At 37.6% G+C, this 44466-nt stretch carries 36 protein-coding genes; 16 read left to right on the top strand and 20 right to left on the bottom strand.

Going from position 1 to position 44466, the window contains the following annotated elements; translation table 11 throughout:
* Nucleotides 1–193: 193 nt before the first annotated feature.
* The 8 genes from A1D25_RS04535 to A1D25_RS04570 all read right to left on the bottom strand — a co-directional run bounded on the left by A1D25_RS04535 (nucleotide 194) and on the right by A1D25_RS04570 (nucleotide 13771).
* Nucleotides 194–523, bottom strand: a complete 330-nt coding sequence (locus tag A1D25_RS04535; RefSeq protein ID WP_157394510.1) for a MaoP family protein — start codon at nucleotides 521–523, stop codon at nucleotides 194–196.
* 84 nt (nucleotides 524–607) lie between these two features.
* Entirely contained in the window at nucleotides 608–2401 is a 1794-nt protein-coding gene (locus A1D25_RS04540; RefSeq protein WP_157394511.1) for an AMP-dependent synthetase/ligase, read from the bottom strand.
* Between the two features lie 245 nt (nucleotides 2402–2646).
* Nucleotides 2647–4917 (bottom strand): 5-methyltetrahydropteroyltriglutamate--homocysteine S-methyltransferase, encoded by a 2271-nt coding sequence (gene metE / locus A1D25_RS04545; RefSeq protein ID WP_157394512.1) that lies wholly within the window; start codon nucleotides 4915–4917, stop codon nucleotides 2647–2649.
* Between the two features lie 249 nt (nucleotides 4918–5166).
* Nucleotides 5167–6828: an ABC transporter ATP-binding protein/permease gene (locus tag A1D25_RS04550; protein ID WP_157394513.1), complete on the bottom strand. Its 1662-nt coding sequence runs from the start codon at nucleotides 6826–6828 to the stop codon at nucleotides 5167–5169.
* Nucleotides 6829–6903: 75 nt separating this feature from the next.
* Nucleotides 6904–9129, bottom strand: coding sequence for a TonB-dependent siderophore receptor (locus tag A1D25_RS04555; RefSeq protein WP_157394514.1), 2226 nt, complete (start codon nucleotides 9127–9129; stop codon nucleotides 6904–6906).
* Nucleotides 9130–9314: 185 nt separating this feature from the next.
* Nucleotides 9315–10955 (bottom strand): glutamine hydrolyzing CTP synthase, encoded by a 1641-nt coding sequence (gene pyrG / locus A1D25_RS04560; RefSeq protein WP_157394515.1) that lies wholly within the window; start codon nucleotides 10953–10955, stop codon nucleotides 9315–9317.
* A 193-nt stretch (nucleotides 10956–11148) separates the two neighbouring features.
* Nucleotides 11149–12609, bottom strand: a complete 1461-nt coding sequence (locus A1D25_RS04565) for a surface lipoprotein assembly modifier (RefSeq protein WP_157394545.1) — start codon at nucleotides 12607–12609, stop codon at nucleotides 11149–11151.
* A gap of 352 nt (nucleotides 12610–12961) precedes the next feature.
* Nucleotides 12962–13771, bottom strand: coding sequence for a Cof-type HAD-IIB family hydrolase (locus A1D25_RS04570; protein ID WP_157394516.1), 810 nt, complete (start codon nucleotides 13769–13771; stop codon nucleotides 12962–12964).
* 136 nt (nucleotides 13772–13907) lie between these two features.
* Between A1D25_RS04570 and A1D25_RS04575 the strand changes: the two genes are divergently transcribed.
* The gene (locus tag A1D25_RS04575; RefSeq protein ID WP_157394517.1) at nucleotides 13908–14585 is read left to right on the top strand and encodes a phosphoribosyltransferase family protein; all 678 of its coding nucleotides are present in this window, start codon (nucleotides 13908–13910) and stop codon (nucleotides 14583–14585) included.
* Here A1D25_RS04575 and A1D25_RS04580 read toward each other — a convergent pair.
* The 3 genes from A1D25_RS04580 to A1D25_RS04590 form a co-directional block, all read right to left on the bottom strand.
* Nucleotides 14571–15371 carry a TatD family hydrolase gene (locus A1D25_RS04580; protein WP_157394518.1) on the bottom strand — a complete coding sequence of 267 codons (801 nt, stop codon included), beginning with the start codon at nucleotides 15369–15371 and terminating at the stop codon, nucleotides 14571–14573. The two genes, A1D25_RS04575 and A1D25_RS04580, sit on opposite strands and share 15 nt — an antisense overlap.
* 147 nt (nucleotides 15372–15518) lie before the next feature.
* The gene (fbaA, locus tag A1D25_RS04585; RefSeq protein ID WP_157394519.1) at nucleotides 15519–16598 is read right to left on the bottom strand and encodes a class II fructose-bisphosphate aldolase; all 1080 of its coding nucleotides are present in this window, start codon (nucleotides 16596–16598) and stop codon (nucleotides 15519–15521) included.
* A 71-nt stretch (nucleotides 16599–16669) separates the two neighbouring features.
* Nucleotides 16670–17842 carry a phosphoglycerate kinase gene (locus A1D25_RS04590; RefSeq protein ID WP_157394520.1) on the bottom strand — a complete coding sequence of 391 codons (1173 nt, stop codon included), beginning with the start codon at nucleotides 17840–17842 and terminating at the stop codon, nucleotides 16670–16672.
* A gap of 208 nt (nucleotides 17843–18050) precedes the next feature.
* Between A1D25_RS04590 and A1D25_RS04595 the strand changes: the two genes are divergently transcribed.
* Complete coding sequence (locus A1D25_RS04595; protein WP_157394521.1) at nucleotides 18051–19439, top strand: SLC13 family permease; 1389 nt, start codon at nucleotides 18051–18053, stop codon at nucleotides 19437–19439.
* A 200-nt stretch (nucleotides 19440–19639) separates the two neighbouring features.
* Here the strand turns inward: A1D25_RS04595 and A1D25_RS04600 are convergent, their stop codons facing one another.
* The 4 genes from A1D25_RS04600 to A1D25_RS04615 all read right to left on the bottom strand — a co-directional run bounded on the left by A1D25_RS04600 (nucleotide 19640) and on the right by A1D25_RS04615 (nucleotide 23971).
* Nucleotides 19640–19969 carry a YbaB/EbfC family nucleoid-associated protein gene (locus tag A1D25_RS04600; protein WP_157394522.1) on the bottom strand — a complete coding sequence of 110 codons (330 nt, stop codon included), beginning with the start codon at nucleotides 19967–19969 and terminating at the stop codon, nucleotides 19640–19642.
* A 119-nt stretch (nucleotides 19970–20088) separates the two neighbouring features.
* Complete coding sequence (gene ilvD, locus A1D25_RS04605; RefSeq protein WP_157394523.1) at nucleotides 20089–21924, bottom strand: dihydroxy-acid dehydratase; 1836 nt, start codon at nucleotides 21922–21924, stop codon at nucleotides 20089–20091.
* A gap of 249 nt (nucleotides 21925–22173) precedes the next feature.
* On the bottom strand, nucleotides 22174–23373 hold the full coding sequence (locus A1D25_RS04610) for a hypothetical protein (protein ID WP_157394524.1): 1200 nt from the start codon (nucleotides 23371–23373) through the stop codon (nucleotides 22174–22176).
* Nucleotides 23374–23410: 37 nt separating this feature from the next.
* Complete coding sequence (locus A1D25_RS04615; RefSeq protein ID WP_157394525.1) at nucleotides 23411–23971, bottom strand: YtfJ family protein; 561 nt, start codon at nucleotides 23969–23971, stop codon at nucleotides 23411–23413.
* 200 nt (nucleotides 23972–24171) lie between these two features.
* Here A1D25_RS04615 and yajC point away from each other — a divergent pair, with 200 nt between their 5' ends.
* Genes yajC through secF form a run of 3 tightly spaced genes read left to right on the top strand, consistent with a single transcriptional unit; the run spans nucleotide 24172 to nucleotide 27316 of the window.
* Nucleotides 24172–24465 carry a preprotein translocase subunit YajC gene (yajC, locus tag A1D25_RS04620; protein WP_157394526.1) on the top strand — a complete coding sequence of 98 codons (294 nt, stop codon included), beginning with the start codon at nucleotides 24172–24174 and terminating at the stop codon, nucleotides 24463–24465.
* A gap of 28 nt (nucleotides 24466–24493) precedes the next feature.
* Nucleotides 24494–26338, top strand: coding sequence for a protein translocase subunit SecD (secD, locus tag A1D25_RS04625; protein ID WP_157394527.1), 1845 nt, complete (start codon nucleotides 24494–24496; stop codon nucleotides 26336–26338).
* Between the two features lie 9 nt (nucleotides 26339–26347).
* The gene (secF, locus tag A1D25_RS04630; protein WP_157394528.1) at nucleotides 26348–27316 is read left to right on the top strand and encodes a protein translocase subunit SecF; all 969 of its coding nucleotides are present in this window, start codon (nucleotides 26348–26350) and stop codon (nucleotides 27314–27316) included.
* A 63-nt stretch (nucleotides 27317–27379) separates the two neighbouring features.
* Here the strand turns inward: secF and A1D25_RS04635 are convergent, their stop codons facing one another.
* On the bottom strand, nucleotides 27380–27595 hold the full coding sequence (locus A1D25_RS04635) for a YgjV family protein (protein WP_157394529.1): 216 nt from the start codon (nucleotides 27593–27595) through the stop codon (nucleotides 27380–27382).
* 175 nt (nucleotides 27596–27770) lie between these two features.
* On the opposite strand from A1D25_RS04635, the gene A1D25_RS04640 reads away from it, so the two are divergent.
* From A1D25_RS04640 to A1D25_RS04680, 9 genes are all read left to right on the top strand, one after another.
* Nucleotides 27771–28706: an ABC transporter permease gene (locus tag A1D25_RS04640; protein WP_157394530.1), complete on the top strand. Its 936-nt coding sequence runs from the start codon at nucleotides 27771–27773 to the stop codon at nucleotides 28704–28706.
* Nucleotides 28707–29504: an ABC transporter ATP-binding protein gene (locus tag A1D25_RS04645; protein WP_157394531.1), complete on the top strand. Its 798-nt coding sequence runs from the start codon at nucleotides 28707–28709 to the stop codon at nucleotides 29502–29504. It abuts the gene before it with no gap.
* A gap of 173 nt (nucleotides 29505–29677) precedes the next feature.
* A complete protein-coding gene (gene ybfE / locus A1D25_RS04650; protein ID WP_157394532.1) occupies nucleotides 29678–29950 on the top strand; it encodes a LexA regulated protein in 273 nt (90 codons plus the stop codon).
* A 27-nt stretch (nucleotides 29951–29977) separates the two neighbouring features.
* Nucleotides 29978–30502: a flavodoxin FldA gene (fldA, locus tag A1D25_RS04655; RefSeq protein ID WP_157394533.1), complete on the top strand. Its 525-nt coding sequence runs from the start codon at nucleotides 29978–29980 to the stop codon at nucleotides 30500–30502.
* Between the two features lie 21 nt (nucleotides 30503–30523).
* Nucleotides 30524–30970, top strand: coding sequence for a ferric iron uptake transcriptional regulator (gene fur, locus A1D25_RS04660; RefSeq protein ID WP_157394534.1), 447 nt, complete (start codon nucleotides 30524–30526; stop codon nucleotides 30968–30970).
* Between the two features lie 101 nt (nucleotides 30971–31071).
* Nucleotides 31072–33720 carry an MlaD family protein gene (locus tag A1D25_RS04665; protein WP_157394535.1) on the top strand — a complete coding sequence of 883 codons (2649 nt, stop codon included), beginning with the start codon at nucleotides 31072–31074 and terminating at the stop codon, nucleotides 33718–33720.
* Between the two features lie 27 nt (nucleotides 33721–33747).
* Nucleotides 33748–34257, top strand: coding sequence for an S-ribosylhomocysteine lyase (gene luxS / locus A1D25_RS04670; protein ID WP_157394536.1), 510 nt, complete (start codon nucleotides 33748–33750; stop codon nucleotides 34255–34257).
* Nucleotides 34258–34352: 95 nt separating this feature from the next.
* Nucleotides 34353–36188, top strand: coding sequence for an ABC transporter ATP-binding protein (locus A1D25_RS04675; protein ID WP_157394537.1), 1836 nt, complete (start codon nucleotides 34353–34355; stop codon nucleotides 36186–36188).
* Between the two features lie 190 nt (nucleotides 36189–36378).
* Nucleotides 36379–37767, top strand: coding sequence for a DASS family sodium-coupled anion symporter (locus A1D25_RS04680; protein ID WP_157394538.1), 1389 nt, complete (start codon nucleotides 36379–36381; stop codon nucleotides 37765–37767).
* Between the two features lie 55 nt (nucleotides 37768–37822).
* Here the strand turns inward: A1D25_RS04680 and fecE are convergent, their stop codons facing one another.
* From fecE to A1D25_RS04700, 4 genes are read right to left on the bottom strand one after another with little or no spacing between them, the layout of a single operon-like run.
* On the bottom strand, nucleotides 37823–38593 hold the full coding sequence (gene fecE, locus A1D25_RS04685) for a Fe(3+) dicitrate ABC transporter ATP-binding protein FecE (RefSeq protein WP_157394539.1): 771 nt from the start codon (nucleotides 38591–38593) through the stop codon (nucleotides 37823–37825).
* Nucleotides 38593–39591 carry a Fe(3+) dicitrate ABC transporter permease subunit FecD gene (gene fecD, locus A1D25_RS04690; protein WP_157394540.1) on the bottom strand — a complete coding sequence of 333 codons (999 nt, stop codon included), beginning with the start codon at nucleotides 39589–39591 and terminating at the stop codon, nucleotides 38593–38595. The genes fecE and fecD overlap by 1 nt, the downstream gene beginning before the upstream one ends.
* Nucleotides 39591–40574 carry an iron-dicitrate ABC transporter permease FecC gene (gene fecC / locus A1D25_RS04695; protein WP_157394541.1) on the bottom strand — a complete coding sequence of 328 codons (984 nt, stop codon included), beginning with the start codon at nucleotides 40572–40574 and terminating at the stop codon, nucleotides 39591–39593. The genes fecD and fecC overlap by 1 nt, the downstream gene beginning before the upstream one ends.
* Complete coding sequence (locus tag A1D25_RS04700) at nucleotides 40574–41470, bottom strand: Fe(3+) dicitrate ABC transporter substrate-binding protein (RefSeq protein ID WP_157394542.1); 897 nt, start codon at nucleotides 41468–41470, stop codon at nucleotides 40574–40576. Before A1D25_RS04700 ends, fecC begins: the two co-directional genes overlap by 1 nt.
* Nucleotides 41471–41662: 192 nt before the next feature.
* Here A1D25_RS04700 and rlmKL point away from each other — a divergent pair, with 192 nt between their 5' ends.
* Nucleotides 41663–43822 carry a bifunctional 23S rRNA (guanine(2069)-N(7))-methyltransferase RlmK/23S rRNA (guanine(2445)-N(2))-methyltransferase RlmL gene (gene rlmKL, locus A1D25_RS04705; protein ID WP_157394543.1) on the top strand — a complete coding sequence of 720 codons (2160 nt, stop codon included), beginning with the start codon at nucleotides 41663–41665 and terminating at the stop codon, nucleotides 43820–43822.
* A gap of 9 nt (nucleotides 43823–43831) precedes the next feature.
* Complete coding sequence (gene trmL, locus A1D25_RS04710) at nucleotides 43832–44311, top strand: tRNA (uridine(34)/cytosine(34)/5-carboxymethylaminomethyluridine(34)-2'-O)-methyltransferase TrmL (protein ID WP_157394544.1); 480 nt, start codon at nucleotides 43832–43834, stop codon at nucleotides 44309–44311.
* Nucleotides 44312–44466: the final 155 nt, after the last annotated feature.

Consider the following 44466-nt stretch of genomic DNA (forward strand, 5'->3'; position numbering starts at 1 on the left):
AATAATTCAGACTGATGACAAACCTCAATTTGTTGTATTCAATAAACGGACGCCAGCGTGGCGTCCCTACACAACAAAATAAAATCTGTTATTTTTCAATTGGTTATAACTTTTCTTGTAGGGACGCCACGCTGGCGTCCGAATGAAAAAAGACTTTGTCAATAATCTGCGGTGGGTTATCCCCACCTACTCATTATTCTGAATCATCACCGCTACCAATATCGCCACTCACATCGCCAGAAAGGGTGTAAATGCGTTTGGTTCTGCTCGTTAAAGTACGATATTTTACCCATACTTTTTCTAAAAAAGTTTCTGGTGCTTGTTCGCCTTTTACGACTGCAACAAATTGTTTTTCTTCTTCTGTTACTGGACTACGCTCACCACTTTCTAAGGCTAAGCAAGCTTGACCAAATTGCTCTAAAGTTTGTGATTCACGAATGGTGTAATCTCCGTGACGAGAAAAACCACGCGGGTAATTTTTATCATCGAAAAAGCGACGAGTTACGCTAAAACTCTGTGCCATAATATGCCTCTTTATCTATCTAAGTTTAAAATCAAAAATCGGGCAAGCATTAAATCCAAATATGAAGAATAAATCAATGCTTTTTTACGATTTTGAATGATCTGACTTACTATACATCGCTTCAATTTGTGCTTTATAGCGTTCTAGTATCACTTTTCGGCGTAATTTTAGCGTTGGCGTAATTTCTTCCATCTTCATTGTGAAGGCTTCAGGCAATAAAGTAAATTTCTTCACTTGCTCAAAGCTCGGTAGCTCTTTTTGTAGCTCGTGAATACGCTTTTCGAACATTTGTACAATATCCGAATGTTTAATGAGATCTAAACGGTTATGATATTTAATATTCAACTGCTTAGCGTATTCCTCTAGGCTTTCAAAACAAGGCACAATCAACGCTGAAACATACTTTTTCGCATCAGCGATCACTGCAATTTGTTCAATAAATTTATCTTTGCCAATTTTACCTTCAATATATTGTGGAGCAATGTATTTGCCGTTTGATGTTTTCATCAACTCCTTAATACGATCTGTAATGTAAAGATTACCTTCAGCGTCCATTTCTCCTGCATCACCTGTTTTTAAGAAACCATCAGCAGTAAAAGCTTGAGCTGTTTCTTCAGGCTTTTTGTAGTAACCACGCATTACCATTCCACCACGTACTAAAATCTCGTTGTCATCGCCAATTTTTACTTCCACATTTGGCATCAGCTTACCAATAGAATGAGGGTTAAATCCTTTATCTTGCCAACAAGAAACTGTTGCGGTTGTTTCTGTCATTCCGTAACCTAATTTGATGTTAATTCCAATACTGTGGAAAAACATTCCAATAGTTGGTTCTAATTTTGCCCCACCACAAGGCATCATTCGCATTTTTCCACCAAGCAATGCTCGTAATTTTGATAAAACTAATTTATCTGCCAAAGCATACTGCCAACGTAATAGAAGAGATGGTTTATCGGTTTGGCAATATTTTTCACCCACTTTAATCGCCCACTTAAACAAAGCTTGGCGATGAGCTGGTGCTGTTTGTACTTTATCCCACACTGCCGTATAAATTTTTTCATATAAACGAGGCACAGCACACATTGTTGTTGGCTGTGTTTCGACTAATGCTTGACGAACTAAATTAGTATCTTCCAAATAACAGTTTGTTGCACCACGATGGAATACATACGCCACCCACGCACGCTCAAAAATATGCGAAAACGGCAAAAATGAAAGGGAAACATCATTTTCATCAACATTTAAGGCTTGATCGTGTGCTTTAAGTTGGTGAGCTAAATTAGCATAATCTAGCATAACCCCTTTCGGCTCTCCTGTTGTACCTGATGTATAAATCAGCGTAAAGAGATCGGATAATTGTTTATCGGCCAAACGTTGCTCTAACAAGGCTTGTTGTGGCTCAACGGTAACAAAATCTTCCCAATAACAAGCTAACGGATGCTGACGTAGCTCAATACTACTTTTCATTGCCACAATGTGTGTTAATTGAGAACAGTTGTTCGCTATTTCCAACACTTGATCACACTGTTCTTGGTCACCGACAAAGAGAATTTTAATATCCGCATCATTTACAATATATTCCACTTGTTTAGCGGTATTTGTTGCATAAATTGGTACTGCGATTGCTCTAATTTGCATTGCACCAATATCGGTAATTGTCCAACGTGGCATATTATGAGCAAAGATACCAATTTTTTCTTGAACACCGATTCCCTTATCTAACAAAGCATAAGAGAGTTGGTTAATTTGAGAATGAAAGGCAGACCACGAAAGTGATTGCCATTGATTTTGCTCTAAAAAGCGTACAGCTGTACGCTCAGCAAATTTCTGGGATTGAATGTTAAAACGATTAACAAAATGAAAATTCAACAAATCCATCTCGTGATTTGACCTTATAATTTCAGCTTACAAATGTTCGCTAATATAAAAGTTTCAGATCTAAAAAGCTAGAAAAAAGTGAACAGTTTTTAGTATTTTGAAGGTACAATTCGATCACTTGTTGTTTGAAAGATTGACTGAATTTTGTCATAAAAATCTGCACCTTAATTCGTTGGTTGTTTAGTCCAACTTTTGGGGTGCAGTTCAAGTTTTAATATAACTCGCTTTTTTAGTTATAAGTGTGATTACGCTAATTCTTTACGTAATTTTTTGGTCACTTCCATCATCACTTCTAATTGAGCAATGGTTTCTGGCCAACCGCGTGTTTTTAAACCACAGTCTGGGTTTACCCATAAACGCTCTTTTGGTACAACGTTTAAGGCTTTACGCAATAAGCGTTCAATTTCTTCAGCTGTTGGTACTCGTGGGCTGTGAATGTCGTAAACCCCTGGACCGATGTCGTTAGGATATTTGAAATCACCAAATGCGGTTAATAACTCCATATCTGAACGAGACGTTTCAATCGTAATGACGTCAGCATCTAAACCAGCGATAGCAGGTAAAATGTCGTTAAACTCTGAGTAACACATATGCGTATGAATTTGTGTATCATCAGCCACACCCATTGAGCTTAAACGGAATGCTTCGCCAGCCCATTGTAAATAAGCGTCCCAGTCTGCACGTTTAAGTGGTAAACCTTCACGAATTGCTGGCTCATCAATTTGAATCACTTTGATCCCTGCTTTTTCTAAGTCTAATACTTCATCAGATAATGCGACACCGATTTGTTTACATACGGTTGAACGTGGAATATCGTTACGCACGAATGACCATTGTAAAATAGTTACAGGGCCTGTCAGCATTCCTTTCATTACCTTTTTAGTAAGGCTTTGTGCATATTGCGACCAACGTACAGTCATTGGCTCTGGACGAACAACATCACCATAAATTACAGGTGGTTTTACACAACGTGAACCATAGCTTTGTACCCAACCGAATTTCGTGAAGGCAAAACCGTCTAATAATTCGCCGAAATATTCCACCATATCGTTACGTTCTGCTTCACCGTGAACTAATACATCTAAATCTAATTCTTCTTGACGGCGAACGACATATTCGATCTCTTTCTTCATTGCTGCTTCGTAATCTGCAAGGCTTAAATCACCTTTTTTGAAGCTCGCACGAGCGTGGCGAATTTCCGTGGTTTGTGGGAAAGAGCCGATATTGGTTGTCGGAAGAAGCGGTAAGTTTAACCACGCATTTTGTAATTTAATACGCTCAGCAAAGGGTGATTTACGTTGATCTGCATTTGCTGGTAAGTTTGCTAAACGCTCTGCAACTTCAGGGCGATGAATTTCTTTGCTATTTGCACGAGCATCAGCCGCTGCTTGGCTTGCATCTAATTGTGCTTTAACCGCAGAACGTCCGTTATTTAATGCTTGTTTTAATACATTTAATTCTTCTACTTTTTGTAACGTGAAAGATAACCAAGAGTATAAATCCGGATTTTTCTCTTTTAATTGTGTTTCTACTTCTAAATCATATGGTGTGTGAAGTAATGAGCAGCTTGGTGCAATCCATAAGCGTTCGCCTAATTTTGCTTTTAATGGTTCTAATACATCTAACACTTTGTTTAGGTTTGCACGCCAAATGTTACGCCCTTCAATAACCCCTGCTGAAAGCACTTTGCTATAATCTTCAAAGGCAGCAAGTTGTTCTGGAGCACGAATTAAGTCTAAGTGTAAGCCATCAACAGGCAAGCCTTTTAATAGTGTTGCGTGTTCTGCTACTGAACCAAAGTAAGTCGCCAGTAAGATTTTCGCATTCACTTTGCTTAACTCGGCATAAACCGCTTTATATGCTTCAACCCATTCTGCTGGTAAATCTAACGCAAGGGCAGGCTCATCAATTTGGATCCACTCTGCACCCTCTGCAACAAGTGCGTTTAGAATTTCCACATAAACTGGAAGTAATTGATTGAGTAAATCGAAACGGTTAAATGATTCACCTTTCTCTTTACCTAAATATAAGAATGTTAATGGACCTACAATCACTGGTTTGAAGTTTAAGCCTAATGCTTTTGCTTCACGAATTTGATTAACATAGTGAGCGGGGTTTGCTTTAAATTCGGTATTTTTATGAAATTCTGGGACTAAATAGTGATAGTTTGTATCGAACCATTTAGTCATTTCGATAGCAAATTGATCTTTGTTACCACGAGCCAGTTGGAAGTATTGATCTAAGGTGAGGTTTTGACTGTCGAAACCGAAACGTGCAGGAATTGCCCCTGTTGCCACTTGAAGATCTAAAATGTGATCGTAGAAAGTGAAATCGCCTACTGCAACATAGTCTGCATTGGCAGCCGCTTGATGTTTCCAATTTTTCTCACGCAATGCTTTAGCTAACGCTAATAAATCTTGTTCTGCTAATTCTTTACGCCAGTAACGTTCTTGAGCAAATTTTAATTCGCGTTTTGCACCAACACGCGGAAAACCTAAAACGTGAAATGTTGTCATTGTAAATCTCCTAATTAGTTTAAAATCAAATTTAGACGTTTAGCCATCTAGATGGGGTACATAATGATAAAATTTATTACATTATGCAAATGTATAATTTTCACGTTAATATGAAAATTTTTAATAATGGATAAGTATAGAGAGACTAAAATGAAGAAAGTTTAATCATATTACTATGATTTTATAGGTGAAGATAAAAAATAAGCGGTCAGTTTATGAATAAAATTTACATAAATATACCGCTTAGTTTTAACTTATGACGATTTGTTTGTTCATTAAACGCTTTACTTCATCTTGATGACTCACCACTAAACATAATGTTGATGGTAGTTGCTGCTGAAGTAGCTCAATTAGCCTCAATGCTGATGCTGTATCTAATTGATTAGTCACTTCGTCTAAGAACAGTATTTGTGGACGAGCTAATAATACTCTAGCAATACTAATACGCTGTTGTTCCCCACCAGAAAGTACCTTATGCCACGCTTTGATACAATCTAATTGCTCTACCAAATCCGATAAGCCCACCTGAAATAGAGCAGTCTTTAATTGGTTATCATCGTAAGTAGGTAAATTTGGGTAACTGAGTACTGCTCGCAAACTACCTTCAGTTAAGTAAGGGGTTTGTGGTAAAAATAACATTGAACCTTTTACATCAATATGCCCTGAATAGTAGTGCCAAAGCCCTGCTAAAGTTTTGAGTAGGGTTGATTTGCCTATACCACTCGCTCCATCGATCAATACCCAATCACAAGCGGTAAGATTGAGAGAAAAATTTACAAATAAGGATTTTTTATCTGGGGTATATACCGATAAATTATCCGCTTTTAGCAGAACATTATTTAACGTATCTTCGTTATTTTTTACAGTATTAGAAATTTTTACAGATAGTAATGCCGATTGAAATGTCGCTAAACGTTCAACCACAGCAGCCCACTCCATCAATTTTTTATAGTAATCCATAAACCAGCCGAAACCATCTTGTACATTAGAAAATGCACTTCGTGCTTGCATCATATCGCCAAATGTCATTGTTCGAGCTAAATACATTGGTAATGTAGCAAAAATCGGAATAAATAAGCTCAGACGTAAATAGCTTGCTGAAAAGATTTCGACCTTAAATTCCCTTGCAATCAACTCTTGCCAGTTCTGTTTAATCTTTTGAAAATGTGTTGATAAACGTGAAATTTCTCTTTGCTCACCACGATAAGAGGCAATTTGCGTTGAGTGCTCTCGAATACTTAATAATGTTGCACGATAATCCGCTTCTTTATGTTGGCGTTCTATATTGAGAGGCTGTAATTTATGCCCAATAAAGTGCATCAACAGTGTACAAAGTATTGAGTAGATGAGAGCAATCCAAACTAGATAACCATAGATAGTGATGGTTTCACCACCAATATGAAATGTTTGAATATGTGATAGTTCCCATAAGATAGCGATAAAAGCGACTAATTTTGCCAAATTCATTATGAAATACTTAAATAAATCAATACTTTTTTCTGCCAATAAAGCTACATCTTCAGCAATACGCTGATCGGGATTATCAATATATTGAAAATGAGAAAGATGGTAATGCTTGCTTTGCTCTAACCAAAGTTGTTGGAATTGTTCTGTTAAATGCTCTCGCCAGCGAAAAATTAGAACTTTTCTTAGCCAATTGCCACACACAATAAAGCTCACGATAAGGGCAATATAACCTAAATAATGCATTACTAATTTAGGTATTACTTCGCTATTAAATTCAGCAAGAGCATCATAGAAAGCTTTATTCCATTCAGTAATCCATACGCTAATATGAATAATAAGCAATGCAAATGTAATAACAAGACAAAGTAAAAACCAAGCAACACCTTGATGTTTATTACACCAAAATGGTTTGGCTAATTGTAAAAATTGAGAAATTGTGTTCATTTTTTCAAATAAAAATTGATAGTGAGAGTTACTCACTATCAATTAAGCGGTCTGATTTTAGAAAAAATTTACCAATTAGAATTTCCAATCTAAATTAAATAGGAAGGTACGCCCTTGCCCATAAAGATTGTTAATTCCTAAAGTACGCACTCGGTGGTTCTCAAAATAACGTTTATCCGTTAAATTTTTCCCTACAAGGTGTAATGCAATGTTCTTGCTTACTTGATAACGAATATTTGCGTCCCAAATTGCATAGCTACCCTGTTTAACATTCCATAAACTATCCACTTTACTTTGGAATGAAACGCCTGTACCAAGAGACCATTTTTTCTGATCGAAAGGTAATACATAATCAGTGTATAAGCGGAAAATATGTTTTGGTGTGTGTTTGCTATAATTTGCACCAGAGAAATATGTTGTACTTCCTGATCTTTCAGTTTTGAGATATTTGCTTTGGTTAAAGGTATAGCCTGCAGATAATTGCCAATCTTCCGTTAGATGACCTGATAATTCTGCATCAACTCCGCGACTACGCACTTCACCATTTGCAATGAAATAAGCTCTGCTTACGCTAGGATCCATCTCTGGTGTAATTTGCATTGCTCTATTCTTTTGAGAAATCTGGAAAAGTGCCACAGATGCATTTAATGTTCCATTTAACCATTCACCTTTCCAGCCTAATTCATAATTTGTTCCTGTAACTGGTTTAATTGTTTTGCCATTTTTATCTGTACTTGATTGCGGTTTATAAATAGCCGTATAACTTAAATACAAACTATTATTTGGGTTAATATCATAAGTTAGTCCTGCATAAGGTACAAAGCGAACCCTAGATAAATGGCTATGTACATCAGGATCACTATCAGCTCTACCATTCCACCAATCATAGTTTGTGTTTGCTACTTGTTTCCAGTGACTATAACGAGTACCTGCAATAAGATGAAGATTTTCTAATAAGTTAAAACGTGAACCAAATGAAATAGCTTGGTTATAGGTTGCTCTATCATAGAAAGTCTGATCACTATATTGAGTACGCCAATCTGGCTCAGAAATTTCATTACCATTAAATTGAAGCGGATCAAAAGCTGTTGTATTTCGAATACGGCGGAAACGATTATCGGCAGATTCACGACTATAAGTATAGCCTAAGAAGAGTTCGTGCTGACGACCAAACAGATCATATTTACCTGTTAAAGTTGATTGGAAATCAATTTGATCACCTTTATTATCATAGCGTAATAAATTATTTGTTCTCAGTGTATCGCCTACTGAATAGCCACTATAACTTGTGCCTGCTTCTGCAATAAATCCAAAACCTTGAGTTGTGTAATTCTTAATATAATTAACTTTATTGGTTAATTTCCAATTATCATTAAAGAAAGTTTCAAATTCAGCAAATACGTTAAATTTACGAGCTTTCTCTTGATTCCAGTTATAGCCTAAATAAGTATCACGATGAAAACCAGCATCAGCACCGTTTTTATTCATCGGCACACCAAACACATCAGGAGTTGTATGTAGATTCTGATATAAAGCACCAAGAGTAAGCTGACTATTTGAACCCACTTCAATATCCATTACACCATATAATGCACGTTTAGTATTGTCATTCGGTAACTTTTTAAAAGTTGGATCATTTTCTAATACAGAAACAAGACGCCCTCTTACACCCGCACCCAGAGTACCTGATACATCTGCAGTTGTTCTTGCTTTACCATTCGAATCAAATTGGAAATTACCATTTGCTTGAAATTCACTTGTTGGACGTTTACGCACCGCATTGATCGTACCGCCAGGTTCGCCTGTTGATTGCGTTAAACCTGTTGCTCCACGCACCACTTCAATGTGATCGTAGATGACTAAATCTGTCATACTCTGCGGATCTCTGAAAGTATTATCCCGAGATCCTCTTACAGCACTGGCAATACCATCTTCTTCAATTTGATCGATATAAAATCCTCTCGACTGATAACGATAGTAAGCACCATCAGGAATTACATTGATGCCTGTTGTAGTTTTAAGAGCATCTTGCATCGAGGTAATAGCACGTTTATCTAGATGAGCTTTAGTGACAACACTAACAGACTGTGGAGTTTCTTTAGGAGAGAGAACAAGACCTGTGGTCGTTTTCATTGCAGACGTTGTTAATGATTGACTATGCTCTGTTAATGTATTTCCACTGTTAGCGGTAACTTCAACGGAATCTAAACCATTATGTTGTTCCTGTACAGTATTTGCAATAGCAGGCATTGCAAGAACGGCACTACTAATTAAACTTAATTTAAACTGAAAATGTGTCATAAATACCCCGAAAATTGAATAAAAATTATTTTTATACTATTAAATATGACAATTATTTTCAATAAAAAAATAAATAAGATACGAATTTGATCTGACAAGTTAGACCAGTAAAAAGCGGTCAGTTTATGAAAATTTTTTGCAAATTTTCTTCACAAACTGACCGCTTTCGTTGTTATATCAATTCGTTATGAATTAGATAATTTCGCTTGATGCTCTTTAGCTGCTTTTACAAAGCCTTCAAATAATGGGTGTCCATCTCTTGGTGTTGATGTAAATTCTGGGTGGAATTGGGCAGCAACAAACCAAGGGTGGTTTGGTACTTCAATAATTTCAACTAATTTACGATCAGCAGAAAGCCCTGTTACTTTTAAGCCTGCTGCTTCAATTTGTGGTAATAAGGTGTTATTTACTTCATAACGGTGACGATGACGTTCGTAGATTGTTTCATTCCCATATAATTCACGTGCCAAACTGCCTTCAACTAAATGACACGCTTGTGAACCTAAACGCATTGTACCGCCAAGATCTGATGTATCAGAACGAACTTCCACATTACCTTCTGCATCTTGCCATTCGGTAATTAAACCAACAACAGGATATGCCGAATCTTTATCAAATTCCGTTGAATTTGCACCTTTTAAACCTGCTACATTGCGAGCATACTCAATTAAGGCAATTTGCATTCCTAAGCAAATTCCTAAATATGGAATCAGATTTTCACGAGCATATTGTGCCGTTAAAATTTTACCTTCTACACCACGATAGCCGAATCCACCAGGTACTAAAATTGCATCAACACCTTTCAGTGCTTCAACTCCTTTGGTTTCTACATCTTGTGAGTCAATATACTTAATATTAACGGTTAAGCGATTTTTTAGTCCCGCGTGTTTTAATGCTTCATTTACAGATTTATAAGCATCTGGTAGCTCAACATATTTGCCAACCATACCAATAGTCACTTCGCCCGTTGGATTAGCTTGTTGGTAAAGTACATTTTCCCATTCAGATAAATCTGCTTCTTTACAGCTTAAACGGAAACGGTCGCAAATAAAGTCATCTAATCCCTGTGATTTAAGTAATGCTGGAATTTGATAAATTGAACCAACATCTTTTAATGAGATAACCGCACGCTCTGGTACGTTACAGAATAATGCGATTTTCGCACGCTCATTCGCAGGAATTGCACGATCTGAACGGCACACCAATACATCTGGCTGAATACCGATAGAAAGTAACTCTTTTACTGAGTGTTGTGTTGGTTTTGTTTTTACTTCGCCTGCTGTTGGAATATATGGTACAAGGGTTAAGTGCATAAATAAGGTTTTTTCACGACCGACATCTACTGCAAGCTGACGTAATGCTTCTAAAAATGGTAAAGATTCAATATCACCAACTGTTCCACCTACTTCTACGATAGCGACATCTTGCCCTTTACCGCCTTCGATCACTCTTGCTTTGATTTCGTTAGTAATATGTGGAATAACTTGAATTGTTGCACCTAAATAGTCGCCACGACGTTCTTTGCGTAAAACTTCTGAGTAGATCTTACCGCTTGTAAAGTTGTTTGCTTTAGTCATTTTGGTGCGAATAAAACGCTCATAATGCCCTAAATCTAAATCGGTTTCCGCACCATCTTCGGTTACAAACACTTCACCGTGTTGTGTTGGACTCATTGTGCCTGGATCGACATTGATATAAGGATCAAGTTTCATAATAGTGACTTTCAAGCCACGCGCTTCCAGAATAGATGCGAGAGATGCTGCTGCAATCCCTTTACCTAAAGAAGAAACAACACCACCTGTTACGAAAATATAATTCGTTGCCATTGTATTTTGCCTTTATTTGATTGGTTGAATTGAAATTGAAAATCTGTGAATGGTAATACCATTAGGACGGGAGCGTAGTTTACAGTAAAAATTGCGGTTTTGCTAGGATTTAAACATAAATCTATTTTGCAATATAGTCGAGCTAAGCGGTAATATTTTTGCGAAAAATCGCAAAGATCTTACCGCTTATTGATTAGAATTGTTTGCTGAAATCAACAAATACACGATGTTTATCGTAAGTATAGAATGGGTGGTTACTTCTTGTTTTAGTGAAACTATAAGTTAGGCGTGGCGTTACTCCTAAATAATGCACCGCACGATGCCAGATAGATGCTTGTACACCATATTCTTTATTTCGCTGAGTAATGTTGAAAATCGGCATTGGGCCTTTGTAATGTTTTTGTGCAAAACTTACAGATAAGCGAGTTGAAAGCCCTTGTCCCCATTCTTGTCCCCAGCCTAAACTTACTCCTCGACGTAAGAAACTATCATCACGATCACGCGTTGATGTTCGGTTATAGTTTAAGTTGAGTGTCCAATACTGTTTAGCATTAGCAAGATAAACTAATCCTGTTGAAACAAAATGATAGTTACCATTCAAATGTTTGCGAGAAATATAACGTTGCTCACCATATTCATAATTATTACTCCATTGCCATTTTGGTGAGAGCCAATAGCTAAACTGTAATGTCCCACCCGATGATTTAGAAAAGCGTTTTAAAGTATCGCTTTTATCAGAACCACCCGCATAAAGTGTTTGCTCAATAAAAGGCGAAAGAGAAAGGGTTGCTTTCGCATTTTGATAGCCTATACCAAGATCACCACGAAAACTAATTTCATTATATTTTTTATTATTCCAATAGTACTTGCCGTTGGTGTTCAAACCTAACTGATTGAAAAAGCCATTTCCCCACGACCATTTTTTACCAATATCAAAATGAAAACCTACACCTTGGGCTGATTCCGCTTTTGGTGCAGACCAATTACCGTAGGTCGTGCCTGCTTTTGGTGCGTTATTGATATTAGGATCGTTCAAATAGGTTAAGCCACCACTAAAAACCCAACGATCTCGTTGGTTAATGGCATTTAAGTATTGGCTAATAATCGTTTGAATTTCATCGGGAAGTGGTTCTGAACGAAGTTTTTGGAATTGATCTTCTGCTGCTTCTAACTCACTATTTTCAAATAAAGTAGCTGCAAGTTGTAGGCGAGCAGGAAGAATATCAGACTGTGTAGCTAATACTTGACGATATAAACGAACCGAATCAGCATAATTCTGTTTTTTCTTAGCTAAAATGGCTTCTGTCCATTGGGTCAAAATATCATCTTTAAATTCAGCAGGAATTTGCTGATAAATCGGGAAAAGCAATTCTACATTATCCATATTTCCTTGCATTACGGCAGGTAGTAAAGCTCTTACGACTAAATCAGGGTGCTTAGCTAATTCTTCTTTTGTAATAGAAATAGAATTACCTTGCTTATGTTCTTCTATTTGTGGCTTTATAACAGGTTTAGTTTCTGGGACAACAACGCTAGCTTCTGTTTGAATACGTTGATCGTTTAAACGATCTGAAATCTTTTGCTGTTCTTGATTCGCAAATAAAGAAGCTGAAAGGGCAAGAGTAAGAGTAGAAATAATGAGCTTATTTGGCATATTTTTATTTTCCATAAAAAGAAATAGCTATTTCTCCATAGCCAATCAAACTACTGACAAACTCAAAAATGCTGTTAAATATAAAATTCTGCCCCCGTTTACGGGGGAAGTACCCGAACGAAAGTTCGGGGGTAGGGGGGCAAAATAGCTGATTTATTAAATGTGGCTGTACAAAATAAATAGCATTAGCCCCCTTCGGTTCGCTTCGCTCGCCACTTCCCCCGCAAGCGGGGGCAGAATTTAATCGCAAATACTGTGTTCAATAAGTTTATCTATAATCTAAATGGATATTTCTCGATAGCCAATTTATCTAGATGAGAACAGTTTACATTTATATACAAATCCCTTCAAGTTAAATAACCTGTAATTTTTGTAAGGCTTTTAAAATACCATCTTGCTCAATCGGATCTGTTACATAATCTGCAAGGGCTTTTACTTCATCTTCTGCATTCCCCATCGCTACTCCATAACCAACAGTAGAAAGCATTTCCAAATCATTCAAACCATCGCCAAATGCTATTGCATTTTTCATATCCAAGCCAAAATAACTCAACACATCTTGAATACCACGAGCTTTGGAGTGATGTTTATTGAGTAAATCGACAGAATATTGATGCCAACGAACTTCTTTTAAATCATCTTCGAGTACATTTGCATCAATAATATCTTGATGACGTTCAGCAGGGAAAAAGGCAAGTAATTGAATAACCTTGTGATCTAAATAGTAATTCGGATCAATGATATAATCAGATTTAATCGGGCGTAATGATGTTTCTACTTCAGGGTTATTTTTAGACACCGCGATTTCGTCTGCTGTTACAAAGGCATACTCAATATTGAGAGCGCGTAATTTAGTCAAAACTCGCTCAATACGTTCAGTCGTTAAAATATACTCACTAATCACTTCGCCTTTATACAGATTATATTGTCCATTCGTTGTGACAAATAATTCAAAACCAGTTTCATTCATTAACGGTTTAATCGCATCAGGAAAAGCCCCAAAAGTTCTGCCCGTAGCGATAGCAGGAATAATCCCTTTGGCTCTTAATTGGGGTAACACTTGTTCAGCAATAGATTGGGGAATACGTTGCTCTTTTTTGTAATAAAGGGTCTCATCAATATCAAAAAAGGCTATTTTGATTGGATTTTCGAGTGGCTGCATAATTTCTCCTTTAAATGCTCACTAGAAATAGAACGTTAAGTTTACCCTTTTTCGATCTATATCACAAAAATTCGCACAGTTTCTCTATCAAATTCTGATAAAGTTCAACAAAAATAGATAAAAAGAAAATAACAGTATGTTTGATTGGGGATTTCGTTGCTTCCACTGCCACCGTTCACTCGCCATTAGCTCACACGGTTTTTGCTCAAAATGCTGTAAACAACTCGCTCACTCCGAATACTGCGGGCATTGTGGCAGTAATTTATTAGAAAACCAGCTAAGTTGCGGGAATTGCTTGCGTAATGAGCCGAAATGGCATCGTATTGTACAAGTTTCTGCTTATAAAGCACCGCTTTCAGAATGGATTCATCGTTTCAAATTTCAGCAACAACATTATTTAGATAACGCGTTGGGGCGTTTATTGTTATTGGCAATCAAACAAGCTCAACGAGAGCATCAACTAGTATTGCCTGATGTGATTATTCCCGTACCCCTATTCTGGCAACGCCATTGGCAAAGAAGTTACAATCAAGCCGAATTATTGGCTCATTATGTGGCTAAAAAATTAAATTTACCCCTTGATTTATACAGTTTACAGCGTGTGAAGCCTACTCGCTCACAACGAGAGCTTACCGCAATGGAAAGGCGTAAAAACCTTAAAAATGCGTTCTGTTTCAAACCGTTAAAAAACTATCAGCGAATAGCCATTGTTGATGATGTGGTAACTACTGGCTCAACATTAAATACTATTTGCCTTGAATTACGCAAAAAAGGGGTAAAAGAAATTCAAGTTTGGACGTTAGCGAGAGCCTAAACCAAATAAACGTTCACTATTTTGCCAAACGACATCAGCGATTTGTTCTGGTGGTTCTGGACGTAAAGCACAAAGGGTGTCAAACGTTACCATTAAACGCTCAGGGCGATTAGGGCTATCTTGAAAACCAAAAACAGGCATATCGGGAGAATCTGTTTCAAGCAGTAAAGCATCTAAAGGCAATTTGGCGATAGTTTCACGAGTTTTATTGGCTCGTTGGTAGGTGATAGTACCGCCGACACCGATTTTATAGCCAAGATCGACAAAACGTTTCGCTTGTTCATAACTACCAGCAAAGCCGTGAACAACACCAGTTTTATTTAACTTGGCTTGTTTTAAGAATGTATAAAGCTGTTCGTGGCTTTTTCGAGAATGTAAATTAACAGGTAAATCATACCGCTTGGCGAGCTGTAATTGAGCCTCTAAAAATTCACACTGTTTTTGCCATAGTTCTGAGGTACAAACTTCTGCTACTGCACGTTCTAACCCGATTTCTGCAATGGCGGTACAATACGGATCTTGCATTTGTAACTGTTGCTCTAGCAGATCTAAATCAGTTCGTTGATGTCGCTTAATATAAAGTGGGTGCAATCCTAGCCCGTAAACAATATGTTGTGGCACAGCTCGACTACAAGCGGTTACTTCTGCAAAATTTTTTGCAAAAACCGCAACAACTAATATACGTTCGACTTGGGATTTCTTCGCATTATCGACTAATTGGCTAACGCTTAAATTAAGATCTTGTGCAAGATAATCTAAATGAGTGTGGGTATCAAAAAATTGCATTTTTTTCTAATTTAAAAAAGAAGAGCGAGAAAACTCTCGCTCAGATTATTGACAAAGTATTTTCATTCAGACACACAGTGTTCTGCACCCCAAAAGTTGGACTAAACACGAATTAAGATGCAGATTTTTTACGCAAAATTTTACAAATTATAATACGTTCACGCAGTTTAAATCTTCGAAAGATTGCTCTAAGCGTTTAGACATAGATTCTTCCATTTTGCGTAACCATACGCGTGGATCGTAGTATTTTTTGTTTGGTGCATCAGGGCCTGTTGGGTTACCTAATTGACCTTGTAAATACGCTTCGTTTGCTTTGTAGAACTGTAAAATACCGTCCCAAGATGCCCATTGAGTATCTGTGTCAATGTTCATTTTGATTGCACCGTAGCTAATTGCTTCACGGATTTCTTCACGACTTGAACCAGAACCACCGTGGAATACGAAGTCAATTGATTTTGCTGGTAAGCCACGCTCTTTTGATACAAACTCTTGTGATGCACCTAAAATAGATGGTTTTAATTTTACGTTACCTGGTTTGTAAACACCGTGTACGTTACCGAATGCGGCAGCAACAGTGAAACGTGGGCTTACAGGGTTTAATGAATCGTAAACGAATAATACATCTTCAGGTTGCGTATAAAGTTTAGACTCTTCAACATCTGAATTATCTACGCCATCTTCTTCACCACCAGTAATACCGATTTCGATTTCAAGAGTCATACCTAATTTATTCATACGCTCTAGGTATTTTTTACAGATTTCCATATTTTCTTCAATCGGCTCTTCAGAAAGGTCGATCATATGTGAAGAGAATAATGGTTTACCTGTTTCTGCAAAGAATTTCTCACCTGCATCTAACATTCCATCAATCCAAGGTAATAAATTTTTTGCTGCGTGGTCAGTATGAAGAATAACTGGAACACCGTACTCTTTCGCTAATTCGTGAACGTGTTTTGCACCTGCAACAGCACCTAATACGTCTGCACGAGCCCCACTTGCTGGTTTGATACCTTTACCTGCGTAGAATTGTGCACCACCATTTGAGAATTGAACAATAACAGGAGCTTTAACGCGTGCTGCTGTTTCTAATACTGCGTTTACAGAGTCCGTACCCACGCAGTTTACCGCTGGGATTGCGAAGTTATTTTCTTTTGCGAATGCAAAAACTTTTTGTACATCATCACCAGTTACTACGCCTGGTTTTACAATATCTAATAATTTAGCCATTTTGGAGTTCCTTATATATTTAAAAAATCAAGGTTTAAAAATAGGGCGTATATGATACGCCCCTAGAGCAATTAGTCATTTGCACGTTTTTCTAAAATTTCAACTGCTGGTAATACTTTGCCTTCTACAAATTCTAAGAATGCACCGCCACCTGTTGAAATGTAAGAAATTTTGTCTGCGATACCAAATAGGTCAATAGCCGCTAATGTATCACCACCACCTGCAATTGAGAATGCACCATTAGCGGTTGCTTCTGCGATTGCATTTGCAACAACTTCAGTACCTTTACGGAAATTCGGGAATTCAAATACGCCAACAGGGCCATTCCAAAGAATCGTTTTCGCATTACGAATAATTTCTGCTAATTCTTCTGCAGATTTATCGCCAATATCAAAAATTGATTCGCCTTCAACTACTTCGTTTACTGCTTTGTGAGTCGCTGATGCTGTTTCTGAAAACTCTGTTCCTACACGCACATCAACAGGTACTGGAATGCTTGTTGTTTTTGATAAACGTTGAGCTTCAGGAATTAAATCTACTTCACATAATGAATTGCCTACATTGTGACCTTCAGCTGCAATAAAGGTATTGGCAATACCACCGCCAACGATAAGCTGATCCGCAATTTTAGAAAGAGAATCTAAAACGGTTAATTTGGTTGATACTTTTGAACCACCCACAATCGCTAACATTGGGCGTTGTGGTTCTTTTAATGCTTTACCTAACGCATCTAATTCTGCTGCTAATAATGGGCCAGCACACGCAACTGGTGCATATTCAGCCACACCATAAGTTGAGCCTTCTGCACGGTGAGCAGTACCAAATGCGTCCATTACAAATACATCACAAAGTGCCGCATACTTTTTCGCTAACTCAGGGTCATTTTTCTTTTCACCTTTGTTAATTCGTACGTTCTCAAGTACAACGATTTCATTCTCATTGACCTCTACGCCATCTAAATAATCACGCACTAAACGAACTGGCACATCAAGTGCTTCATTTAAGTAATCTACAACAGGTTGTAATGAATTTGCTTCTTCAAAAACCCCTTCAGTTGGACGACCTAAGTGAGAAGTTACCATCACTTTTGCTCCTTTTTGTAGAGCAAGTTTAAGTGTTGGAATAGTCGCACGAATACGAGCATCTGACGTTACTTTGCCATCTTTTACTGGTACGTTAAGGTCAGCACGAATAAAAAGACGCTTACCTGCAAGGTCAAGATCTGCCATTTTTTTTACGGACATAGTGAGTTCCTCTTTTGATTTTCAAAATTAAAAACAGATTGATTATATCAGTTTCCTATTTATTTGGGCGAATGTAGATCAAATTATTCTGCAATTTTCTCTATTTTCTTTATTAAATAAATTAATTCACTTCTCATAAAAATCAGATCCAAATACTGGATTTTGTTATAAAATTGTAACATCGTTGTAAAAAATTAAGGAGTGAATTATGTCTAATACAACTAAAAATCCTTTACGGGGATTGATTATCTTAGGATTAGATTTGATCCTGTTCTTTTTCTTGCTCAATATATTACCTTTTTCAGAACAAGAAAATCGTGGGTTAGCATTACTGGTTTTTGTTGGCATACTTTGGCTAACAGAGGCTTTTAACATTACCGTCACCTCACTGATGGTTCCCGTTTTTGCTATTGGCTTGAATGTATTGCAAACAAAAGCAGCGTTTGCCCCCTTCTCTGAGCCAATTATTTTTATGTTCTTTGGTGGTTTTGTAATAGCCGCTGTGCTCAACATTCAAAAAATAGACCTATGGCTCGCTAACCATATTATTCGATTAGCGAAAGGCAATCTTAAACGCACCGTTATCTACCTCTTCCTTGTTACCGCTTTACTTTCTCTTTTTATCAATAATACCGCTGTGGCTGCAATGATGCTTCCGCTCACATTAGGTATTTTGCACCAAGTTGATTTTAAAACTAACCGCAATTTATATGTTTTCGTCTTATTAGGCATTGCGTTTAGCTCAAGTATCGGTGGTATGGGAACATTAGTGGGCAGTGCACCTAACGCCATTTTAGCTTCACAGCTCAAAATTTCTTTTTCAGAATGGTTAGCTTATGGAATGCCTGTGGCAATTTTATTGATGATTGCGATGGTACTATGTTTGCTATTTGTTCTACGCCCTAATTTTAATGTGAGTTTTGAAGTTAATGTAGAACAAATCCCTCTCACCCCACAACGATTAGCTACCTTGACCATATTTATAATTACAGCAATTTTCTTAGTATTCAGTAGCAGTATTGAGCCTATTTTGCGAAATTTATTAGGATTAAGTAGCTCTATCAAAAACTTTGATGCCGTTATTGCAATGATCGCTGTATTAGCATTCTGTATCTGCAATACAGCAAGCTGGCAACAAATTCAGGAACGCACTGAATGGGGCGTGTTGATGTTATTTGGTGGTGGCTTGGTATTAAGTATCGTACTAAGAGAAACAGGAGCGAGCAAAATTCTGGCAGATAGCATCGTTGCATTCATCGGACAACAACATTGGTTAATAATGACCATTGTAATGACAGCATTTATCGTCTTTTTAACCGAATTTACGTCTAATACCGCCAGTGCCGCCCTATTGATGCCAATTTATATCTCCGTTGCCCAGAATTTAGGTGTCCCGCCACTAGCATTAGCCGCCATTATTGCGTGTGGAGCTTCCTGTGCATTTATGTTACCTATTGCAACACCGCCAAATGCGATCGTCTTTGCAACAGGCTACATTAAGCAGAATGAAATGGTCAAAGTTGGTATTCTATTGAATATTGCTTGTATTATTGTTATCGGCTTCTTGTCTTATTTCTTGTGGATGACTTGGTGGTAGATTTGCTCAAAACTTATTAGGTGTAATGGACAAAAATCCCACATTTTTGTCCATTACACCATATAAAGAGAAAAAGAAGATTATAAAAATATATTTAATAAACCCAACAAAAGGAAGTAACACTACGCTTGAATTTTTAAACAATCACAAAGGCAAAATCATCTTAGGTACTTTAGTTGTAGGGTGGTAGGTGCATTCTATCAAAACGGCATTTTCATTCCAGGTGGTAGTTGAATACCCGCAGTAACACTTGCCATTTTCTCTTTTTGCATTTCTTCTGCACGACGCACCGCATCATTAAATGCAGCAGCAATCAGATCTTCTAGCATCTCTTTATCATCTTCCATTAACGAAGGATCGATTTCAATGCGGCGACAGTTGTGTGCACCGTTAATCGTAATTTTAACTAGCCCAGCTCCAGACTCCCCCGTTACTTCTAGTTGTGCGATCTCTTCTTGCATTTTCTGCATACGCTCTTGCATTTGCTGAGCTTGTTTCATTAATCCGCCTAAGCCACCTTTTCCAAACATTTTAAACCTCATTAAATCAAATAAAAAACGCCTTGCATTCTACTGAAGCAAGGCTTTGGGTGCAAGCAAGCGGTTAGATTTTACAAATTTTTTGCATAATCTGACCGCTTATCTCATCATTAAATCTTCGTTTTATCGCGAACCGCGCCTTTATCTGCCGATGTCGCAAAGTGTCCATAAACTTTTAAAGCAAATGATACCTCACGTTGGCGAGTTGCAGGTTTCCAGCCAAGTTTATCTTGCTCTGCTCGGCGAGCAGCAAGTTCTGCTTCTGGCACAACTAACTCAATCTTACGATTTGGAATATCAATTTCAATGGTATCGCCATCTTTGACAACGCCAATTAAACCACCTGCGGCAGCTTCTGGTGAGCAGTGTCCGATAGACAATCCTGATGTACCGCCAGAGAAACGTCCGTCTGTTAATAACGCACACGCTTTGCCTAATCCCATTGATTTGAGATAACTGGTTGGATAAAGCATTTCTTGCATTCCCGGTCCACCTTTTGGACCTTCGTAGCGAATCACCACAACGTGCCCTGCCTGTACTTTTCCACCTAAAATCCCTGCTACGGCATCCTCTTGGCTTTCAAAGACAATCGCTTTACCTGTAAATTTGAGAATACTTTCATCAACCCCTGCTGTTTTAACAATACAACCATCTAACGCAATGTTACCTGATAGCATTGCTAATCCACCGTCTTGGCTATATGCAAATTGTTTGCTACGGATACAGCCGTTTTCACGATCATCATCAACGCTATCCCAACGGCAATCTTGTGAGAAGGCTTGAGTGGTACGAATACCCGCAGGGCCTGCTCGGAAAAACTTATGTACTGCTTCGTCTTTTGTTAAAACAATATCATATTTCGCAATTTGTTCGGCAAGGCTCATTCCTAATACGGTACGAGTTTGATTTTTCAGTAAATTTGCACGATCTAACTCACCTAAAATTGCCATAATTCCACCAGCACGATGAACGTCTTCCATATGGTATTTTTGCGTATTTGGGGCAACTTTACTTAAACAAGGCACAACTCGAGAAAGACGATCAATATCTGCCATTGTGAAATCTACTTCTGCTTCTTGAGCTGCAGCTAATAAATGTAGTACGGTATTGGTTGAACCACCCATTGCAATATCAAGGCTCATCGCATTGTCAAAGGCATCTTTCGTTGCTATTGAACGTGGTAAAACTGAAACATCATCTTGTTCATAATAACGTTTGCAAAGTTCAACAATTTGTTTACCTGCATCTAAGAATAGTTGCTTACGGTCGGCGTGTGTAGCCAAACAAGAGCCATTTCCTGGTAAGCTTAAGCCTAATGCTTCGGTTAAGCAGTTCATTGAGTTTGCAGTAAACATTCCTGAGCAAGAACCACAAGTAGGGCAAGCAGAACGCTCAATTTGTTCGCTTTCTGCATCGGATACATTGGGATTTGCTCCTTGGATCATTGCATCAACCAAGTCTAATTTAATAATTTTATCGGATAATTTCGTTTTACCGGCTTCCATCGGGCCGCCCGATACGAATACAGTCGGAATGTTTAAACGCAATGCTGCCATTAACATTCCAGGGGTGATTTTGTCACAGTTAGAGATACAAACCATTGCATCGGCACAATGAGCATTCACCATATATTCTACGCTATCCGCAATGAGATCACGGCTTGGTAGCGAATACAGCATTCCACCGTGTCCCATTGCAATCCCATCATCTACTGCGATCGTATTAAATTCTTTTGCGACACCACCTGCTTTTTCAATTTCAGCAGCAACTAATTGTCCCATATCTTTTAAGTGAACGTGTCCTGGTACAAATTGAGTAAATGAATTCACCACCGCAATAATTGGTTTACCGAAATCATTTTCTTTCATTCCTGTTGCACGCCACAATGCACGTGCTCCCGCCATATTACGACCTTGTGTACTGGTCGCTGAACGTAATTTTGGCATAATCTCTCCAAGTTAATATGTTGTGTTTTAAAATATCGAAATACGGTGTTTCTATACCTTATATTACCTTTATTAACAAACGGGTACCAACGTGGTGCTCCTACATAAATGATAAAAAACATTTATTTTTCAATTGGTTAAAATTTATTTTGTAGGGATACACTGAGTGTGTCCGAATGAAAAAATTTGTCAATAATATGCTGTATGTTTACACCTTATCTTAATTTTCATCTTATGGTATAAAAGAATTTACAAGAAATCATCAAAAAAATGAACATTTTCTTCTTTAATATGCCCTAGACTTAATAATGATCGACTGAGTTCATATTGTTGATTAAATAAATAACTATTTCTGTATTTTTCTTCACTCTTAGTAAGAAATATTTGTTCTGAGATAATATCTTTTGGTACTCCAAATAATATTGTGCCAGCAAATCCAACTAAACTATCAAGTTTAAATCCTAATAAAAGCAATGTTTCAAATGCGATATGATCAGGAATGATAATAAGATGTTCAAAATTTTCCTTTATTCTATTATTCAATTCTTTTGCGTGAGGATGACCTTTGTAGAAAAATAGGTGGTCGTTTTTATTATTAAAAAACCGTCCTTCAGGTAAGGTCATTTCTTTAATCGCATTAAAGTGAATATTTTCTAAAACAGGTATAGAATCTTCAGAAATATTAAATACTGTTGTTCCTAGTAAAACAGTAGATTTATACATTTTTGAAAGATTAATTATATTATGAATATCATTTGTTTTTATATTTAATAGACTTGCCATCATATCTTTTTGATAATCACTAAAGCTATGGAACTTATTAAAATTCATTAATTCAATATTTCCCATTTGTTTTTTTAGCATTGGCAAGCAACCTTTATCCAATAAAGATGTATTACATAAGCAATAAGATGTCCTAATAACATTATTCCACAAATACCTAAACAATAATTGATTATGAACTCTAACATTTTGACATTTAACAAGGTTATTTAAGATTTCATTATGTTCTTTGATAGAATTAACTAAATTAACTTCATCTAATTTTGAAAGCTCATAGAGTGTTACTGCACCTTCAGCACCATCGTCATAAAAACAAAAACTGAAATTTTCAAATTTATCTCTATTATTGGCATATATAAAAATAATGTTTTTTAAGATTTCTAGAGAATGAAATAGGTTTATGTGCAATCTTATATCTAATTTAGATTGGCAGTTGTAAACAGTATGTTTAAAATCTTCAACTAGTTTTTCAATGTTATGTTCTACAACTTTGTATGTTATTACTTTTCCTTTGGGAAAAATATTTATTATATTTTCTGGAATTTCAAATCTAGATAATGCAAACCAACGAGTAGTATCTTTATCATTCAAGTTATCTATAAAATGATAAAAATAGTTTAATGTGGGTATAGTTGCAAAATCAATGTATATTTCAAATTTTTCCATTAGAGATCCTATTATGCAATAGTATTATTTAAATAATCTATTGCAATACTAATTGTTTCGTTAAATCAATCACTTGTTGAATTTGAGCTGGGGATAATTTACCTTCAGACACAAATTGCACTTTACCAGATTTATCTAAGACAGCAATAAAACTCTCTTTTTCTTTGAGTTGCCACGCTTTCTTAACAGTGCTGTTTTGATCTAAGATCACTTGGCTATGTGGGTTTTCTAATTTTCCATCTTCTGCACTGCTTTTCACAAAAGCACCCGTAGCGACTATTGCATCATCAGCATTGATAATTGTAGTGGTTTGGTATTTTGCACGATCAAAGCCTGCATTCTTAATGGCATTCATCAAGCCTTGATTTTTCTCTTTTACACTACTTCTACCCGCTAAGTGATGAACGACTCTCACTTTTCCAGATAAGCTCGCGGAAGACCACGTTTTATAGTTGATCTTTTTACCTTGTACAATGAGTTCCCCATCTTCTGCCACCGTAACAGAGGGTAAATTTGTATTTAACTGTACGTTATGTGCCATAGCACTATTTGCAAAAAATAGTGCTGAAATAACCGCTAGCAATGATAATTTTTTCATTTTTGACCTTTTTCTATTGAATTATTAAGTAATAGGAACTATATCGCTATTCTACACTGAAAGGCGAAATTAAGAGAACGGATCAGCCTATCGATCAATTTTCTTCTCGTTTAATAAGCAATTTTATGCTATTTTATACAACGTTTTTCTCTTGGTAGAAAAGAATTTATTGTTTATTTATGAATTTTAAGGAGCTTAATATGCAGCAAGGCGGCGGATTAGAAATGATCTTTATTTTAGTGATCTTCGGTTTAATCTTCTATTTTATGATTTACCGTCCACAAGCAAAACGCCAAAAACAACAACGTGAACTTCTCGCTAGCTTAGCAAAAGGTAATGAAGTGCTAACAAGCGGTGGTTTAGTGGGTAAAATTACTAAAGTATCGGCAGACGATGAAAATATCGTGATTGCGTTAAATGATACAACAGAAGTCACTATCCAACGTGCATTCGTGGTTGCAGTGTTACCAAAAGGTTCATTGAAATCTCTTTAATTCTTTCTTTTAAATACGGGGATGTATTGTGTTAAACCGTTTCCCTCTTTGGAAGAACCTAATGGTGATCTTTGTGATCGCCATTGGTGCTTTATACGCCCTTCCAAATTTATATGGCGAAGATCCTTCTGTACAAATTTCTGGTACAAGAGGACAACAAGCCTCTGGTGAAACTCTCACCAAAGTTCAATCTGTTCTTCAATCAATGAATATCACACCAAAAGCAATGAGTTTAGAAAACGGCTCTATTTTGGTACGTTTAAATAAAGATGAAGAGCAACTTCCTGCTAAAGAAAAAATTTCTGAAGCACTTGGCAATAATTATTCTGTGGCATTAAATCTTGCACCAGCGACACCTGAGTGGCTTACCTCTATCGGTGGCGAGCCAATGAAACGTGGTTTAGATTTGCGTGGTGGTGTTCGTTTCTTAATGGAAGTGGATATGAAAACCGCTTTGACGAAACAGCAAGATCAGCTACAAGAAACGCTACGAGCAGAATTTCGTAAAGAGAAATTGCAGTATAAAGCGGTGAAAAAAGCAGATAACTTCGTCAATGAAGTTGAATTTGTAGATAGTGAAACAGCTGATAAAGCGGTTCGTTATCTTCGCAGAACGCATACCAATTTAGAGGCTGCTCGTCTTTCTCCAACTGAAGTAACAGTTAGCCCATCAGCTCAAGGTTTAGCAACAGCTCGTGATACTGCGATTGAGCAAAATCTTTCCATTTTGCGTAAACGTGTTGAAGAGTTAGGTGTTTCTGAGCCGACTATTCAGCGTCAAGGTGCGGATCGTATTGTGGTTGAATTACCAGGGGTACAAGATACGGCTAGAGCAAAAGAAATTTTAGGGGCGACAGCGACTCTTGAATTCCGTTTAGTGAATGCTACGGCTAACCCTGAATCTGCTGCTCGAGGCATTATTCCAGCAGATTCTGAGATCAAACACACTAAAGATGGTGTGCCGACAATTCTTTTCCGTAAGGCTGTGTTAGGTGGAGAACATATTATCAATGCAAATTCAGGTGTAGATGATAAAGGTTTACCGCAAGTAAGCATTAACCTTGATAGTGAAGGTGGTGAGCTGATGTCTGCTGCAACTAAGACTGCAGTAGGTAAGCCAATGGCAACACTTTATAGTGAGTTTAAGGACTCAGGTCGTCGTGATGATAAAGGTAAAGTGATTTTAGAAAAACACGAAGAAGTTATCAATATTGCAACAATCAACTCTCGCTTAGGTAGCCAGTTCCAAATTACTGGGATTGATAGCCCTGCTGAAGCACAAAATTTAGCGGTGTTATTACGTTCTGGTGCATTAATTGCTCCGATCGTCATTGTTGAAGAGCGTACTATCGGGGCATCTTTAGGGGCAGATAACGTTGCTCAAGGTATGGAAGCAGGCTTGTTAGGCTTAGGTTTAACCATCTTATTCTGTGTGGTTTACTATAAAGTATTCGGTTTATTCGCCACAGGTGCATTGTTAGCAAACCTTGTTTTAACCGTTGGTTTAATGTCGCTAATTGGTGCAACGCTCACAATGCCTGGCATTGCAGGGATTGTGCTAGCTGTTGGTATGTCAGTAGATGCTAACGTATTGATTTATGAGCGGATTAAGGAAGAAATCCGTAATGGACGTTCCATTCAACAAGCAATTCACGAAGGTTATAATGGTGCATTCACCAGTATCTTTGACTCTAACTTAACAACAGTATTAACGTCATTGATTCTTTATGCAGTAGGTACTGGGCCTGTAAAAGGCTTTGCGGTTACCTTAGCATTAGGGGTAATGATCTCAATGTTTACGGCAATTACGGGAACTCGTATGTTAGTAAACTGGGTTTACGGTGGTAAACGTGTTAAAAAACTTTGGATTTAGGGGAATCAAATGACTGCACAAACAGAAAAAGAGGTAGAAATTAAGCTACCATATCGATTGGTTCCTTTTATGAGATACCGAATGATTGCGTTCCTGTTTTCGATTATTGTGACAGGTTTGTGTATCTTTACGGTAGCAACAAAAGGTTTTAACTGGGGGCTTGATTTTACAGGCGGAACAGTTATTGAAACCAATTTCTCTCAACCTGCGGACTTAGCTAAAGTGCGTGATGTATTGGATAAAAATGGTTATCCAAGTGCATTAGTGCAAACCTTTGGTGGGCAAAAAGATGTAATGATCCGTCTTCCTGCATCGGCTGGCGATATGACATTGGGCAACAAAGTAATGGATTTAATCCACCACGAACTTGATGCCGAAGCAAAGATTCAAAGTATTGAGTTTGTCGGCCCAAATGTAGGGGAAGAGCTAACACAAGGGGCGATTTATGCGACTTTAGCAACCCTTGCAATGTTACTACTTTACGTTGGTATTCGTTTTGAGTGGCGTTTAGCTGTGGGGGGGATTATTGCTCTCTTCCACGATGTAATGGTAACTATCGGGGTATTCTCATTCCTACAAATTGAAATTGACTTAACCTTTGTTGCAGCAATTTTATCGGTAGTGGGTTACTCGTTGAATGATAGTATCGTGGTTTTTGACCGTGTGCGTGAGAATTTCCCGAAAATTCGCCGAGCAAGTTCAATAGAAGTAGTTGATATTTCATTAAGCCAAACGCTTTCTCGTACATTGATGACATCGGTAACCACATTATTTGTCGTTCTTGCTCTTTATTGGTTAGGGGGCCCGACATTACATAGTTTCTCACTCGCATTACTGATTGGTATCGGTTTTGGTACTTATTCATCAATCTATATTGCGATTGGTGTTGCTTTACAACTTGGCTTGAAACGTGAACATATGATTCAACCTGTTGTAGAAAAAGAAGGTGCTGATCAAAAATCGTTAATCGATTATTAAACTAGCATTAAGTGAATAAGCGGTAAGATATGTAAAAAATTTTGCAAATCTTACCGCTTTCTTTTAGCTGTTTTTACTTTTTAAAATGTAGTAAGCATTTACGCATACGACAAAAATATTTAGTCCTGCGACAGGTAATGAGCCGATTAACAATCCATATATAACAAAGCAAACACCGCCAATAGCATTGACTAAACGCAATTTAATCACATCTTTTAATAGGAATGAGCCTGCGACAAGTAACATTGCAACATAGCCCAGAATTTCAATATAGTTCATTTTATTTTCCTTATTTAACTATGAGTTGATTTATTCTAATCATAATTTCTCTTTTTGTCGGTAGCTGTTTTTAACGCAAAGGTTTGCGTCAAAAAAATTTACAAAAAAACTGCTTTTTTACACAAAATAGCGTAAAATTAGCCATATTTTTGTACTAGTAAAGTAGTATTTTTTAATGGATTCCTTATTACAATTTCTGAGTTTATTTTTAACTAATATTACCTGGATAGGAGCATTAGAATTAGGGCTTATTTATGCTTTAGTTGCGTTAGGTGTGCTGATCTCTTATAAAATCTTAGATTTCCCAGATTTAACTGCAGATGGTAGCTTCCCTCTTGGCGGTGGTGTTTGTGTGTTATGTATCCTTAACAACATTGATCCTTGGGTTGCAACGTTATTTGGTATGTTTGCTGGGGCGATTGCAGGAGTTATCACTGCAAGTTTGCACATTGGCTTTAAGATTGAAAAATTATTAGCCAGTATCTTAATGATGATTGCTCTCTATTCAATAAATCTACGCATAATGGGGAAACCAAACGTTTCTCTGTTAGGCGATCCAACGGTTTACGATAGTATTTTTGCTAGTGATGACTTACAACTAGCGATTGTTCGCCTACTGATTGCAATCTTCGTGGTGATTATTGCCAAATTATTATTTGATCTCTTTTTTGCTACTCAAGTCGGTTTAGCGGTACGAGCAACGGGAACAAACGCTCGAATGGCTAAAGCACAGGGGATTGCGATCAATAAAATGACTTTACTGGGAATGGCAATTTCAAATGGGCTTATTGCACTTGCAGGTAGCTTATATGTGCAAAGTAACGGTGGTTTCGATATTTCTATTGGGGTAGGGACAATTGTTATTGGGCTTGCCGCTGTGATTATTGGCGAGGCGATTTTCTCTGCTAAACGTATTATTTGGCTGACCTTTGCGGTTATTGTAGGTTCTATTTTATACCGTTTCTTTATTGCACTTGCTCTTAATAATGAAACACTGAACGGTATTGGTTTAGGTCCACAAGATCTTAACCTGATCACTGCATTATTGGTTGTTGCTGTATTAGTGATTCCTAAATTTAAACAAAAGTTTTCAATGAAGAAGGGGCAATAAATGATTGAACTACGCAACCTGTTTATTACCTTTAATAAAGGAACTGCTATTGAAAACCCTGTTTTACGAGGATTATCACTTGATGTTGCCGAGGGTGAATTTGTCTGTGTCATTGGCAGTAATGGTGCAGGTAAATCGACACTGCTAAATGCAATTAGTGGTGAATGTCGTGTTGATTCTGGCAACATTCTTATTCAAGGTAAAGACGTTAGTCAAACAACAAGTTGGCAGAGAGCAAATTTAGTTGCTCGAGTATTTCAAGATCCAATGGCTGGTACTTGCGAATCGCTCACGATTGAAGAAAATATGGCTCTAGCGTATCAACGTGGACAAAAAAGGGGATTCGGCTTTGCTTTAAATCGCCAATTGCGTGAGCATTTCCGAGAAAAACTATCATTATTAGGGCTAGGGCTAGAAAACCGTTTAACCGACCAAATGGGGCGTTTATCGGGTGGACAACGTCAGGCAGTGAGTTTACTGATGGCATCTTTACAACCTTCTAGTATCTTATTACTTGATGAACATACCGCAGCTCTTGATCCTAAAACCACCGCTTTTGTACTTGAACTGACAAATAAAATCGTTAGAGAGCAGAAACTCACCACTTTAATGGTAACTCACTCAATGCGACAAGCTCTCGATTATGGCGACCGTACAGTGATGTTACATCAAGGACAGGTGGCCTTTGATGTTTCTGGTGAAAATCGTAAACAGATGGACGTACCTGATTTACTTCGCTTATTTGAGCAAAGCCGCCACGAACAATTAAGTGATGATGGATTACTGTTTGGTAGTTAATTAAAAATGAATTATGGTCTTATTCAAGATTATAATGTATCTAGATATAAATTTTCACACTCAAATTTCAGCCTAGCATTTCAAACTTTTTGAGATTATGGTATATTTGCCATTTTAGTAATTAGCGTATCATTCTCATCTACAAATGAGAATAAACCGCCCAGAAGTGTAAGATGGCAAAGCAAGATTCAGATTGTATTACGCTTGATCTGTTCGATTCACTGCCAAAAGTTGGGCGACCACGCTCAAATCCATTAAGTCGAGAGCAGCAGTTACGCATTAACAAACGCAATCAATTAAAACGAGATCGCTCTTCAGGGTTAAGACGAATTGAGCTAAAACTTCATTCAGGCTTAATTCAATCTTTAGAAGAACAAGCTCTACTAAGGGGCATTTCTCGTGGGCAGTTAATTGAACAGATTTTAAGTGAACATATCAATGGATAATCCATTCATTAAATATAGGTAAATTAAATGGCAGTTGTTGGTTTATTTTACGGTTCAGATACCGGAAACACAGAAAATATTTCAAAAATGATCCAAAAACAAATTGGAGCAGAGCTGATTGATATTCGTGATATTGCAAAAAGCACGAAAGAAGATATAGAAGCCTATGACTTCTTATTGATTGGTATTCCGACTTGGTATTATGGCGAATCTCAAGCAGATTGGGACGATTTTATGCCAACCTTAAAAGAAATTGATTTTACAGGTAAAGTTGTCGGTATTTTCGGCTGTGGCGACCAAGAAGATTATGCAGAATATTTCTGTGATGCAATGGGAACTGTGCGTGATGTTATTGAACCAAATGGTGGTGTCATTGTTGGACACTGGCCAACAGAAGGATATAGTTTTGAAGCATCACAAGCCTTAGTTGATGAAAATACATTTGTCGGCTTGTGTATTGATGAAGATCGCCAACCTGAATTAACCGAAGATCGTGTTAATCGTTGGTGCAAACAAATTTTTGATGAAATGTATTTAGCAGAATTAGCTTAATTCTCGTAAACGGAGCATAAAATGTCTGAAGAAAACGTACAATTACTCAAGAAAGTTGGGCTAAAAGTGACTGAACCACGCTTAACTATTCTTGAACTGATGCAAAATACGCGTGAGCAAATGCAACATTTCTCAGCGGAAGATATTTATAAATTGTTGTTAGAAAAGCAATCAGAGATTGGTTTAGCGACCGTTTACCGTGTATTAAATCAATTTGAAGAAGTTGGGATTTTAACTCGTCATAATTTTGATGCGAATAAAGCGGTATATGAGCTTAATTTTAATCACGAACACGATCATATTATCTGTATGGATTGTGGTAAAGTGTTTGAGTTTAAAGATCCTGATATGGAACGCCGTCAGCGTGAAATTAGCCAACAACACGGTATGGAGCTTACAAACCATAGTCTTTACCTTTATGGCAAATGTAGCAATATCCAAAAATGTGATGAAAAAGATAAAAGCTAAGCTAACACCTTTGATTTTTGTTAATTAACACCAAGCGGTGAGATTTTGTAAAATTATTGCAAGATCCCACCGCTTACGCATATTTGAATAACGTAGAATTTATGTCTAACAATATTACAGAAGCTGTTCCTGCTAAAGTTCGTCAGCCACGCAAAATCTCACCATTTTGGCTCTTGCCTTTGGTGGCTTTTATTATTGGCTCGCTACTTTTTTTTCAAATTTTAAAAGAACGTGGCGAAGATATTACCATTCGTTTCCACGATGGTGCGGGAATTACCGCAGGTAAAACGACTATTCGTTATCAAGGTTTACAAATTGGTTTAGTGAAGAAAGTTAGTTTTACTGATGGGTTAAAAGAAGTTGAAGTTACCGCAGAAATTAACCCTGAGGCCAAATCTGTGCTACGTTCCGAAACTAAATTTTGGCTTGTCAGACCAACAGCATCGTTAGCAGGTATTTCAGGGCTAGATACGTTAGTTTCAGGTAACTACATAACTTTACTTCCTGGCGAAGGGAGTAGTGAAGATGAATTTATTGCTGAAAATGAGCCACCATTAGTTCCGTTGAATGAAGGCGATTTAATGGTGAAACTACTCGCTGATGATCTTGGTTCTATTGCTGTTGGGGCAAGTGTTTACTTCCGTAAAGTGCCTGTTGGAACCGTAGCGGATTACCGCTTTACCAAAGATCAGAAGAAAGTTGAGATAGAGCTTATAATTGATAAAAAATATGCCAATTTAGTTAAACAAGATAGCCATTTCTGGAATATTAGCGGTATAAAAGCTGATCTTAATATGGCAACGGGCTTCTCTATTCAAATGGATAGCCTGTTATCAGTAGTGCAAGGGGCGGTGGCATTTGATTCACCTGAACATTCTGAGCAAGCAAATCAAGGTCAAGAATATACGCTATATAGTGATTTGAAAACTGCCAAACGTGGTATTGAGGTCGATATTACTTTACCTGCCAATACGACCCTTCAAGCTAATGAAACAGGTGTGTTTTACCAAGGTATTCAGATTGGTATCTTATCTCAATTAGATTCTCCTCTTGATAGGCTGAAAGGTCTTAAAGGCAATGAATACATTAAAGGTAAATTGTTGATTGACCCAAATTATCAAGAGCTATTACGAGCCAATTCAGTCATCGTTTTGAAACAGCCTAAATTTTCTTTGAATAAAGAACAATTAACGAAATTAGGCGAAGTTTTTCGTGGCAATTATTTTGAGTTAATCTCTGGCGATGGTGAGCCAAGCAAACAGTTTGTCGTACAACGTAATGATGATTTTCTCCTAAATCGTGCAGATACCACCAGTTTTACACTTACCGCACCGCAATCTTATGGTGTCGATCAAGGGCAAGGGATTTATTACCACGATGTGCAAATTGGTGAGTTATTAAAGCGAGATGTAACTGTTGAAGATGTAACATTTACTGCGATTATTTTCCCTGAATATCGCCATTTAATTGGGCAACAAAGTAAATTTGTGGCGATTTCTAACTTAGATGTATCAATTGGCTTAGATGGAATGCGTATTCACGCAGGTTCGCCGACTTCTTGGCTACAAGGCGGTATTCGTTTATTAGACGGCAAACCAAGCGGTAAGATCCAAGCTCAATACCCCTTATACAAAGATCTTGAAAGTGCCGAGAGCGGTTTAATTAGCAGTGAGAAGAAAGCAACTCTGAGCTTGAGTGCAATGGAATTATCGGGGATTGATAAAGGCTCTGTGATTCTTTATCGTAAATTCCCGATTGGCGAAGTGTTAGCCATTCGTCCACAAAAGAGCCGTTTTGATGTTGATCTCTTTATAGAACCCAAATATCGTCATTTAATTAGCGAGCATAGTCGTTTTTGGATTGAACCCGCCGTTAAAGTAGATTTATCGACAAATGGTTTAAGCCTACAAGCCGATCCGCTACTTCGCACTTTAAAAGGGGCGATTAGCTTTGATAATAATGGTGCGAAAAATAACCGTATATTGTATGCGAGCTTTGATAAAGCCCGTTCAGGTAATACTTATGTTACATTGGTGGCTAAAGATGCTTCTAAATTGAGTGAAGGAATGCCAATAAAATATATGGGATTAACTATTGGTAAAGTAGAAACGCTCAAATTAGAAAATGCAAAAAAACAAGTGAAAGTTACCGCTTTCATTGATGGGCAATATTTTAATACAGTGGCTAAAGCAGGTAGCCAATTTAAAGCGATTTCCCCAGAAGTGAGTACAACTGGCTTTAAAAATTTAGATGCAGCATTACAAAATTATATTGCCGTTGAAGTTGGCTCAGGTGGGAAAAAGACAGAATTTACCTTAGCAGATACGGATACGTTATCAACGCAGTATAGTAATGGTTTTCCAATTATTGTTGAAACCACCGATGCAAATGGTATCACGCCTGATGCACCAGTGCTGTATCGTGGAATGCAAGTTGGAATTGTAAAACGCTTGAGTTTAAGTGAATTAGGCGATAGAGTGCTTATTCATTTACAAATTAGCTCGCAATACAGCCATTTGGTGCGTAAAAACTCACAGTTTTGGACAGCATCTGGCTACACAATGGATATTAGCTTAAGTGGAGCGAGTATTAACTCAGGCACAATGTCGCAATTACTGAATGGCGGTATCGCTTTTTCAACGCCATCGGGCAAAGTTGTACAACCACAAGCCGAAGCCAATCGCCGTTTCCGACTCCAACGTAAAACACCAGAAGATGCGTTAGGTTGGGATCAAGGTGTTGCAGAATAATAACTAAGATTAAATTAGGAGTAAAAAATGCCATTATTAGATAGTTTTAAAGTTGATCACACTCGAATGAATGCCCCTGCAGTGCGTGTTGCTAAAACAATGACAACACCGAAAGGGGATACCATTACGGTTTTCGATTTACGTTTTGTTCGCCCAAATATTGATATTTTACCTGTGCGTGGTATTCATACGATGGAGCATTTATTCGCAGGTTTTATGCGAGATCATCTCAATAGTGATCGTGTTGAAATCATTGATATTTCACCGATGGGTTGTCGAACAGGATTTTATATGTCGCTCATTGGTGAGCCAAGTGCTGAAGAAGTGGCTCAAGCGTGGACAAATGCAATGCACGATGCGCTGAACAAAGTACCCGATGAATCAAAAATTCCTGAATTAAATGAATTTCAATGCGGTTCTTATAAAGAGCATTCACTTGCAGAAGCACACGAGATTGCACGCAACGTGTTAAAACAACCTATCGGTATTAACCGCAATGAAGATTTAGCATTAGATGAGAAATTACTAAATCCATAATCATTTTATCTTTGAAAGCGGTCGGTTTTGGGGAGTTTTTTGCAAATTATTCTTCGAAACTGACCGCTTGCGTTTTTTATTTTTAAGGAAAATCAATGTTTGATAAATTATTTTCGTGGTTTGAAAATCGGGTAAATCCTTACCCCGATGAGCAACCTAAAACTCCAAAAGGAAAGTTATTACCTTTTATTTTAGGTACAACCAAAGGTTTTCGTTTTTATTTGCTGATTGCTATCTTTTTTAGCATTGTTTGTGGTGTGGTTGATGCACTACTTTTCCAATTTGTTGGCGAAATTGTCGATTGGATTGGTAAATACTCCCCAGCAGAATTATTTGCGAAAGAATGGCACTCAATGCTCTTTATGCTGTTTATTTTCTTCATTGGTATGATTGCGACTTTCTTATACTCAAGTGTTCGTTTCCAAACAATGCAAGGCGTTATGCCAATGCGATTACGTTGGAATTTCCACCGTTCAATGCTTGGGCAAAGTATGGCGTTCTACCAAAACGAATTTGCAGGCCGAGTTTCAGCAAAAGTGATGCAAACAGCATTGGCAGTGCGTGATGTGATAATGACTTTTGTTGAAATGATTACCTATGTAGTCGTCTATTTAATTACTTCAAGCGTTATTTTATTGCAGTTTGATGCTCTATTATTACTGCCATTTGCGTTATGGATTGTCGTTATGAGTGGCAGTATTTATTACTTTGTTCCTCGCTTAAGTAAGGCTTCACAAGAACAATCTGACGCTCGTAGCTTGATGACGGGAAGAATTACCGATGCTTATTCCAACATTGCTACCGTTAAGCTCTTTTCTCACGGACAACGTGAGTCAGGCTATGTAAAAGAATCAATGGAAGAATTTATGGTAACAGTGCATAAACAGATGCGTTTAGTAACCCTCATTGACACCTTAACCTATATCAATTCGATTGCTCTTGTGATTTTTTCGTCTGCTATTGGTATCTGGTTATGGGCTGATAGTATTGTTACCGCAGGAGCAATCGCAACATCACTCGCTTTAGCATTACGTCTTAAAGGTTTCTCACAATGGATAATGTGGGAATTTGCTCGCCTGTTTGAACATATTGGCACAGTACAAGATGGAATGGAAACGCTCTCAAAGCCACATTCTATTGTAGATGATAAAGACGCAAAACCATTAAAGGTAGAGAATGGCGACATTCACTTTAAACAGGTTGATTTTGCATATAGTGAAACTAAACCATTACTCAAAGGTTTTGATTTACATATTAAAGCGGGCGAAAAAGTTGGTCTAGTCGGGCGAAGTGGGGCAGGTAAATCAACCTTAACGAATTTGTTATTACGTTTTTATGACGTACAAAATGGCTCAATTGAAATTGATGGTCAAAATATTCGTCACATTACACAAGAGAGCTTACGCTCGCAAATTGGGTTAGTTACCCAAGATACTTCACTTTTACATCGTTCTATTCGAGAAAATTTACTTTATGGTCGCCCAACAGCAACGGAAGAAGAGATGATTGATGCCGTTGCTCGTGCATCGGCAACAGATTTTATACCACATCTTTCTGACTCTAAAGGAAGAACTGGTTATGATGCTCACGTTGGTGAACGTGGTGTGAAATTGTCGGGCGGACAGCGTCAGCGTATTGCGATTGCACGAGTGATGTTAAAAGATGCCCCGATTTTATTACTTGATGAAGCAACCAGTGCGTTAGATTCTGAAGTAGAAGTCGCTATTCAAGAAAATTTAACCGAGCTAATGGAAGGAAAAACCGTAGTTGCTATTGCTCACCGACTATCGACTATTATGGCAATGGATAGGCTTATTGTATTAGATAAAGGGGAAATTGTTGAGCAAGGCACCCACGAAGAACTACTGGAACAGAATGGGGTTTATGCGAAATTATGGGCTCACCAAAGCGGCGGATTTTTGCCTGAGTAGATAATTATTTAGCTTGAGGTTCATTTAAAGCGGTAAGATTTGACGATTATTTTGCAAAAAATACGAAAAATCTTACCGCTTATTTGTTAAAAATTTGTGAGCTTATTCACAGTTTTATCATTTGCTTGTGTCAATCTTCATAAGTTTTGCTATATTGCCGAAATGTTTATTCTGATGTTGTGGGTGATCTATGTCTTCAAACCAAGTTCTCAATGATACAAAAACCTTCAGAAATGGGGCCATTCTCATCATTGATATTATCTTATTTTTCTCGTTATTAGCATTTTTACCTTTCGAACCAATGGCAAATAAAGGTTTAGCTCTGTTAGCCTTTGTGGCAGTATTGTGGCTTACAGAAGCACTACACGTTACTATCACAGCTTTGCTTGTGCCTATTCTATCCATTGGATTGGGATTAGTCAGTTCTAAAGAAGCCTTAGCGACTTTTGCAGATCCAACCATCTTCTTATTCTTTGGTGGCTTTGCTTTAGCAACAGCATTGCATATTCAGCAATTAGATAGAATGATTGCAAATAAAATTATGGCAATGGCAAGGGGTAAACTCTCTTTAGCAGTTATTTATCTCTTTGCAGCTACGGCATTACTTTCAATGTGGATCAGCAATACCGCAACAGCAGCAATGATGCTACCACTTGCAATGGGCGTATTAAGCAAATTAGATAAAAATGCACATCATAATACTTATGTGTTCGTGTTATTAGGAATTGCATATAGTGCAAGTATTGGTGGAATGGGAACATTAGTCGGTAGCCCACCAAATGCGATTGTAGCGTCAAACTTAAATTTAACTTTTGCGGACTGGTTAGGTTATGGCTTACCGATTATGATTATCCTAATGCCATTGATGTTAGGGATTTTATATGTCGTATTTAAACCAAACTTAAGTCAAAAATTTGAGTTTAATTTTGAAAAAATTGAATTAAATCGTAGTCGTATTATTACGCTTGTTATTTTTATTTCGATTGCTCTTTGTTGGGTATTTAGCAGTAAGTTAAATCCTTTCATTTCAAGTATTTTAGGCGTGAAAAGCATCGGTAGTTTTGACAGTATTGTTGCATTATTTGCCGCAGTATTACTCTGTGTAACTCGAGTTGTAAATTGGGATCAAATTCAAGAGAATACAGAATGGGGCGTATTGATGCTTTTCGGCGGTGGTTTAACATTAAGTGCAGTGTTAGGCAAAACAGGAGCTAGTAAAGTAATGGCAGATGGTATTGTCTTTATGATTGAAGGCGGGCATTTCTACTTAATTGGCTTAATTGTTGCTGCATTTATTATCTTCTTAACCGAATTTACTTCAAATACAGCAAGTGCTGCATTGCTTGTGCCAATCTTTATTTCTATTGCTCAAGCATTAAATATGCCACCAGTTGGATTAGCTTTAATTATCGGTTTAGGTGCATCTTGTGCCTTTATGCTACCAGTGGCAACACCACCAAATGCCATTGTGTTTGGTACGGGTGAAGTAAGACAAAGTGAAATGGTCAAAGCAGGTTTTTGGCTTAACCTAATTTGTATCTTTGTTATTGCAACTTATGGATACTTATTCTGGTTATAACTGAGCATATGATTACGAAAAACGGTCAGATTATTATTTATCTGACCGTTTTTTACTATCTTTTTAAAATAAACATCGGGGTCCTACTGACAGGATCAGGGTGGATTTCTACATCAAGATCAAACACCTGTTTCAATAGTTCAGCATTCATTACCTCATCGGGAGAACCCTGTGCGATTAAATTTCCTTGCTTTAAAACAACCAAATGATCGCAATAACGGCACGCCTGATTCAGATCGTGTAATACCGTAATTACCGTTTTTCCTTTCTGCTGTAAATGACGCATCATCGACATTAACTCAGCTTGGTGATTGAGATCTAAATAAGTAGTTGGCTCGTCTAATAAAATAATATCCGCATTTTGAGCTAATGTCATTGCTAGAAAGACTCTCTGCTGTTGCCCTCCAGATAAGTCACTCACTAACTTATCTGCTAACTCAACCACTTGAGTTTGTTGCATTGCTTGCTCAACTAATTGCTCATCTTTTTCGCTTAATTTTCCCCATAAATTTAGATAGGGAGATCGCCCATAAGCAACCAATTCTCTTACGCTAATGCCTTCGGGAACAAGATGCTGTTGTGGCAAGAATGATAAAATTTTGGCATATTCTTTAGCAGATATTTGCCAAATATCTGAGGTTTGATGGCAAACTTTACCATTTTTAGGCTTTAGTAAACGAGCTAATGATTTTAGTACCGTTGATTTACCACAGCCATTTGGACCGATAAGACCAATGATTTTCTGGTTCGGTAGGGTTAAATTGAAATCCTGCACAATCACTTTATCGTGGTAGGCAAGCTGAAGATGTTCTACAACTAAACTCATTATTTGGCTCTCATTAATAAATAGAAGAAATACGGTGCTCCAAGAATGGCGGTTAGAATCCCAGCTGGAATTTCAACAGGTGGAGCAATGATACGAGCTAAAATATCGGATAATAATAGCAATATAGCACCAAGTAATAAGGCAGCAGGTAATAATCGTCGATGACGACCACCGACTAAATGCCTTGCTAAGTGTGGTGCAACTAATCCTAGAAAAGCAATAGGTCCACAAATGGCGACAGCTGTCGTTGCTAACGCAACGGCTAAAAGCAAAATTAAAATTTGAGTTTTACTGATATGTACACCTAATGTCGCTGCTTTTTGTTCTCCGAGAGCTAAAGTATCTAAATCTCGACAAAATATAAAAGGTAATGGTAATAAAATAAGCAACCAAGGTAATATAACGGTAAGATAAGACCAACTTCTTCCCCATAAACTGCCTGTCAGCCAAAGCATTGCCGAATTGATGTCGAGTGGATTAGAGAGCATCAAATAATGACTGATTGCCGCCCATAATGCTGAAAGAGCCACGCCAATAATTGCCATTTTGATCGGGCGGAAATGAAAGCCACAGATAATCCATAAAATCACAAAAGAGAGAATACCGCCAATAAAAGCAAAAATAGGTAGCCAATAGAATGCAATTCCAGGAAAGAAAACTAAACAAAGAACTGCAATAAGTCCTGCTGCATTATTGATACCTAAAATATCAGGTGATGCAAGAGGATTTCTTACTACACTTTGAATCAACACGCCTGAAACCGCTAGTGCTCCGCCCATCAGTACCGCTAGAATGGCTCTAGGTAAACGATATTCAAAAAGTGTAAAATAATGCGGATTATTCGGTTCTTGTAAAATTTGCCAGATTTCCTGTAATGATAGGCTATATGTGCCAAGCTGTAAGCTCAATATAAAAAGTACGAGCGTAATAAGGAGCGTTATCGGATAAAATCCAATTTGCAAAAAATAGCGTAAAACAGACCGCTTAAATATATTCATTAACGCTTTCCTCTTGCAAAGAGTACAAAAATGGGGGCTCCGATGAGGGCAAGAATAGCTCCTGCAGGAATTTCACTTGGGAAAGTAACTGCTCGGGCGGTAATGTCTGCCAGTAGCATTAGACTTCCGCCTAAAATCATCGACATCGGCAAGGTTTTACGTAAATCATAACCGATATAGTAGCGAGCAAGATGGGGAATTAGTAACCCAATAAATGCCACAGGACCAGCAATACTAACACTTGAGCCAATAATCAGCAGTGCTACAATGTTAGCCAGCCAACGTAAACGAAATAAATCGACACCTAAAGATTGGGCTGATTCATCACTTAAATTCAATAAATTAAGTTTTTGAGCAAAAAAAGTACAAAATATAACACTGAGCAAGAAAAAGGGAAGAATAATCCACCATTCCACCCAGCGAGTATGAGCAATTCCTCCTGCTAACCAGTTAATAATATTAGCAGCGTGATCTTCTGCAATAATAATGACTAATTTAGTCAATGCTGCACAAAATAACGAAACAGCAATCCCTGCTAAAATAACACGATGGCGATCGGAGTTTGAACGCCAACCTCCACTAATTAGCATTACTAATAACCAGCTTAAGCCACCACCGACACTGGCAATAAACGCAATACTATATCCTGAAAAGAAAGCTGGCATTACGGCAGTTGCTGTAACCATCGCCAAACTTGCACCTGCATTGACACTAAGTAGGGAGGGGGAAGCTAGAGGATTACGTGTGATCGTTTGAAGTAATGCTCCAGCAACCGCAAGATTTGCTCCCATTACTATCGCAACTAAGGAGCGTGGTAAACGTAGATCCCAAATCGTAATTTGGATCAGCTCATCATCACTGCCATAAAAGGCTTGAAGAGTTTCAAACCCTGATATAGCGGTTGGGTAGTACAAAAAAAGGCTTCCCCATAAAAGTATAATTAATACAAAAATGGGGAAGCTCCAACAAGCAAACGTTCTCATTATTTCGCAGATTTATTTACGAAATCTTGTACTTCTTTAGCGATAATTTCAGCGGCATCAATACCACGAGCTCGAGACCAAAGATTACCATCTACCGTCATAATTTGGTTATTTTTTACCGCAGGGATAACTTTCCATAATGCTTCGTTTTCCCATTTTTTAGCAATACTTTCATCACGATAGTGAGTTAAAATCATTAATTCTGGCTTTTCTGCAACGACTTGCTCCAAGCCAACAGCACTATTTGGTTTATTATCCGAGGTTGCTTTTGGCATTTCAAAACCGAGTTTCTCAATTAAGCCACCAGCGTAAGATTCATTATTGAATAAATGGAATTGAGTTTCACGAGAAACGCCAATGATCGCTTTTTTTCCTTTCGGCAAACTTTTAGCAATATCGTTAATATATTGTTCGTGTTTAGCAATACGTTCTTTCATTTCATTTGATTTACCTAATAAATCACCGATTTTCTGTGCAGTTTCTAAATTTTCCGCATAGTTCTCGTTACGAGAGTTAAATACAACCGTTGGAGCAATTTTCTTTAACTCTTCATATACGGCAGAATGGCGGTTATCATCTGCAATAATTAAATCGGGTTTTAATGCTGCAATTGCTTCTAAACTTGGTTGGGAGCGAGTACCGACAGATTCCCAAGGCTGAACTTTATCACGCACTTGCTGAAGAATACGAGTTTTATCGTTATCATCAGCTACACCAACAGGGCTCACGCCAATTTGAGCAAGAGCATCAACATAAGAATATTCCAACGCTACTATTCGTTGCGGTACAGTGTCCAATGTAAAATCGCCTTTACGGTCTTTAACTGTAACCGCATTTGCGAAGTGGCTTGTAGCGAAAAGAGAAAGTACGACTGCTACGTTCAATAATTTTTTCATAATTTGCTTTCCTTTGATGTTGTGAATGAAATCTTTTGTGTTAATTATATGCAAAAATACAAATAAGAATAATTCTTTTTTGTAAGTTTTGTCACTTTAATAGTAGGCACTTACAAATTTTTCAGTAAATCTCACCGCTTATCACGCTATTCCGCTATAATTAGCCCAATTTTATTGACAGAAAAACTCACAATGACAACAAAAACGACTTATTTTGCCACCACTGCTCGTGGCTTTGAAGAAATGCTAAAAAGCGAATTAGAGCAAATTACTGATGCACAATGTAAAATTGCTCAAGGCGGTGTGCACTTTACTACCGATCAAACAGGAATGTATAAAGCCTTATTACATAGCCGTTTGGCATCTCGTATTTTATTACCATTACTTCAAACTAAAATTTTTAGCGATAGTGATTTATACGCTTCTATCGTCAGTTACCAATGGGCAGATCTGTTTGACCCAAGAGATACTTTTTTTGTTGATTTTAATGGTACTAACCAAGAAATCCGCCATACTCAATTTGGGGCAATGCGAGTAAAAGATGGTATAGTCGATTATTTCGAGCGTAAAGGCTTTGCTCGTCCAACAGTAGATAAAATTAACCCTGATGTACGTATTCACGTTTATTTAGATCGTGAAAACCTTGTGGTTTCTTTAGATTTAAGCGGTGATGCGTTACATATGCGTGGTTATCGAGAAGATACAGGGAAAGCTCCGCTACGAGAAACACTCGCCGCAGCAATTATTTTACGTTCAGGTTGGAAAAAAGGAACAGCGTTAGTTGATCCAATGTGTGGATCTGGAACGTTGTTAATTGAAGCCGCTCAAATGCAAGCTAACATTGCTCCACAAATCAACCGTCAAAAATGGGGATTTTATGCTTGGAAAGGGCACAGCCAAGCATTATGGAAATATGTATTCGATCAGGCGGTGGAATTACAAAAAAATAGTGAAATCTCACCGCTTGCTAATTTTTATGGCTTTGATCTTGACCATCGAGTGCTGGCAAAAGCAAAACAAAATGCCGAAAATGCAGGGGTCGCTCATTTAATTCAGTGGCAACAAGGCGATGTTGCAGCACTTAAAAATCCATTCCCAGAGCAAATAGGTACAGTCGTTTGTAACCCACCTTATGGTGAGCGTTTAGGGACAACACCTGCACTGATTGCTCTCTATTCAGTGTTTGGACAACGCCTTAAACAACAATTCGCAGGCTGGAATGCGTCTATTTTTAGTGGTGAGCCTGAATTATTAAATTGCTTACGCTTACGTTCTTCTCGCCAATTTAAAGCTAAAAATGGTCCATTAGATTGTGTGCAAAAAAATTATCTCATCAGTGAGCGAGCTGTTGAACAAAAACCTGATCTCGTTTTTGAACAAACGGCTCATGCAGGGAAAGAAGTCGCACAGGATTTTGCTAACCGCTTATCCAAAAATATCAAAAAAATAGAGAAATGGGCAAAACAGCAAGGGATTGATGCCTATCGCCTGTATGATGCGGATTTACCCGAATATAATTTAGCTGTCGATCGCTATGCGGATCATATCGTGGTGCAAGAATATGCAGCTCCAAAAAATATTGATGAAAATAAAGCTCGCCAAAGACTATTAGATGCAGTATCTGCTACGCTTTATGTTACTGGCGTAGAAACCAATAAATTGGTGCTTAAAGTACGTCAGAAGCAAAAAGGTACAAACCAATATGAGAAATTAGCGAATAAAGGCGACTACTTTTATGTGAATGAATATGGGGCAAAATTATGGGTAAATTTAACAGATTACCTTGACACAGGGCTTTTCCTTGATCATCGTCTAACGCGTAAAATGGTTGGTACAATGGCAAAAGGTAAAACCTTTCTAAATTTATTTGCTTACACAGGGTCTGCAACCATTCACGCTGCATTAAATGGAGCCAAATCTACCACTACCGTAGATATGTCAAATACTTATCTTAACTGGGCTGAGCAAAACTTAGAGTTAAATAATTTATCACTTCGCCATAATCGTCTATTCCAAGCAGACTGTTTACAATGGCTGGCAGAATGTCGAGAACGTTTTGAGTTAATTTTTGTTGATCCGCCTACGTTCTCAAATTCCAAGCGAATGGAAAATAGCTGGGACGTACAACGGGATCATATTGAGCTACTCAAACAGCTCAAACGTATTTTAACCAATGACGGCACTATCGTGTTTTCAAATAATAAACGTGGATTTAAAATGGATTTTGAAGGGTTAGCACAACTAGGGCTAAATGCAGAAAATATTTCGCATAAGACCTTACCCCTTGATTTTGAACGTAATCCGCATATTCACAACTGTTGGATCATCACTCATAAAAAAGAGCAGTTATAAGAGAGTAAAATGTTAGATATAGTTTTATATGAACCTGAAATCCCACAAAATAGTGGTAATATTATCCGCTTATGTGCAAATTGTGGTTTTCGCTTACATATGATTGAGCCACTTGGTTTTGCTTGGGACGATAAGAAATTACGCCGTTCAGGGCTTGATTATCACGAATTTGTCGATATTCAGAAATATAAAGATTTTGATGATTTTCTCACCAAAGCTAAACCAAAACGTTTATTTGCATTAACGACAAAAGGTGAGCCTAACCATAGTGATGTCCAGTATGAGTTGGGGGATTTTCTGATGTTTGGACCAGAAAGTCGTGGTATTCCTAAGGTTATTTTAGATAGCTTACCAATGTCTCAAAAAATTCGTATTCCAATGTGTAAAGATAGCCGTAGTATGAATTTATCCAATTCCGTTGCTGTTGTCGTATATGAGGCGTGGCGACAGTTTGGTTATCAAAATGCAGTGGCAAGGCAGAATATTTAGTACTTATGAAGTAGGGCATTTATATAATCTATTTTTGTAAAAGTTTTCTACAACTTGACTACTTTCCGCTATAATACAATTCAGAGTTATCCTTATGGGATAACTCAGATTATTGACAAAGTCTTTTTTTCATTCAGACGCACTGAGTGTATCCA

It is taken from the genome of Ursidibacter arcticus, assembly GCF_009761375.1.
Classification (GTDB): domain Bacteria; phylum Pseudomonadota; class Gammaproteobacteria; order Enterobacterales; family Pasteurellaceae; genus Ursidibacter; species Ursidibacter arcticus.

Bases quoted from the DNA above. Each gene is read 5' to 3' on its own strand.
- A1D25_RS04535 (WP_157394510.1), bottom strand. From the start codon at position 523: ATGGCACAGAGTTTTAGCGTAACTCGTCGCTTTTTCGATGATAAAAAT.
- A1D25_RS04540 (WP_157394511.1), bottom strand. From the start codon at position 2,401: ATGGATTTGTTGAATTTTCATTTTGTTAATCGTTTTAACATTCAATCC.
- metE (WP_157394512.1), bottom strand. From the start codon at position 4,917: ATGACAACATTTCACGTTTTAGGTTTTCCGCGTGTTGGTGCAAAACGC.
- A1D25_RS04550 (WP_157394513.1), bottom strand. From the start codon at position 6,828: ATGAACACAATTTCTCAATTTTTACAATTAGCCAAACCATTTTGGTGT.
- A1D25_RS04555 (WP_157394514.1), bottom strand. From the start codon at position 9,129: ATGACACATTTTCAGTTTAAATTAAGTTTAATTAGTAGTGCCGTTCTT.
- pyrG (WP_157394515.1), bottom strand. From the start codon at position 10,955: ATGGCAACGAATTATATTTTCGTAACAGGTGGTGTTGTTTCTTCTTTA.
- A1D25_RS04565 (WP_157394545.1), bottom strand. From the start codon at position 12,609: ATGCCAAATAAGCTCATTATTTCTACTCTTACTCTTGCCCTTTCAGCT.
- A1D25_RS04570 (WP_157394516.1), bottom strand. From the start codon at position 13,771: ATGCAGCCACTCGAAAATCCAATCAAAATAGCCTTTTTTGATATTGAT.
- A1D25_RS04575 (WP_157394517.1), top strand. From the start codon at position 13,908: ATGTTTGATTGGGGATTTCGTTGCTTCCACTGCCACCGTTCACTCGCC.
- A1D25_RS04580 (WP_157394518.1), bottom strand. From the start codon at position 15,371: ATGCAATTTTTTGATACCCACACTCATTTAGATTATCTTGCACAAGAT.
- fbaA (WP_157394519.1), bottom strand. From the start codon at position 16,598: ATGGCTAAATTATTAGATATTGTAAAACCAGGCGTAGTAACTGGTGAT.
- A1D25_RS04590 (WP_157394520.1), bottom strand. From the start codon at position 17,842: ATGTCCGTAAAAAAAATGGCAGATCTTGACCTTGCAGGTAAGCGTCTT.
- A1D25_RS04595 (WP_157394521.1), top strand. From the start codon at position 18,051: ATGTCTAATACAACTAAAAATCCTTTACGGGGATTGATTATCTTAGGA.
- A1D25_RS04600 (WP_157394522.1), bottom strand. From the start codon at position 19,969: ATGTTTGGAAAAGGTGGCTTAGGCGGATTAATGAAACAAGCTCAGCAA.
- ilvD (WP_157394523.1), bottom strand. From the start codon at position 21,924: ATGCCAAAATTACGTTCAGCGACCAGTACACAAGGTCGTAATATGGCG.
- A1D25_RS04610 (WP_157394524.1), bottom strand. From the start codon at position 23,373: ATGGAAAAATTTGAAATATACATTGATTTTGCAACTATACCCACATTA.
- A1D25_RS04615 (WP_157394525.1), bottom strand. From the start codon at position 23,971: ATGAAAAAATTATCATTGCTAGCGGTTATTTCAGCACTATTTTTTGCA.
- yajC (WP_157394526.1), top strand. From the start codon at position 24,172: ATGCAGCAAGGCGGCGGATTAGAAATGATCTTTATTTTAGTGATCTTC.
- secF (WP_157394528.1), top strand. From the start codon at position 26,348: ATGACTGCACAAACAGAAAAAGAGGTAGAAATTAAGCTACCATATCGA.
- A1D25_RS04635 (WP_157394529.1), bottom strand. From the start codon at position 27,595: ATGAACTATATTGAAATTCTGGGCTATGTTGCAATGTTACTTGTCGCA.
- A1D25_RS04640 (WP_157394530.1), top strand. From the start codon at position 27,771: ATGGATTCCTTATTACAATTTCTGAGTTTATTTTTAACTAATATTACC.
- A1D25_RS04645 (WP_157394531.1), top strand. From the start codon at position 28,707: ATGATTGAACTACGCAACCTGTTTATTACCTTTAATAAAGGAACTGCT.
- ybfE (WP_157394532.1), top strand. From the start codon at position 29,678: ATGGCAAAGCAAGATTCAGATTGTATTACGCTTGATCTGTTCGATTCA.
- fldA (WP_157394533.1), top strand. From the start codon at position 29,978: ATGGCAGTTGTTGGTTTATTTTACGGTTCAGATACCGGAAACACAGAA.
- fur (WP_157394534.1), top strand. From the start codon at position 30,524: ATGTCTGAAGAAAACGTACAATTACTCAAGAAAGTTGGGCTAAAAGTG.
- A1D25_RS04665 (WP_157394535.1), top strand. From the start codon at position 31,072: ATGTCTAACAATATTACAGAAGCTGTTCCTGCTAAAGTTCGTCAGCCA.
- luxS (WP_157394536.1), top strand. From the start codon at position 33,748: ATGCCATTATTAGATAGTTTTAAAGTTGATCACACTCGAATGAATGCC.
- A1D25_RS04675 (WP_157394537.1), top strand. From the start codon at position 34,353: ATGTTTGATAAATTATTTTCGTGGTTTGAAAATCGGGTAAATCCTTAC.
- A1D25_RS04680 (WP_157394538.1), top strand. From the start codon at position 36,379: ATGTCTTCAAACCAAGTTCTCAATGATACAAAAACCTTCAGAAATGGG.
- fecE (WP_157394539.1), bottom strand. From the start codon at position 38,593: ATGAGTTTAGTTGTAGAACATCTTCAGCTTGCCTACCACGATAAAGTG.
- fecD (WP_157394540.1), bottom strand. From the start codon at position 39,591: ATGAATATATTTAAGCGGTCTGTTTTACGCTATTTTTTGCAAATTGGA.
- fecC (WP_157394541.1), bottom strand. From the start codon at position 40,574: ATGAGAACGTTTGCTTGTTGGAGCTTCCCCATTTTTGTATTAATTATA.
- A1D25_RS04700 (WP_157394542.1), bottom strand. From the start codon at position 41,470: ATGAAAAAATTATTGAACGTAGCAGTCGTACTTTCTCTTTTCGCTACA.
- rlmKL (WP_157394543.1), top strand. From the start codon at position 41,663: ATGACAACAAAAACGACTTATTTTGCCACCACTGCTCGTGGCTTTGAA.
- trmL (WP_157394544.1), top strand. From the start codon at position 43,832: ATGTTAGATATAGTTTTATATGAACCTGAAATCCCACAAAATAGTGGT.